This is a genomic window from Paenibacillus sp. CFBP 13594, from assembly GCF_014842675.1.
Classification (GTDB): domain Bacteria; phylum Bacillota; class Bacilli; order Paenibacillales; family Paenibacillaceae; genus Paenibacillus; species Paenibacillus amylolyticus_B.
Map to the genome: position 1 here is coordinate 115,344 of NZ_JACYVQ010000014.1, position 50,996 is coordinate 166,339.

Sequence of the window (50,996 nt, forward strand, 5' to 3'; positions counted from 1 at the left end):
AACCACATGAACCTATGATTTCGTTGGACTCTTGCGCAAGGATAGAGAACCGAATGGCCTTATTTTCCTGAGAAAGATCATCCAGAAGATTAATCATGGCTATAGCTTGATTTTCATCCGTAAAATGAGTGATATTCATAAATCTAGTTACATCTGGATCAGACCAAATCTTAAACAAACTGGCCGAATCCGCTACGTCCATTTTTCGCAAATATAACCGTTCTGTGTGTAACTCTGTAATCAATACTCTTACCTCCATTAGTTTATTAATAGTTGGGTTTAAGATATTGATATCTGCGCATAGTCCAGTCCCTTCCGTGTATGAATCATTTCATTATACAGAGACTTCAGCAATCGTTCACCCTTTCTGTACACGAATCTGTCCATAGAGCAAAAAAGGAGCTTACCACTTATAACACTTAAAAAGTGTTTCATAAGGGTGCTCTCCTGTCCATTTAACATCTATTCCAATCAGCCATTTTTACCAAAAACATTTACTTCCAGTACCCGCCAACCTGAAGCAAATTGAGCAAAATAGGTCTATGCTTCTCTTGAACTTTTTCCATCTCGGCAACCAGTGCCTTGAAATGGCGTTTGGTCCCCATTGACTCATGCAATCGGTAACACATCAGAGGTTCATTGTAGTAGAACAGCTCATACATCGGAAACAGCCTCATCCACATTTCATAGTCATGGGTGTAGCGAAAATCAGTGTCGAACAGTCCAAACCGCTCAAATGCTTCCATCTCTAACATGACAGTACAGCCGTTGATCGGACAACCTTCCAGCAGTACCTGCAACATCTCCAGACGACTTCCCACTTCCGGCTGCACCGTATCCAACCATTCACTCTTCTCATTCACATAATGGTAGGCACCATGGCAGAATGAAGCCTTGACCTCACGCATAAACTTCAGTTGTTTCTCCACCCGATCCAGCAGCATCACATCATCTGAGCTGAGCCAGACAAAGTAATCCCCTGTTGCATGTTTGATGCCCTCATTTAATGCGGTCGCGGTTCCACCGTTTTCTTTGTGAATATAGCGGATAGAATCCATGAATGGCTCTAGCCGCTCCACATGCTCGGTTGACCCATCATCCACTACGATGACCTCGATATGCGGATACGTCTGGTGAATGGCACTGTAAACAGCCTGCTCGATGTACGCACAATTATAAAAAGGAATGACGATCGATACTTTTGGCTCCATTCGGGTCTTCCCCTCCTCTTACTGTCTTAGGTAAAATGCTGCGCAAAGAGGGCGTTAATCAGCCATCTTTTGGCTTTCATAACTGCCCTCCCTACGCTACCCGCCAAGCGTCGCTATTCGCTGCAACAGCGGTTCCCGATATCTGGACCATACCATGGATGCCTCTTTGCCAATGACATCCGCATGACGTACCGATCCCATTCCCCCATGCCACCGATAGGCAGTAAGCGGTTCGTTCAGGTATGGGAACCGATGACCATTCAGTATAATCCGCATCCAGAGATCCAGATCATGTGTGTAGGGCAGAAGTTCATCGAACAGCCCTACTCCGCTGAACAGATCCTTGCGAATCATGACCGTGCAGCCATTGACCGGATTGCCGTGGACAAACCGCCGCAGTAAGTCCAGATCCGACATCGGTTCAGGTCCACCATGCATTTTGGTAACGGCCGAATGCTCGTTGATATAGTGAAAGTTCGTATGAGAGACAAGCACATGCTCACGCTGCATAAACTCCAACTGATAACGAATTTTATCGGGATAAAGGACATCGTCTGAACTAAGCCAGGCTACATAATCACCAGAGGCATGACGGATACCATGATTAAGTGCCGAAGCTGTCCCGCCATTGCTTTTCCCAAGCACATGAATATAAGGAAGATAAGGCTGGAGCAGCTCTGCATGCCGGGTGGAACCGTCATTCACGACAACGATCTCCACATCGGAATACGTCTGGTTCAGCGCACTCTGAATTGCTTGAGGCACATAAGGGCAGTTGTAGAATGGAATGACAATGGATACTCTCGGATTCAACTTGTCGTCCTCCCTTGCTGGGCACGAACATCACTCAGGATATCCTGAAGTGATGTGGCAAATGGAATCATCGGCTGCCAGCCAAGCTTGCGCAGCAGTGATAATTCCTCCTGTTTCCCCGAACCGTCCGGACCAGATGATGCCCCATCCCAGCGAACAGGGACTTCCGCTTCTGTCATGGACAAGAGCAGATCTGCAATTTCACCTAGACTGCGCTCGACGCCAGACACCACCGGGTATACTGTACCGCTGGACCCCTGTATCAGGAGGGTTGCATACGCTCTGACTGCATCCCGCACATCGAGAAAGTCACGGGTATTGTCCCGTCCGGACAGACGGAATGCCTCCGTTTTGCCCGTCTGCTCACAGGCAACAACATGGCGTGCAAGCAGTGAACAGATGCCTGTGGAAGGACCCGCACCAATCAGATTGCCTGGCTCCGCCAGCATGATCTGTTGTCCGAAGAGCGACATCCACGACAAGGACACCATCTCTTCCAGCGCTTTACTGAGACTGTATGGATGCGGAGGCTGGGGAATCCGGCCAGGTTCCGGCGTATATTTTAACCTTGATCCTACAATAACGGTTCGTGCTGTCGGACAACTGCGAAGCGCATCCAGCAGATACAGCACGGCCATCACATTGGTCTCCAGGACCAGTAGCGGATCAGACCACGAATCAGGCACTGAATTTTTGCCAGCGAGATGCAGCACATAGTCGGGTTGCACCTCACCGATCAGATGACGCACTTGCTGTTTATCGTTCAGATCACAGACATGGACTTGTGCACCTTTACCAAATGAATACACATCCGGCCTCCGGACTACCGCCGCAACCACTGCACCAACTTCCCGAAAATAAGATACGGCATGTCGCCCGGTAAAACCGGAGGCGCCTGTAATTAGCACTTTCTTGCCTCTCAGCTCTGCTCCATCCATAATGCCAACTCCTTCAGCATTGTAGAATAATCCGGCAGGTCTGTCTTCACATCCTCGCGAGTGGACACCAGCGTACGGTCTTGCACTACACTGTCATCACGCACAATCGTCACATCCTGCTTATCCCAGGTCTGCTTGAACAATACAAGCAGGTCATGCTTGCTGACAGGTGCCGGATGAGCTAGGTGGATCAGACCACTAACCGAGGAGGCCAGGTAATGGTCTACCCATTTGGCCAGCTCAAGTGTGGTCACACCGTTCCAGAATACGCGGGTATACCCCCCGACTTCACCTGTGCTGGACATAAACCATTGCATCAGACCAATGCCGCCCTGCCGAATCTCGGGTCCAATGATGGATGTACGGATCGTCAGATGACCTTCATCCTGAACTTCGCCAAGTGCTTTGGTGATGGCGTAAGCTGAAGTCCCATCCGTAACATCATCTTCCCGGTATGCTCCCCGTTCCCCGCTGAACACACAGTCCGTGCTGATATGAATCAGGCGTGCACCAATCGTATCAGCAACCCGCCGCAGACGATGTGGCAGGAATCCGTTAATATGATATGCAGTAATTTTGTCCTCATCTGCGAAGTTGTTCAACACACCTACAGCATTAATAATCACATCCGGGTGCACAGCTTCTACCAATCGATCAACCATGAAGCTGTCGTTCACATCCAGGAGCAGACCATTGGGGTCCGTTACATCCCGAGATGTGTAGAAGACGCTGTGTACACCTTGACGGCGGAAATAGTCGACCAAAATATGGCCGGCCATTCCGTTTCCACCAAGTATCAGCAGTTTCATGACAAGAATCCTCCGCGTTTCAGAATTTCACGAATCTCCTCTTTGGTCATGAGTTGGTGTTCAGAACTGAAACTGTTAAAGGAGACCGGGGGACAATTGGTATAATGTTCACGCAGACCCGGTATACCCAGGGTAGGCAGAATAACCAGGTACTGCTCATCGTAGACAACGGTGGTCATGCTCTCGAATTCACTCATCAATATTTCATGGATTTTCTCCCCTGGACGAATGCCTCGTTCCACAATGCTCACATTCTCCACACCGGAATCCTCAATCAGCACTTCCGCGAGATCAACGATTTTGCAGGTAGGCATCGTCATGACAAAGATCTCTCCGCCGACACTTTCCACCGAAGCTTTGAACAGCAAGGTAATTGCATCCTTCAGCGTAAGAAAGAATCGAGTCATACTCATATCCGTGATGGAGACCTGCCCTTTCTGGCGGATCTGATTCTTGAACAGATGTACCACACTGCCGTTTGTTCCCAGTACATTCCCACCCCGTACCGTAACAAACTTGGTATCGCTGTGTAACAAGTTTGCATATACAATTAATTTCTCGCCGATCGCTTTTGTCATGCCATAGAAGTTGGACGGATTGGCAGCCTTGTCAGTCGAGATATAGATTACTTTTTCCACCTTGTTCTCAATAGCGGCCTCAATTACGTTCTGTGTACCAATCACATTGGTTTTGAGTGCTTCGTATGGTTGGTCTTCACACACCGGAACATGCTTGAGCGCAGCCAGATGAAATACATAGTCCACATGCTGGCAAGCCGCCGTCAAAGCGTCCTTGTCACGAATATCTCCAATCCGGAAATGAAGACGTGGGTCTTCAAATTCACGACTCATAGCCACTTGGCTTGACTCGTTCCGGGAATATACAATAATTTCTTTGGGCTGCTGGGGCAGTAGTTGAGCCACAAGTTCATAACCCCATGATCCCGTACCGCCAGTCACGAGTATACGCTTATTTTCAAACATGCATTTTCCCTCCAAGCAGAAATTTAACCACTTTACTGGATACATCTGTGGCTTTGTAACCTTGCGGGCAATCCCAGTCGCTAGACATCTTTGTCATGACTCTCACGCAATCAGCGATGCGCGCGGCATCCAGACCGGAGACTACATTGCTGCCGCAATCGACCGTTTCCGGCCGCTCGGTAGTTCGACGCATCGTTACGGTCGGCACGCCCATAATGCAACACTCCTCCTGCACGGTACCGCTATCCGTAAGTGCACAGCGTGCATGACGTTCAAGCATTACAAAGTCGAAGAATCCAAACGGCTCGTGAAACTCCACCAGCGGGTTCATCTCCAGTTGCAGATGCTCCGCAATCCGGATCGCGGTACGCGGATGAATACTGCAGATCACACGCAACCCGTGTTCCTCTGCGACCTGGTTCAGTCCTTTCATAATCTCCAGCAAATGAGGGGCATGATCCACATTCTCGGCTCGATGCGCAGTAACCAGGAAGTATTGCCCGGACTTCAGCTTGAGCTTTTTGAGTATTTTGCTGGAACTTACTTGCGCGTCGTAGTGCTGCATTACTTCATAGATGGGATTGCCCGTGAGCACGATGCGCCTGCTTGGTACCCCTTCACTGACCAAATGTTTCTTGCTCTGTTCCGTGTAAGGCATATTAACGGTGGAAATGGCATCAATAACCTTACGATTTTTCTCCTCAGGCACATCCAGGTCGAAGCAACGATTACCTGCTTCCATATGAATAACAGGAACACCCATGCGCTCAGCCAATATTGCACATAATGCGCTATTGGTATCACCAAGCAACAGCAATTTATCGGGTTTCTCCTGCAATATCAGATCTTCCATCTGCGTAAACATCGAGGATAACTGTCGTCCCAGAGTGGCCGCTTCATCCTGAAGAACGTAATCCGGTGCGCGCAGGCCCATTTCCTTGAAAAAGAGACCGCTGAGACTTTCCGTGAAGTTCTGTCCCGTATGCACCAGAATATGTTTGGACGCGTACTGGTCCAGCTTGGAGATGATCAGGCTGAGCCGTATGATCTCAGGTCTCGTACCCAGCACCGTCATGATCTTCATCGTAATCCCTGCCTTCATCTTGTATTGGAACCCTTGCGCCCTGCTCGGCTACGTCCCGCTTTGGCAGATTTGCGTCTGCGACTAGCCGATTTCCCCATATGCGGACGTGGTCCCTTCGTTGTACGAGTTTTCCTCTTACGTCTGCCAGTTCCGGAAGCACGCTTCAGCCCCTCACGGTCTCGGCGAGAATGAGGTGCAAGTGGCTTGCGACGACGTTTCCGCGTTTTGCCCCTCTGTTGAACCGGCTTTGCAGCCGGGCCAGTACCTGAGGCAACAGGAGCATCGTGCCCCAATGCGATTGGAGGTAATGAGGAATGTGGTAACGCCTGTATGACGGTCAGTGGGAATAATAGTGCTCGAACCGTAGTCGGCTCCAGGACCAGTACAGTGCGTAGTCCTCCCTCCCCATGGGTATACACAGGTCCATTCGGAGGTTGGATATAAGCAAACCATCCGGGAAAACGCAATAACCACTGTGTCACCATCGTATGCAGTTTCGTTCGGTAGGTTTCAACGCCGTAGAGCCTTTCCGCTTCTGTCCGATTACGCCACCCCGTATTTGAGGCCAGCTCTGCATCATTCAGCAAGGTTGTTGCCAAAGTGACAAGCGCTTCGGTATCACCCGGCGGGGCCAAAAATGCATCACTGCCTACGGATTCCATTAATTCCTTCAGTCCACCCTGAGCGAAAGCGATGACCGGTTTGGCAAAATAGAGCCCCTCCAGTGCGGTCATGCCAAATCCTTCTTTGACCATGCTTGGGATGACCAGGATATCCATCGCGGTATATGCCAGAGATACGTTCTCTTCAAATGTGGTGAAGGTAAACCGGCGTGAATACCCGGATTTTTTCACCCGTGATACACACTCGTCGTAGTACTTTTTATCCGATGCTGCCCCGATGATCCAGAAGCGACAGCGCGAATGTGTTTCACAGATTCTCAAAGCCATATCCACAAAAGGTTTCAACCCTTTGGCATCATATATAAATGAAGAAATATAACCGATACAGGTCTGCGATGATTTGAAACCGAGCTCTTTACGCTTGCGTTCGCGCAGATGAACCCAGCGGTCCGGTGCTGGTAGCGCGGGTTCCCAAGTTGGGGATATGATGGTCACTTTGTCACCCATGCCGGCTTCTTGGAATGGGGCTACCGCTGTCTCGGATATACCGATAATCCAATCCGCGTAACGGCCAATCATCTGGATTGCCTCGGTTGTATGTTCATTCGTATGAATAATCTCGGTAATCTTCCAGATAATCGGAATCTGAAGCGACTTCGCCGCTACTGCCGGCATCACATTGACACAGGTATTCGTTAACACGAGATCGGGAGCAGTCTCTCGTATTAGAGAGACCACTTCCTGATATGCTGGTGTATGGCGAAGCTGCTCTGCATCATCTGCAATGCCCAGGTAAGGTGTGTACACACCGTGAAGCATCGGCAGAGTGCATATTTTGACCTGAATGCCGAATCTCCGCGCAAGCCCCGCAAGCTTCCCCTCCTGAGGGACTACGAGCACACATTCAAAGATCGCACCGATCTCTCTCATAAAATGAAGCAGCAGCTTCTCGGCGCCTGTAATGCTGCGAGTATTGCACACATGTGAAAATAACATCATCTTTGGTTTCGTTGCCATGGCCGCACGGACCCTGTAAACGGGTATCGGATACAGGGTACTGTGCACACCTCCTCCCGGCCAGAATTAAGGGAATATGATGGTTAACATTTCATTAATTCTTTTGCCATACGTGTGGTCTTTCAGTGTACGTTCAAGTCCACGAAGTGCAATCTCACGGCGTTCCTTTTCATGAGTAAGATAATATTCCACTTTGTCGAGTAACTCCTGCGGCGAGGAATATGTCTCAATCTCCACACCCGGTTTGTAGAAACGCGCAATGTCATCCCGGGCGTCGGTCAGCTGTAGCGTCGTGGACGCGGCAATTTCAAACGTTCTCGGGTTCGGTGAAGCTGGCGGGATTTTGAGGTGATTATTATTGACGGAATCATCTTCGTGGGATCGATGCAGGTTGATGACAATTTTGGTGCCATTGTACACATCATTGGTCTCCGGCGGACTCATCCAGCGCCCGAGCTCAATCTTCTCTCCATAGGCAGTATAGTCAGGCAGACGGTCCCACCAGATTCCGTTAAATACCGTATTGTGTGACATCAACTGAGGCATGATTGGATTGAAGAAGTATACCCGGTTCCAATAGGCCGAGCCGATAAAGCTGACATCCCGTTTTAACGGGGAAGGTGTTGTAATCGGAAAGTAATGATTAGTGAATGCGGCAAAAGGGAGGTAGTGAACTGACGCGCAGCCGATTTGTCGATATAGATCAATACAGTTCAGTTCTAACGTGAAGACATGGTCAAAATGTGTCACAATATCCAGCGTCATATCTGTATAATACGGGTCATCCGTGAGCCAGATCGCCGTCTGAATGCCCGCTTGGCGAATCGCATCGATATGCTCGATGGGGATATCCATTCCATCCAGCACAAGCACAAGATCAGGACGCGTCTGCAGCGCAATTTCAGAAACCGGTTGACGCGGATCAGAGAGGGTTACTTGAGCTACCATACCCTGTAGCGTGGCCATAATGGCCTCATCCAACGGGGAGTAAGGGAAGCCTTTACCCGAGGATACATACAGCACGTGAAGCTGTCGGAAAGGCAACGGTTCCTGTGCACAATTCACAATATAGTTGGCGCGACCGCGCAGATATCCTTCTTCCTTACCTGCGTCATATCCGGCATGTTGCCCATTTTTGCGTGCTTGATCAGCCAGGCTCAGTACGGGTGCATGAACCTTTTTGGTTTTACGGTGTTTGAGAGACATACCGCCACTCCTTTATTTTTTGGGATAGGGTTCTTGTTAATGCTGCACTTCAGACTGGGATTACAAATGTTCCAGCAACTGACCGATCCGGCGAGTGAATGTATGCTGGTTCATCGTGGTGAGAAGTCCACGCCACGCCATCGCCTGTCGTTCTTCTTCATGCTTCAGATAATAGTGGATCTTGCGCTGAAGTTCTGCTGCGTTGGTGAACGTCTCGATGTCATATCCCGGCTTATAATAACGGGGTAAATCTGCACGTGCATCCGTAATCTGCATTGTGCCACATGCGCTAATCTCATACGTGCGTGGATTAATCGAGTGACCTTCAAGATGATGTGTGTTGCGATTGTCTTCCCCATTCTCGCAAGTCCGGTGAATGTTAATGACAATCTTGGCGCCATTGTAATAATCCACTGTCTCTCCAGGAGCAATCCATCCTTCGTGGATGAAACGGCCTAGTACATCAAAGCGTGCCAACCGATTCCACTGGCTACCCGCAATGAATACCTTTTTGTCCGCAAGAAAAGGGGCCAGCTCATCAAACAAGGCAATCCGGTTCCAGAATCCGGTACCGATAAAACAAATGTCATGCTGATGCTGCGGTGCCGCGCGCCGCGGTTGAAACATGCCTGGATTCACCGCGAGTGGCATATAGATGACCTGGTTCGCTCCATGTGCCAGATAGAAGGGCACCGCGGCCTCTTCATGCGTGAACACGACATCATAGTGCTGGCAAAGGGACGTTGTATCTTCGGTGAAATACGGATCATCCACAAACCACACGGCAGTTCGGATACCGAGTGCACGTATGCCATTCACCTGCTCCACATGATCTGCGGGAAATACATGCAGACCATTCATGACGAGCACAACATCGGGCCGATGCTGACTGGCTTCCTGCAACATCGCTGCTGGCGATCCAACAACGCATTCACGTACAGATTGCTGCAGAGCCAAGGTGACACCTTCATCGATGGCATCGAATCCTTGCGGGATATATAACACTTTCATGTCCCGCAGGGTCGGTTCAAACATCTGCACCCGCTCCATCATGGCCTGACAGCCGCCGAATCTGCGGCCTTCTGCATATCCGCCGCGGTAAGCCGTTTCCGCTTCGGTCAGCGGACGGTGCTTTCGTTTTGCCACATTCTTCACCCTGTCTTCCTTCAGGAGATCTCACTTCCAGACTCTCCCCGAGATTGGTCTTCCCTCTAAAGGATATGCCTCGGGGTCAGATGCATCATGGACGGGTGTCCTGCAAGGCGCAAAATTGGCGCTTGCCCTCCACATCCGCCTGTACGGGCATGTCCGCTTTTGCGGCGATGCAAATAGCCCGGAGGGATCTGCCCCCCTGGCTATTTGTTAGAGGATGTTCAAAAAGTCCGCTTTTGATTACGAAGGATGCCTATCGGCATCACCAGCATCGAATATGAAATTCAGCCGAAATGTCCGTTGCTCACGTAGTCTTCTCTACGCTCCGCTACTCCATTTCAGCTTCATCCCATCTTCTCGGTACTGAAAACCGGTCTTTTTGAACCGGCACTATAAGACAGATATCATTCCATGCAGAAATAATCCTGTCTACTCGGTTACTGTGCTTTGTACGCCAGCTGATGTCCGTCCTCGAATCCCTTGGCGAAACCCGCGTTGAATCCCTCGTTGTACGCCTCGTTGTATCCCTGGCTGTAAGCACCGTCCGGGTTCGGATCGGTAGGGGTAGCCGGGACGACTGGTTGTACGGCCTTTGGACTCCGGTGCCGCCGTACCGCACGTTTCTTTTTTTTGAGCCACGCACTGCGTCCTTTAAGTGGGCGTTTGTGAAGAACACGTTTGGCTCTGAGCGCACGCAGCTTGCGAATTTTGCGCAGACGGGCTCCACGGATTAACAAAGCTCTTTTGGTTCTCAGTCTTATTTTCTTCTTCTTTAACATGTCAACATTCCTCCTGTATGTCCCGAACGATACGAATTGCACACCCGGGGTCTTTGAGCCACGGCAAGCCAGGCTCCCCATGCTGGATTCGGGCCAGCCTGATTCCCGTAACCATACGAGACATTTCTGCCTGATAGCGACTCAGCAAACGAATGTTCTCGGCCAGACTGCGGGCGGATACTTCCGAATGAGCGGTTACACTGGCTACACTGTCCAGAATGCGTGCCAGCGCCTGCTGACTGTGTGCAATGGATTCAATGAGCGCCAGTTTGGCTTCCTGCTCACGCCGCATCAGACTCATTTTCCCATGTCTCCCAGATCCATGCCGCCAAACATGCCACCGTCCATACCGCCGCCATCTTCGCTATCGTTCTGCACCATCACCGCTTTGAGATTGTTGCACAGTCCGGTCTCCATCCGGGTTAATCCTTCCAGCAATTCCACCAGCTGATCATGCATTTTGAGCGGCTCCCCTACCTGATCCCCATGCGTCAGAAAGGTATCCCCATTCAAATGATTCAGCGTCCAGTTCCGTACCTTCTCGGCCTCAATCGCTTTTGCCTCCAGGATCAGGGCAATATTCCACTGCATTTTGGCTGCTGCGTCCAGCATCAGAATGAGACTCTGTTCTCTACTCATGTTTCTTCACCCGCCTTCCGGGCTTATTCTTCTTCTTGAACCGCGATCTCCCGCATGACTTGGGTCAGCGTTTCGGCTACAGCCTCTTCCAAATCTGCAAGGCCCCCCAAGTAAGAGATAATGCTTTTGTTGATTTGCCCAGAGCTATCCAGCAGACCGTCAACGCCATCCAACTCCGGTTCGATATCTGGCAAATGATTGATGATTTCAGACATGCGTACAGCGACTTGGCGTTTGGCATCCAGCACACGTGCGATCTGCTGGTGAGAGTGTGCAATATGTGTGATAATTTCATCGATTTTGCTCTGCATGGTCCTCCTCCTTACCGTCACGGCCTGCTTCACCCATAGAAAAACCCGGCCTATCAGCATTTGCCTGTTACAGCATATGCCGGGCCGGGATCGTCAGTTACTACAGCTTGCGCCTATATCGTCAGATGACATAACTCCAGTCGGAAGAATATCGACTGAGGAATTGGCGAGTACGTTCCTGCTTTGGACGTACAAACACCTCTTCCGGGGTTCCTTCCTCCACAACGGAACCTCCATCCATGAAAACAACCCGATTGGCCACCTCACGGGCAAACCCCATTTCATGGGTGACTACAATCATGGTGATCCCCTCCTGAGCAATGGAGCGGATGACAGACAACACCTCACCCACAAGCTCGGGGTCCAGCGCTGATGTCGGTTCATCAAACAAAATCACTTCGGGATTCAGTGCCAGTGCTCTGGCGATGCCCACTCGTTGCTGTTGCCCACCAGACAACATACTTGGATACTCATTGATTTTGGCAGACAGTCCGACTTGTTCAAGCACACGCAAGGCACGAGTACGGGCATCAGCTTTGGACATTTTCTGGGCAATAATTAAACCTTCCGTGACGTTATCCAGCACAGTCTTGTGTTTGAACAGATTATAATGCTGGAACACCATCGCCGTTTTTCGTCTCAACTGCACAATGTCATGTTTGCGTGCATGCTTGCAATCGACGCTTAATCCACTGATCTGAACCTCGCCCTCATCGGCACGTTCCAGAAAATTGACGCAGCGCAGCAGCGTTGTTTTACCTGATCCGCTCGGTCCAAGGATCGCAACGACATCGCCCTGTTCAACAGTCAGATCAATTCCCTTCAATACTTCCTGCTTGCCAAATGTTTTGTGTATGTTCGTTAATGTAATCATGACACGCCTCCTTTGCTGTACACGGCAACCCGACGCTCAAGCAAAGCGGTGATCCGCTCGGCAATGATGGTCAGCCCCCAGTAGATAAACGCGGCGGCGATAAAGGCCTCCAGAAATTTCAGACTGACGGATGCCACCACATCCGCTTTACCGAGGATGTCCATCTGAGATACGGTAAAAGCGAGTGTTGATCCATGCAGGAACCCGACAAACATGCTGCACAAATTAGGCAAGACCGCCCCGATCGCTTGAGGGATGATGATGCGCCTCAAAGCCTGGAATGTGCTCATACCCACAGCGTGAGCGGCTTCCATCTGGCCGATATCCACAGCTAGAATGCCAGAACGGATAATCTCGGACATATAGGCACCCGCGGTGAGCGAGAAGGCAATCAGTACAAATACGAGAATTGGGATCGATGAGGATTGGAAAGCCCAAGCGTAACGTTCCGCCAGCTTATCGATAATCATCGGAATGCCGTAATAGATGAGGAACAGATGCATCAGCATCGGTGTTCCACGCAGGAATGAAACGTAGAAGTCAGCAATGCGGTGAATCCACCGCACACGATAGATACGAATCAGAGCCGTAGCCAGACCGATTCCGAAGCCTGCAATCAACGGCACAATCGTAATGACGAGTGTCAGTGGCAATGCCTTCAGGATTTGAAAAAAAGAGGTATAGATAAACTGGAGATCAATCGACATATGCTCACCCCGCTATTCGTTTCAGTGAGAGTTCAAAAAGTCTGGTTTTCATCTTCGATGCTGATGATGCCGCCAGGCATGATTCGTAATCAAAAGCGGACTTTTTGAACAACCTCTTTCAGGCGTTTGGCTCGAATTGCCGGTTTGTGTACAACCCTCTTGCGTTCATGACGCTGGAGTCTGTGTTCTGCAAAGGCAAATCCTTTTTCAAGCACAATAACAATGACATAATAGACCACAGACAGACTGATATACACTTCAAGTGCATGCGATGTAGCCGAAATTAACGTCTGCCCTCTGCCCACCATATCCATGACACCAATGGAGAAGGCCAAAGAAGTATCCTTTAATGAACCGATTAACGTATTGGCCATGTTCGGAAAAGCAACAATCAGTGCCTGCGGAACAACAATCCGCCGAAAAGACTGGAATGTGGTCATGCCCGCAGCATAGGCAGCTTCCGTCTGACCTTTATCCACACTGCGCACCGCTCCGCGAAAGATCTCGGCAAAGGATGCCGCGTCACTAAGTGCATAGGTCACAATGACAAATAACAACGGGTCGGTTCTCGACAGGTCGATGCCAATGGGTTTGAGCAGCTCGGGAAGTCCGTAATATACCAGGAACAATTTGATCAGGATCGGTGTGCCCCGCATGAATGAGACGTACAGGGTAGCCAACTGGCTTAGTACCGGAATCCGATACAGCCGGGGAACGGCCAGAAGCACGCCGCCCACCAGTCCGAGCACGATGGAGCCACCCAGTACAATCAGTGTTATATGCAAATATCGTAGCAGTTCCGGGATGAAATCCAGAACCAATGACAGATCAAATGATTTTCCCATTACCGCTGCACACCTTTCTCAGACTACTCTTCAACCGTATAGTCAGCTCCAAGCCACTCTGTGCTCAGTTTGCCTAATGTTCCATCTTCTTTGACCGCTTTGAGGGCTTCGTCCACTTTGGTTTTGAGCTCCTGCTCATCTTTGTTCAGAATGAAGTACACTTTGGAATTGGAGAGGGCATCTCCTACCGTTTTCAGCTGAGCATCAATCGCCTTATTCTGATAATCAATGGCAAACTGCGTACTGATGGTGGCATCCACCCGGCCTGTTTTGATCTGGGTAATGGTATCCTCACCTGCTCCGGAATAAACGATATCAATCCCGTTGCCGTTCGCTGCATTCCATTTCTCAGCAAGTACAGCCGCATTACTTGTAGCACCAACAATCAGTTTTTTCCCTTTGAGATCCTCAATCGATTTTACTTCCTCATTTTTCTGACTTACGACAATTTTATTTGGAAAAATATTATAGGCTTCATCATTAAACAGGAACTTGGCCTGTCTCTCATCATTCACTTCCATCTGGTGAGCGATCAGGTCAATTTTTTTCGTTTCCAGACTCAGCAGCAGGTTTTTGAAATCCATGGTGCTGAATTCGAATTCGTACTCAGGCAAACGTTTGTCGATCTCCCGGATCAGTTCCACATCATAACCTGTTAACTTGCCATTCTCATCAATGAAGCAGACATTCGGGAACTGTGTACCTGTTCCTACAATGATCTTTTTCACTTTGGTGTCGCCTGCTGCCGAAGCAGATTCTGAATCATTGCTTGCAGTTCCTGTGCTGCATCCAGCCAGTACCGCCAGCATTGTAATGAACAGCAGTGCTGTCCGGAATTTTTGAATCCCCCGTTTTTTAACCATTCTCAATCTCCTCCACAGGCTGTTATCACAGCAAATATGATGTGCACTCCCATTCCTCTTCCCATTACCAAACCATTCTTACTTGTATAGTCGGAATTAGGTTGAACAAAGAATATCATTACAAGTCATCTTGGGGCAATAACTAAACTAATAGGACATCCTGATATGGTTATAGGACTTCTCTATAGTACAAGAAAAAGCCATCCCCCATATCCATTGGCGGATGGCTTCTTCCTGTATGTCTCTCACTGATTATACCATTTTGGCGGTGCATCACTTGGTGTGTACACTACTCATCTATCTGCGACTCGCCCATTTAATTTTACGTGCAACTTCCACTCGCTGTAATTGTAAGAGACCGATCCGTTCCTCGAACTTCTTGCGTTCGTCCATGGAATGAGCGGCATGAATCTGGTGGCACAGACCTGTCAGTTTGCTGTTGATGTAATCAAACCGTGTCCATAGTTCCTCTTCAGGTGTGCGTTGCTGCTCCGTCGCCGTCTGAAATATTTTGAGTTGGCGGATAAGGGATTGTTGCCATTCCTGATCCTGAATTTGGATGGCAAAATGCAAAAGATCCAGATAGTCATCAATTTGCAACGAAACGCCGTAATCAGATTTAGTGTTCATCGTCGTCTCTCCTTATTTCAGTACTTGGCTGGAATCCATTACTTCTATCTTACAGGAACAAGCCCACTGAAAGCGAGTACTGAACGATTAAATTTCGGGAAAATTTTTATTTTTTTATGTTAAAACAGCTTTACATTTCCATTAAGACCAATTTGGCAGGATATTGATATTGGTACATATGAAATTGGTAATAAAAAACCCGCGTTAAGAAATAAAGTTGTTTCCTCAAAACGGGTTTTTCATCATTTCATATATAATATAAACACATATCAAATTAGTCATTTTTTCCATCTCGCTGCTGTCTGGTCATCAGTAACATGAGAAATGAGATGATGATAATGGAAACAGTCCACGCCCAGGCCATGGTCTGATTGCCCGAATCCACAGCGACATAGATTGCCGTAGGTACCGTTTGTGTTTTGCCCGGAATATTGCCTGCAATCATCAGTGTGGCTCCGAATTCCCCGAGTGCCCGGGCAAAGCCCAGGATGAAGGCGGTCATCAAGGCTCTGCCTGCGAGCGGCAAGGAAATGTAACGAAAAACCTGCCACTCATTCGCCCCAATCGAACGTCCCGCATCTTCCAGATCCCGATCCACACCGCTGAATCCTGATTTCATGGTCTGATACACGAGTGGAAAAGCAACCACCACCGAAGCAATCACCGCAGCCCACCAAGTGAAAATAACCGGTGCGGAGAATATGGCTTCAATCCATTGTCCAAACAGACTTTTACGTCCCAGTATGACAAGCAACAGAAATCCAACCACCGTCGGAGGCAGTACTAGCGGTAGCATAAATGCCGTTTCCAGCAACGTCTTCCCCCGAAATGAAGTACGCGACATCTTCCAGGCTATCGCGATTCCCAGCACAGTGGCCACCACGCTGGATAACAGCGCAACCTGAAGCGACAGGCGCACCGGTGACCAGAATACGGACCAGTCTATGGCGTTCACATTCATTCCGGAATTGTGAATCCGTATTTCGCGAAGATATCGAGCACTTCAGGGGTTTGTAAATACGCATAAAATTGTTCGGCCTCTGTACGGTGTTTGGTTCCTTCAATAATGCCTATTGGATAATTGGCTGGTGTGTAGCTGTTCTTGTCCACCTCAAACGCAATTTTCACCTGATCCGAAGTAAGAGCATCTGTTTTATATACAAATCCTGCATCTGCATTACCTGTCTCTACATATTGAAGAACCTGTCTAACGTCTTTCCCCTGCACAAGTTTGCTTTCCAGTTCATCCCACAGCTTGGCATTGGTCAGAGCTTCCTTGGCATAGGTTCCCGCAGGAACACTTTCCGGAATCCCAATGGCTACCGTCTTGATGGAGTCGCTGGTGAGATCCTTTTCACTGGTTACTGTGTGGTTCCCATCTGCTGGCACTATGGCCACCAGTGAATTCTGTAGCAAATTCTTCTGATCACCCGATGCAATCAGGTTTTCATCTACTAGCGCATTCATATTTTTTGTTGCCGCCGATACAAAGATATCAGCCGGGGCGCCCTGTTCAATCTGCTGTTGCAAGGCACCCGAGGCGCCAAAGTTAAAATTAAGTTCTATATAAGGATTAGCTAGCTCATAATTGGTTTCAATCTCTTTCATCGCATCGGTCAGACTGGCCGCCGCAGAGATCGTCAGATCTACTGTTTCCTGCGGATCGGTATTTCCTGCTGATGAACTTTCACCTGATGCCGCTGGCGTTGAGGTCGTTTGTTCTGCACCTGTGGATGTATCCGTAGTGCCCGTGCTTGTGCCGCAACCAGCCAATACAAGAGACAGTCCCAGTGACATACTTCCCAACACATATCCGATTCTCTTTCTCATTCATTTCTCCCCCAACGTTATATTTAGATATAACTAGTTATAATTGATTATATCTAATTATACACAAGACAAAAAAAATGGGAAGGTGATTAAGATCACATTTGATTTTTGTTTTCTGTCCTATGCGTTTATTACGTGTTCTCAAGTTTATGGCATCCCTCAATTAATGGTATAGTACAAGAAACATTCCATTACGATGAATGATCGGATCATTACCTTTGAAGGAGGATCTTCACTTATGACGGAGGAGCAATCCTACACAACCGAAGAAATATCCAAGCTGCTCAAAATATCGAAACTAACGGTCTATGACCTGATCAAAAAAGGAGACCTCGTCGCATACCGTGTGGGTAAACAAATGCGAATTGATGCAACCGATCTGGAGGCATATAAACGTCGCTCCAAGCAACTTCAGTCCTCAGGTCAACGTATCCCGACCTCTGCATCAGGGACCCAGCCAGGTCATGGTGATTCTCAGGGAACTTCCTTACAATCAACTACTCCGGTTGGGTCTGCGCATGCGAATACTCCAGCGAGTTCTGCTCATGCAATGCCTGCTGTACCACGGCATCTGGTCATAACAGGTCAGGATGTCAGTCTGGATATTCTAATGCGCCATATGGAAAAACAAACTCGGGACATTCGTCCGCTACGCTCGTTCATGGGTAGTCTGGATGGGCTTATCTCGATGTATCACGGTGAGTCCGATCTGGTCAGCACCCATCTGCTCGACGGAGATACCGGTGAGTATAATCTGCCGTATATTCGCAAAATTCTGACGGGGCGGTCCTATGTTGTGGTAAACCTGCTGTCACGTCCTGCCGGATTGTATGTACAGCGTGGCAATCCACAGAACATACAGAATTGGACCGATCTGAGCAAGCCTGATCTTCGACTCGCTAACCGGGAGATAGGTTCTGGCGCGCGAGTATTGCTGGATGAGCAACTTCGGCTGCATGGAATTCCTGCCGCAGGTCTGATCGGATATCAAGTCGAAGAAACCAGTCACATGGGCGTGGCTGCCAAAGTCAGTTCAGGTGAAGCTGATGTCGGAGTTGGCATTGAAAAGGCTGCACGACTTGTGGGTCAGGTTGATTTTGTCCCGCTCACTCAGGAGCGCTATGATCTGGTCATGCTGAGGAAGCAAGGTAATGAAGCTTGGACAGAATCTGTACTGCGAATTCTCCAATCGCCGGAGTTCAGGCAGGAACTGCAATCATTCGAGGGATATGATGTATCCAGGACAGGTGAGATTTTGTACGAAGCATAGGTATACAAAACACAGCCAAAACACTCATGCTCAATGGATGTTACACATCACATCATGCATATACAAAACGCCTTGCAATGACTGCAAGGCGTTTTTAGTGTTTCTTTCTGTATATAATCACTCATGAGATGAAAGGATAGGCTGCTCATTGCGGCAAATCAATCTCCAGGATGAATACACCGTACGCGGGCATGTTGATCTCATTCTGAAGTGTTGTACCCGACAGTAACTCTGTGGCCTCCTTCTTAAGCTGGATGGCCACTTGGTGATCCGAGTAGTTGAGTAAAAATACATAAGCTTTATCCTTACCGGAACGGATACCAAGCTCAACTTCGGACGGTACCTCTACCAGGTCACCCACAGGTGAAGTTAGCCCTATTTCATCTAGTAGAGCATCAACGACCCGTTCATTGTAAGCCGCTCCATAATACCATACTTGCCCCTGACCTACCGTACGTTTGGTCAAAGCAGGACTACCTGCATAATATTCGGATGTATACTCAGCCATGACCTGCACGTCAGCATGCTCCACATGAAGAACTTCGTTAAATCCGGCCGTTGACGTTCCCTCCTGAAGCCGCTCACTCGCCCCATTCCAATGCAGTTTGGCTGCTGGAATGGTTCCTTTAATTAAGGTAAAGTCCTCTACGGTTACACCACACAACTCAGCGACAGCCCCAGGGAACGGTCTCATATAACAATGCCCCTTGAGATCCTTATATCCGGTGCGCGCACCGAAAAACAGAGTGCCTCCTTGACTGACATAGGCTTGGAGAAGTTCTGCTGTCTCGTCTGTCATAATGGCCGGGTGAGCATAGATGATCACCTTATATTCGGATAAATCCTCCAGTGTTGTCGTTGGTTGCAGTGTAACCATATCAGTCGGAATATGACGATACTGGAGCTGCTTATACCAGGAGCGTACACTCTGTTGCTGAAGCGGACCGTGCCACTCGTCCAACTCCCCGTCCCAGATGTTATCGTAATCCTGTAGGATCGCAACATCGGCTTGATATGTAGTGCCCGCAATAACACGCCCGATCTTGGCAAACTCTTCCCCTACTTGTGCAACCTCGCGTACCCTTCTGTTGGGCTGATTATGGTAATCATTGATGCCATGCCAGTACATCTCGGTGCCAAATGTTGCCGTCCGCCAGCGGAAGTAGACGAGCAGATCCGTACCATGCAGAACGGATTGATACGACCATAATCGGATCTGTCCCGGTCTTGGCGTACCCATGCCTATACTGTCAACCCAGCCTCCTGGCCCAGACTGTTGTTCCATGACGCAGAAGTTCGGTGACATGTTGCGTACGTTCGACAGTTTCATGCTCCAGGCCCGATCTTGTAATGAGTTATCGTCTGTCCCTGGGAAGATCGTGGCAAACTGCGGATACGAATCATAAGAGAAGAAATCCAATAAATCCTCTGTCATTTCATGATTATCCAAGTGTCCAAACGTACCGTTTGTTGTGATCCAATGTTTCGGATCCAGTTCCCGAATGATGTCCACCTGAAGCTTGGCAAATGAAATGGTATTAGCTGAGATGAATCTCTTTTCATCTAGTGCCAAATGAGGATTTGGCGATTGGCTGACCATATTTCGGGTAAGGTGAACTTGCTCCCAGTCGGTATAGGTCTGACTCCAGAAAACGGTTCCCCAAGCCTGGTTCAGATTCTCCAACGATTCATAACGATTCTTAAGCCATTCACGGAAGGCAACATGGTCCGCCTCAGCATAGAAAACATCCATATGACAATTGAATTCGTTATCGATCTGCCATCCAATAAGAGCCGGATGATCTTTATAGGCAATCACCATATTGCGCACGATTTTTTCACATTGCTGTCTGTAGATTGGGCTACTGTAATTGGTATGACGCCGCATACCGTGTTGATACAATACCCCGTCCTTATTTGCGTTTAATACTTCAGGATATTTTGATGTTAACCATGCTGGTGGAGTTGCAGTAGGTGTTCCCAAAATAACGCTCAAACCATATTGATGCGCCAGATCCAGTGCCTTCTGAAAAAAACTAAAATCGAACTGGTCTTCTTCCGGTTCAAAGATGGACCATGCAAATTCAGCCATCCGAATAACTGTGATATTCATCTCTTTCATTCTACGGAAATCGTCCTCCCACAACGCTTCCGACCAGTGCTCAGGGTAATAACAGACCCCCATTTTCAATTCATCCATTTGGATTGATTTTGCCACCTTTAATTGCCCCCTTAACCTGCCATATTGCCTCCATTCTATTGGAACCTTCACATATAATAAATGACAAGATTATGCGACTTATAATAAAATATTGTCATTGTCCAAGATTCAAATAACAGTAGGCTGAATTGATTTCAGTTCACTACATAAAAATATTGCGTTCAAATGGAGGATGCACGTGAAAGAACACATCTTTCTCCCCAAGCCGGTTTTCCCCAGACATGTATGTTTTCCCGATTTTATTGGAGGGTACAGTGACTTTCCGAAACATTATGTGAATCGGGAATATCGAACCAAAGAAATTAATTTGGATCAATGCTACAATTTGCACATTGTCCTGGACGGTAAAGGATTCCTGGATACGGGAACCACTCGTTATGAGCTAACACGAGGGCAGGGATTTCTCTATGGTCCCGGTCTCAGACAAACCTACTACTCCGATTTGGATGATCCGTGGAGTATTCGTTGGATTCATTTTTACGGCATTCGTCTCGAAGAACTGTTAAACGGAAAAGGCGTTGACGAGCCATGGCTGTTTCAATGTTCCAACTTCTCGGTGGTTACCGCGCTCATGGAGCGATTACTGGAGCTAGGCAGAGGCTATCAGGTGGAGGACGAGCACAGTGTGGCAGCTACACTCTATGAACTTCTGACCCGATTGCAATCCGCAGCGAGCCAAATCAATGTTTCGTTAAATCACACTTCAGAGCGAATTCGTGAAGCAGGGAATTATATTCGCTCCCATAGTAACGAGCACATTACACTAGACCACGCTGCCGGGATTGCCGGATACAGTACAACATACTTTAGCCGCAAGTTCAGTCAGACGTTTGGAGTCTCTTTCCCGGAATTCCTTTTGGAATCCAGGTTACTACATGCGAAACAGCTGCTCGCAACAACCAACCTTTCCATTAAACAAATTACGCTGGAAACGGGATTCTCTCAGTCAAGCTACTTCATCCGATGTTTTAAAACCCAGGAAAACGTAACACCTATGCAATTTCGAATGATGCACAATCATTCGTTATAGGCAGATGTTCCTTGAACAAGCTGACGCAAAAGAAGACTCTGCATACAACATGCAGAGTCTTCTTCGGTCATTTTTCACAAATGTTCATTTGTATCTTCGTCCTCGTCAGCCTTATATTCCAAAATATCTCCAGGCTGACAATCCAGTGCTTTACAGATGGCATCCAGAGTGGATAAACGGATCGCTTTTGCTTTTCCTGTTTTTAATATGGAAATATTGGCAATCGTGATTTCAACTCTCTCGGCAAGCTCGGTAACTGACATTTTCCTCTTTGCCAACATCACATCAATATTAATTATAATGGCCATATATTCACCTCAGACCACTAGGTCATTTTCTGATTTGATATCAATCGCTTCCTGTAACAATCTTTGGAGCACAGCGGAAAACACTGCGATGACCAATGAAGCAAAAACAGGAACCATTCCCATTAGAATGAGGCCTGGGGCATCATCTTTCTCTGCTACAACATAAACAAAAGGCAACATCACAAAATAAAGACTACTGATTACAATAGCACAATATTTTATTGTTTTTAAGGATTTCACTGATATTAGAGAGAACGCTTCATTTTTGTCGATGTAGCTCAGCAGACGGAATGCCTGGTACAGTGCAACGATAAACGGAATAACTGACACATACATAATAATCACTATGGGGTATAGTGCACCTGCATAATTCGGATTCACCGGATTGTTCGCTAACCAGGGTATGCCGAATATACATAAGGCAAGAATGGGAACACCAATAAGCAACACGGCCAATTTTAAAAAGATGGTTGTACCTCGCTTCACAAAAAGCACCTCACTTGTTTTAAGTGATATGAATTTATCATAATATTTATCGTTTTACAATAAATTTTTATTGTAAAACAGATTTCATTTATTCTTTTCCCCACTAAGGAAGAAAGATTAAAAGATCGTCCCCCTCTTTGCTTCAGTGATTCTTGGACACAAAAAAAGCCCGATGCTAGCCACTGATGTCGCTAGCTCGAACTCGATTGCATATACGCCATATTTGTCTGAATTAACATTAATTTTCGTGAAGGAAGTATTCTCTTAAGCGATCTCGCTCACGTACGCCAGAACAGTCCAGCTTCATCCCGTTCCACCTGCTCGAGCACATTCTCAAAATCGGAACAAGGTGTAATAGCATCTACCGGATTCCAGCTGCTCTGTTCATCTCTGGCAAACACCTTCCACTGATTTTCTTCCCAGTAAAATCGGGCAATATGCATCTTCTCCCATTGATACCGTTCCTCGGCGGGTCTTTCTTCGGTCAGGATCAATTCATTGTCATTCATCACATAGGTCAACTTCACCATCGTACGCAGTGGCGCAGGAACCTTCTCGTGAATATAGCCATTCATCACCGACTGAATTCTTCGTAACGTAAACGAGTCCAACATGAAGATGCACACCCTTTCAGCAAAGTACACCCCTTGATCATGTTACCAGCTGGATTTTGTTACACCAGGAATCTGTCCTTGATGTGCCAATTCACGGAACTTAATCCGAGATACCTTGAACTTGCGTAGATAACCCCGCGGGCGGCCTGTCACTTCACAACGGTTCTTCAAACGAGTCGGAGATGCATTCCGCGGCAATTTCTGCAATGCCTCGTAATCTCCTTTTTCCTTCAATTCCAGGCGCAGGTCCGCATATTTTGCCACGATCGCCTGACGTTGCTTCTCACGTACCACTTTTGATTTTTTAGCCATGAAATCCAGCTCCTTTATCCCTTGAATTTATGTTTATAAATTGAACTAAAGAAATTTACACTGCACACTCCGATGACAGAACAACCTTCCGATCGCTGTTATCCCCAGATTTTTTAATTCCTTTTATAAAGGGGAAATCCGGGGATAAAGGCGAAGCATATGCTTCCGATGCAGCTTTCTTTCAGAAAGCTTTTAGCTTCGCTTCTTCAGGTCCTTTCTGTCCTCTCTGACTTATACAGCTTCCACAGGCCATGGCAGTGGATTATCAAAATGGCCCCAGTCTGCCAGCATTTCTTCATCACTAAGCAGGCACTGGTCCAACTCATCTTCAATGCTCGCACGTTCCATGTCGATTCCGATCATGACAAGCTCCGTCTGGCGATCTCCCCACTGGGCATCCCATTTCTCCAGAACATCCGGTTCGTTACGTAAAATCTCTTCTTTGTCCGCTTCCGGCAACGCCGCGACCCAATGTCCCGCAGGACCAAATTGAATGGATGGTCCTGCCTGACTTAGGCTTGCAGCAACATCCCCTTCAGCCGCAAGCCATACCAAGCCTTTGGCACGTACCACTTCTTCCGGCCAGTAACTCATGAATTCAGCCAGACGGGAAGGATGGAACGGCTTTCTCCGGCGATAGACAAAGGAACCAATACCATATTCCTCCGTTTCCGGTGTATGCGACTCTTTCTCCAGCTCCTGAATCCACCCAGCGGACATGCTCACTTTCTCAAAATCAAAGCGGTTTGTATTCAGAATCTCGGACGGATTCACCTGTCCATTCTGGGTCCGAATGATCTTGGCGTTAGGCTGTAGCTTCCGGATGATACCTTCGAGCTTGTTCAGCTCGGTGTCATCGACCAGATCACATTTGTTCAGCAGTAGCACATCACAGGTTTCGATCTGATCGATCAACAAGTCTACGACGTCACGGGTGTCCTCATCTCCGGTCGCCTGGTTACGATCCAGAAGACTCTGTCCTGATCCAAAATCATGCCAGAATCGATTGGCATCCACCACTGTTACCAGACAATCCAATCGGGCCAGGCGAGTTAGATCAATACCCGACTCCTCATCGGCGTATGTAAAGGTCTGTGCAACTGGAACAGGTTCACTGATGCCAGTGGATTCGATCAAAATATAGTCATACTTGCCTTCGTTCACCAGCTTCTCAATCTCCTGCATCAGATCATCCCGCAAGGTGCAGCAGATACAGCCATTCGATAACTCCACCAACTTCTCTTCGGTTCGAGACAAGGTTGCCTCCCCCTTGACCAGCGCTGCATCAATATTGACCTCACTCATGTCGTTGACGATTACGGCAACCTTAAGTCCTTGTCTGTTGTTCAACACGTGATTTAAAACGGTTGTTTTCCCTGAACCGAGGTAACCACTTAGTACGGTTACCGGAATTTGCTTTTGTGTCATAGATCTCGACTCCTTATATGTGCAGTCTGCGTAACCCAGACTTTAATAGTAATTATTACGATTAACAACAATGACTATAATCCTGTTGCACGGTCGTTGTCAAACTATTTTTACGAAATACTCCAGAAAAATGGATTAAAAAACATCTATCGACACTTTCACAGAAGGAAGACCGCGTTCAGTTAGTTTTCCTTGCGATAATCGAATTGTCCTGCTCCGCTGAAAACTTATAAATGCTAGATATAAAAAAGACCCATGATCTGTCTCCTGCCGCTTGTATCCTGATGATACGTGCCGGAAAATTCAGTTCATGAGCCTTTACTTTACTGTTCAGCTTGCTACCACAGATCTGGCCTTATTTCCCGCTTCCATCCGTTGCCTGAATACCAACACCAGAACCATCGCTGCAATAGAGAGCAACGTGCAGATCATAAACATGGTCGAATACGAACTTACCTGTACAATAAGCCCCATCGCCAGTCCACCCAAAGAGAATCCAAGGTCATACGAGGACATGAAGATTCCCATGAGTACATATCTGGAATCCGCAGGCAGCACAAAAGATAGGTATGTGGTTAATGTCGGGTACAACAGTGCCAGGGCAAAGCCGCTGAACACCGCGGAGAGATACACCAATGGCCCGATGATCTCCATCAGGCTGAGTAACTGGGTTCCCAGTGCTGCACACAGCATTAACCCTGCCATCAGCCAGGTATTCCAGCTACCGTCGGACGGAATTTTTTTACGCAAAATAAACCTGCACAGGATCACAACCAATCCCTGTATCGTCAGAAATACCCCTGCACTCGCCAGTCCAGTGGATACCATATACAGAGGAAGAAAGGTCGCTGTCGCCCCAAAGACGCAGGACGCAAACAACATCACCACACTGCTGATCAGCAGTGGCGTACTGCGCCAAATGCCGCCGAATGAACGAAACATGTCACCCAAGGTGTACGATTTATTCTGCACCGTACTCCGGGGCAGATCCACATTGTATCCGATCAGAAGTGGCAGCGCCGCCAGTCCGATCATCAGCAGTGTAAACGCCAGATCACTGGCATTTTCCCAGATTTGTATGGCAAGGATCGGAATGACCAGAGAAGGAACCATCGTAAACAGGGTGTACATGGACAGCCCTTGTGCCCGGTCTTTGTCCTCCAGCTTTTCCACAATGCCTGCCTGCATCGTCATGGAGAAAAAGGCCGTAGCCACCCCTTGCAGAGCTCGCAACCACAGATACGTCTCCACACCAAAAACAACAAACAGCAGCAACGTCCCGGCGTGTAAAAGCAATAGCCATTGCATCACACGAAGCGGCCCATGCTTACCCAGCAGCTGTGCTGCAAAAGGTCTCAAGAGCATACAGGTGAACATATATGCCCCCATCATCAGACCAATCTCAGCCTGATTCAATCCCGCGGCTTCGCTTCTCAAAGGCAGAATAATCGTCAAAGCTGAATTTGCCGCAAAAAATAAAAAGGCCAGCATATAAAACCGGATAAACGAAAAGGATACCGGATTTAATTTTCCATTGGATGTTGCCGTCATTGAAGACTTCAAACGTTCGTCACCACTTTCTCTTCTGGCAGTCAATTCATAGATGTACCTGTCACGGGTCTACGCCGTTCATAGGCAAAAACGATCATTACCGCTCCTAGGATAGCACAGATCATGTACATAAATGAATAGGAAGAGAAGTCAGCGACGGGTCCCATAATCACACCACCCAGAGAAATACCCAGATCCGCCATCGCAATAAATAGGCCGATCAGAACGTTCCGGTTCAGCTTAGGCAACACAAAAGATAAATAGGTCGTGAGTGTCGGATACAGGATCGCCTGACCGATTCCCATGAATACAGCCCCCACATAGAAAAAGACTACGCCTCCTGTCACGGCATAACTGACACATAGCGCAGCTACGGCGAGCAGACACATGGTGCCCATCATGAAAGGAGAATGCCAACTGCCATCAGACGGAATCCTTTTCCTAAGCATGATTCGAGCCAGCACCACCGTCCCGGCCTGAAGCATCAGATATACACCCGCATTTCCGTTTGGTACTTGGCTCGCATAGAGCGGAATAAAGGTCGTAATTGCACCAAATACAACGGAAGCAGCAAGCATCAATACACTGCATCGAAACAGAAACGGATTCTTCACCAGTTGAGCAAAGGATTCCCACATACTCACGTTCTGCTCCGAAATATTCTCAGCAGGTTGCTCCTTGCTTGGTTCCATTTTGGCGGTATATCCGAAGACGCCGGTACAGACGGCAATGCCGATCAGAACAATTGTAAAATAATCCATACCACCCGTCTGCCAGATTCCTAACGCAATAACAGGCCCCACGATCCCCGGTATATAACTGAATAGAGAATAATACGAGATCCCCTGTGACCGATCTTTCTCCGGAAGTGCATCAATAATGCCAATCTGCAAAGCCATAGAAAAGAACGCTGTCGATACACCCTGCAAAATACGAGCAACCAAATAACCTCCGAGTCCCGTAAAGGTATATAAAACCAGCGCAAATCCATTGATGATCAGAATCAGACGCAATATTTTGATCGGACCATGCTTTTGAATAATCCGACCTGCCCATGGTCTGAAAAACATGGTTGTGAACATATAAGCGCCCATGATCAGTCCAATCGTTGTACCGCTCGCACCCAAAGACTCCCCTTGCAATGGGATGATCACGTTAAGAATGGCATTGGCACTGAAATATAGAAGAACCAGTATGTACAAGCGCAGAAAAGGCCAAGATATCGCTCCACTCACAATGGGTGTTCCCCCTAAAATGGTATTAAATGCTTCAATAATTTCTTCGCATAGTCTGACTGAACATCCTTTAGCTGCTCAATCGGAACGATCTCTTCAATCTGACCCTCTCTGAAAATGATCACCCTGTCACAGATATAGGCTGCCGCCTGTATATCATGCGTGATAAAGACGTAGCTCAGCTTGTAGATTTCCTTAAGCTCTTTCAACAATTGCAGCACCTGAATCTGAACAGACACGTCCAGTGAGCTGATCGCTTCATCGAACACAATGCATTTGGGGGCGGTGGAGATGGCCCTGGCAATGCATACTCTCTGAGCCTCCCCGCCGGATAGTTCATGCGGATATTTGGATCTATAGGAAGGGTCCAGTCCAACTTGGTTGAGCAACAGATCCACCTTATCTGAGTTGCCCTGATCCTTTCGTAGCTTTTGCTGCGCTTGCATCGGTTCCATAATGGCAGCTTCAACGGTAAGAAACGGATTGATGGAGGACGTATAATTTTGAAAAACGGCGCTAAGATTACCCATCCGTACACGTCGATCCTGTACGTCTTTACCATCCAGCGAGATCGTTCCACGATCCGGGCGTTCAATGCCCAGAATCAGACGGCCCAACGTAGATTTACCGCTTCCGCTTTCACCAATGATGCCCAAACACTCGCTCTGCTGGCATTCAAAGGTAACTTGTTTCAATACTTGTTTTTTGTGCTTGGAGAACAGTCCGCCCTGGTTATATGATTTTTCGATACCTTCCACCTTTAGCATCTATGCGTCCCCCTGCATCAACGACTTGAAATGATTGCTCAGCTCCAATCGGGTAGAGACCAAATACTGCGTATAGGCATGCTCCGGCTCTGTCAAAACAGAATGCATGCTGCCACGCTCGACGATCTTGCCGTCTTTCATGACCATCACGTCATCTGCAATCTTCTGAACGACGCCGAGGTCATGGGAGATGAACATCATGGAACAGCCCATGCGTTCGCGTAATTGAATCAATTGCTCCACCACTTCATATTGGGAGATCGTATCCAGCGCCGTTGTCGGCTCATCCGCAATAATCAGATCAGGCTCAAGCACCAATGCCAGTGCAATCATGATTCGTTGCAGCATCCCACCGGACAACTGATGTGGATATTGATTCAGAATCTCGCGCGGATGTCTGAGCATGACGCTTTCCATGGCATTGATGATTTTCCGCTCAATCTCGCGGGTGTTCCAGCCAAAATGTTGCTGAAGCGTCTCCCGAATATGGACACCAATGACACAGGAGGGATCAAATGCACTCATGCCATTCTGCAAAATCATACACAGATGTTTGCCCCGCTTACGCCGCATCTCCGGTTCCGAAAGCTGGTTCAGGTCTTCGCCCTGAAATAACATTGTGCCCGATTGGCGAATCCATGGCTTGTTCAGTCGCATGATGGCCCTGCACGTGACGGACTTGCCGCTTCCACTTTCCCCCACGATGGCCATACAGCTTCCCTGCTTGACTTCGAATGAACTGTTATGAATGATCACTTTACCTGTATTGGTATCCCATACTTTCAAATGTTCAACCTCGACTATATTCATAAGCGGCCTTTCTCACCTCACTTTCGTAAGACTTGTCAGACTTACCTTGAGAGGTCATCAATTTGGGGTCCAGAGCCACTTGAAGGGCATCTGATAGAAAATTAAAAGCAGACACCACCACTACAATGGCCAGGCCTGGTGCCAACATCAATTCAGGTCTGGAGAACATGACTTCCCTCGCCTCATTAAGCATCATCCCCCACTCCGCATGCGGAGCCTGAATACCAAGCCCCAGAAAGGAAAGACCGGAGATCTGCAACATCATCGAACACATGGAACCGCTGGCAATGACGGCAATATCGGCAAAGGTAACCGGAACAATATGTTTGGTTATAATTCTCAGATTAGGTGTGCCGGAGGCTTTGGCGAATTTTACATAATCCATATCGGAGAATTGCATCACAGATGTTCGAATAACGCGGGCAAACCAGGCCCATTTCATCCACACAAAGGCAATCAAAATGTTCTCCAGTCCTGCACCCAAAATGCCAACCACCGCCAGTGTCATCACGTATCCGGGAAAAGACAGCATAATATCACAGACTCTCATGATCCATGCATCCACTTTCCCCTTGAAGTAACCCGCGATGAATCCAACAATAGCCCCGATCAGAACAGACAGACTGAGCGCAATCAGAACCCATAACACACTTGGACGGATGCCATAGATAAGCCGGGATAATACACATCTGCCCAGATGATCATTGCCTAATAGATACTCCCAGGACGAGGAGGCATAACGAAGCTTCATATTCACTTGTCCAGGATCATGTGGTGCAATTAAAGGGGCCAGTATGCCCGCCATAATCGTGACAATAATCACCACCAAAGAGGTAATAGCAAGCTTGTCTTTACTCCAATTTTTCAGTATACGCATCAGAATTCCTTTCTCAAACGGGGATTCATCGCCGCATTAATGATGTCGGATAACGTATTAAACAAGACAAAGGTGACCGCCAACATCAGAACATACGCCTGAATAATCGGAAAATCCCTGCTTAAAATGGATTTCATGCTGAGTCTCCCTAGCCCCGGCCAGGCAAACACATTTTCGATGACTACCGTACTGCCCAGCACGATCGGGATCGCCATACAAAAGATGGAAACGGCCACCTGTAATGAATTTCTCAGAATATGCAGGGTTACTTTCTTCTCGCTCAGACCACTTGCCCGTGCATATAACACATAGTCCTCATTCATATTACTCAACATGGAACTTCGAACCGTTCGGAAGTAAATGCCCGTATAACTCACCGTGACTACGATCACCGGTAGAATGTAGCTTCGATACGAGTCCATGCCACTGGTAGGTAACAGGTCCAGCTTGACGGAAAAATACCAGATCATCATGGCTGCAAGCCAGTAGGATGGCATGGCGGTGAGGAAAAATGATACGCCTCTGACCGATTGATCCAGCAACTTGCCTTCTCTCATGGCACAGATCACACCGAGCAGAATGGACAGCGCAATAATGAATACTGATGAGACAAGTGTTAACTTCAATGTGTTCATAAAAGCAGGCCCCATCAATGACCACACGGGTTCACCAGATACATAAGAGTTGCCAAAGTCCAACTGCACAACAGCCATGATCCAGTTCACATACTGGATCATAAACGGCTGATCGAACCCCAAAGCCTGGTTGGTCTGGGCAATTAATTCCTCTGTAATCTGCGGAACTTCCTGTGCCTGTAACACAACAACCGCCGGGTCCAAGGGAGATAGATTAATCAGGACAAACGTTATAAATGAAATGATAATCAGTAAAGGGATGGTTAACAGAATCCTTTTGACGATATAAATTCCCATATCCATCTCCGCTCTATTTAAAATTCATTTGTTCAAATGGTAGTTCATATTGGGTCTGTTTGAATGAGATTCCATCGAGATTCTCAGGAGCGACAACGGTGACACGCCCGTTGGTAATCGGAATGAACACAGCTTCATCATGGACGATCTTCATAATGTCGGCATACAGGGATTGGCGGGAAGCCTCATCCGTGGAGACCATGACCGCATCAATTTTCTGATATAGTTCATCTGCTTCGGCAATTCCGCTTGTCGTATGCTTGTATGCTGAATCTGACGTAAAGGCAGCAATGGTACTCTGTGGATCATAGGCCAGTCCCCAGGTTTGATTGAACAGCAAATCATATTCCCCGGTTGCTCTCCGATTCGCGATGGAAGTAGACTCTTCGCCCACGATATCAAGCTGAACACCCAATTCTTTCATCGAATACTGAATCAATTCGGCCTGTATTTTCTGTGAAGACGAATTGCTGTCATAGTATAATTTCATGGCTAAAGGCTGACCGTTCTTCTTTCTCACCACCTCACCATCTGTCAATGTCCAGCCAGCTTGGTCCAGAAGCTTTTTAGCCATTTCCGGATCATACTCCCGTTTCTTCAGGTCCACCTTGGCGTAATTGACATTGGCTGAAAATAACGTGTCCGCTACCGTCTGCGTTCCGTTGAAAATATCTTTACTGATCGTTTCACGATCAATGCCAACCCATAGCGCTTCCCGCACTGCCGTTTCCTGAACCGGACTATCCTCGCGACTGCTATTGGCTACGATCATACTCGTATTCATCGCTTCACTTCGGACCACTTGATAATCCCCGGATTCAGCCAGTTGGTCCATGGCCTCGACATCGATACTATCTGCTCCCCGGTCATCGGTGAACACAAAGTTGATCTCTCCCTTTTGCAATGCCAGGAATGTTGTTTCACCTGCCGGAAGAACCTTGGATGTGATCTTCTTGATAGCAGGTGCACCACCCCAATAGTCTTCATTGGCTTCAAATGTGGCATTCTCTTCGACTTTATGAGCAGTAAGCTTGTAGGGTCCTGTACCGTGGAAACCACTTACCCCGTCTTTGGTTCCGTCATCTTTGAAATCCTTGGGTGATATGAAGACGTAAGGTCTTGTCATGGACAGTTCCACCAGTGCCGGATAATAGGCTTCCGACAGCGTCAGCTCCATCGTGTGCTCATCGATAACTTTTACACTCGTGATTTTGGTAGAAAGCTTGATCCAAGCATGTTTTTCGGCATTCGCCTGTACTGCATCGATATTTTGTTTAACCGCCTCTGCGTTGAACGGCTCTCCATCATGGAATTTCACATCTTGTCGCAGATGAAAGGTATAGGTCTTGCCATCCTCGGAGATATCCCATGATTCAGCCAGCAATGGCTTGATTCCGTCAGGTGTGTTTTCCACCAGCGACTCATATACCATTCCTTGCGCAGGCATGGAACCTGTATACAGATGTGGGTTCATATCATTAATATCTTTAGAAGAAGCATAGATAAGTTCTGTTTGTACCTGGCTATTGGCAGGCTCCGTTTGGGCGCTCTCTTTCTCTTTTGGGCTCTGTCCGCATCCGGCGAGCAGCGCAATGGCAGACACCAGCAATAGTATGGATGTAAAAGTAAGAGCCTTTTTCACAACATTTCCTCCTGATTAGTAAGCAAAACTAAAAATTTACACTTGCCACTTCGATGACAGAACAACCTTCCGATCGCTGTTATCACCGAATTTCTTGAATCTATCTCCTAAAGGTAGTATTTCGGTGATAAAGGCGAGCGCTTCGCTTCTTCAGGTTTTTTCTGTCCTCTTCGTTATTGTGTAAAACTAAATCAACTTACTTAAATTAATATAACTAGACCCTACTACTTACAAGTCCGGTGCAGATCATGCGGATATCTTCGTCAAAGGATTGGATCACAAAGGCATCGGATAAACGCTGATCTGTTTTTGTGCGGGCAACTTCCTGAATCTTCGCCTCGTATGTGGCGATAAATTGATCAATGGTTGGACAGCTTACATCCAGATGTCTTGCTATGCCCTGAATGATTTTGATGCGGTAGTAATCTTCCTTGGGCATGCGGGGAATGTCCAGTTCCCCTTCGCGGTTCATGAATGTTTTACGAAATGGCACCGCTGAAAAATCAAAATATTTCCCTTCCGAATCGGGTTCCGAGAATGGATCAATCAATAATGAGGTGTATCGTATGTATAATAAATACTCTTGATGAATGACCTGCAGCTGATTGAAATTCACGATATCCTGGTGTGATATACTCTCTAATCGAACCGGATAGTTGTCATCCGTCATGAATTGAAGCAGGTTGACTCCCTGAATATCAAGTCGTTCCGTAATATTCATAATCTCCTGCCACTGTGCCCGCATCTCCCGAATCAAAACTTGTGTTATCGGACCTTCGGGATACATCTTGTATACATATTTCTGAATATCCGATGCTTCAAAGATGGCCTTTAATGAGAAGTCGTTCATGAACAAGGGCGGATGTACATACAACGATATATTTCTCGTTTCCGCCTCCAGTGGGGAAGGCATGACTTCCAACGCAACACCCAAACGCTCATAAGCTTGGCATAGCTTGTTAACCTGTTCAGACGGGTATTGATTGGAACCGATATAGACCTTTTTCTTGACCCCCGTTGTCATGACATGATTAGACGGATGTTCGTGCATCCAACGGGTATCTCCAAGGTAGGTAGAGAAACTGATCACTTCCGGCTCTGATTTCCGCTCTCTCATATAATGGGTCACAAGTCGATTCGACCCAAACGTTGGAGAAACCAAAATGATACATTTCAGTTGTTTGATGAATTCATTTTTCATTTGTTCCAATACATCGATATAAGCATCCGTTGTTACAGCCAAAATGAGTGTATCCCATTCCCCCTGGGTGGTGTCATATCCCTGAAACACATGATCAACGACACACTCACCTGCGAGCGGCTGATGCTTCTCATTTTGAATGCTGACCTGAATACGTTGATTGCTCTCTTCAAGGGCTGAAAAAATCGATGCTGAACGAACCGATTGTCTCCCCGCAATGCCTATACAGCAGTTGAGATGATCTTTGAGCGTTACCGCAAGCTGAATGGATGCAGGCCCGGTTCCGAGTATCAGAATTCGCTGAAGATTGCTCATATATGCCTCCTATATTCAAAGTTCAATCTGTAATCCATTTGGACGCAATTGGATGCACTCGCATACCTATGCTTTTTGGTACAACGCAATATCAAACACATCATCCGGGCGCAAGATCGTATCCACCAGCTTCCACTTGTTGCTGTCCGTCGCTCTCATCGGATAATTGAACAAAGACTTCAACTGATCACCGTATCTCATGGCTACAACCACCTGTGTATTCGTCAGAGCATGCAGTTGATCGAGCAGATCATATTTAGCGGCCACGGTAGAGCTGAAAATGATATGGGTTGCTTCCCTGGTATAATCCAGATTCTCCAGCAATGTTGACTCCAAACGAATCTTCAAACCCGTGCCCAGTGTCTCCACCACTTTTCGCCCGAGTGTAATGGATTCTTCATCAATATCGATCCCGACGACCTCTGCACCTGAACGCTTGGCGATGAGTAATGGTGTCATAGGGAATGAACCGGAGCCTACCATCAATACTCTGGAATCAGAGGTGACATGGAAGCTGCCGAATTCTTTATCGATACACTCTTCAATGTTTTTGAAATAATCGGCAATCTGCACATCCCCGTTGTCTAGGGCGTGTCTGGAAGCTCCGAAGGAAGCAGATTTTGCCGAATTTTCGTTCCAAGCAAGGAAGTTTTCCGCAGGCGTGCCGGGGCACGTCAAGGGAAAGTGACGCAGCAGGGGGCGAAAAGGCGGTAAAAGATGCACTTCAGCGAGTTTCGAGACACGCCCTAACTTCAATGCACGATATTTCTCCATGATCGCCACACACTGGGCGGATTTATTTCTTAACTGCCATACAAGCGAATCCAGTTCTTCCAGCTCCGAATGCTCCAACTGTTCCCAGGCTGCCTTATTCTCCTGATTGGTCACAAAGCGGGAGTAGTCATTGATCACAGCTTCCAGCTCCGAACTATGCTGAATCGTATGATCATACTTGCTCGCGAGCTTATCGAATTTCTCTGCAAATTCACTCAAACATGTCTGAAAATGAACCAATGTGATCATTTCTTTTCCCCCAATACGTTGTCTCGATCATGTCATGTACCTCATGCGTTTATAACGCTCCATTCTGCTGGAGCATCTATGAAGGCTTTGCCTTGAGCCACGATGCCAACCGATCCCTCAATCGTAATACTCCCAAGTTCTGCGCCATCCCACTGGGCTACCACTTTGATCGCACCACCAGGCTGCTTGATGTACTGCGTAATCTGCCTCTGCTGGCTCCATGCGAGATAGGCTCCTACGGAGGCCGTACCCGAACCACACCCTCTCTCCCAGATCAGACTATCCAGCTCCGGAACATAGATGAGTGGGGCCATTTCTTCCAAGTGTGATTGATATAACAAGATACCGATCAGCTTATCTCCCAGTGTTAGTCCCAGTAATCTAGCAAGGGTCTGTGCCCTTCTCTTCATCGTATCGTCGAAGTCATCGACTTCGATCACGATATGGATGAACTCAGCGTACCGGATGATCACCATATCGAGCTCGATGCCTTCATATCGAATTGTTCGCTGCTCAATCTGCTTTGGAACCGGCATGGTTACCTGGCAGTTGTATTCATGCTGCTGCTTCTTCACATGGCACATGATCAATTGATCGGTTCCGGAAACCTCCAGCATGATATCCATAGACTCCTGTTGAGCCAGTCCTGCTTCAGATGCGTGGTGTGCTGCAAGTGCCATACAGGCATTGCCACAGAACTCTCCTCCGGCCATTTCCAGACGGGCCACAGCTTCCGGTCTCCTCGTTGGTTCAATGAATCCCACTTGTTCAGCGTAAACGTTATCATATGACATTAGGCGCGTAGCAATATGGTTGTAGTTCTCGGCTGCATGATCCGTTTTAACCAGAATCGTCATGTTTTGAGTGGGACTGAACTTGATAAAATCGATCTCCTGTTTCATCGCAGCGACTACTCCTGTTCTTCTTTTTTATCTAATAGTAATTATTACGATTAAAGGTCGAGAAAAATATAGCACATCCTTTTGGGGAGCGTCAACAAATATTTCCATTTAAAAAAATAAAAATTTCAAAATACCTTTAGCTGCCCTTCCTGTAAGAAAGCCCAAACAGAGCTCACGCTTCTGCGCCAGCCCTAGCCATAACTATACCGTCTGATAAGATTCAGCGAATCGCCGTTCCTACCCGCTCTCACTTAAAAAAGGGAATACGAAAAACGGCTGCCGTCGAACGGAACCGTTTCGATCTGGATATGATCCAGTGATTCACTATACTCATCACTCTTGATGTGCTTGCACATTGTGCAGTGCTTTCTCAGCCAGTGCAGCCAGAAGATGTGCTCCCAGCGGCAATGCCCGTTCATCCACATCAAAGCCAGGGTGATGCCACTCATGCGGGCCAGAGGTGCCCAGGAAGAGGAACAGGCCGGGAACTTCTTTTTGATAAAAAGAGAAGTCCTCACCTGCTGGAGAAGGCAGCGGTCTAACGCTACTTAATCCAATCTCACTTGCAACTTGTTCCGCCGCAGATGCGAGAGCTTCATCGTTGACCACGGCAGGTGGTCCCTGAATCCAGCGAACCGTAGCCCGTGTGCCATAGGCTGCGGCCACACCGGCGACTACCTGATTGAAACGTTCGCGAATCCGTGCACGCACTTTCTCATCAAAGGTACGCACTGTGCCATCAAGGATCGCTTCATCGGGAATAACGTTCCAGGCTGTGCCGCTATGAAGCTTGGTGACGCTGATTACAGCACTCTCCTGTGCTCCCACATTGCGGCTTACGATGGCCTGTAATGCCGTAACAATATGTGCGGCAACCACGATTGGATCAATGCCGGCTTCAGGCACGGCTGCATGGGTGCCTACACCTTCCACTTTGACAACAAAACCGTCTGCTGCTGCCATCAATGCGCCTTCCCGAATACCCACCGTACCTACCTGGAGATCAGGCTTGTTATGCAATCCAAATACGGCCCGAACATCGGACAATGCACCACTCTGGATCACTTGGCGTGCACCCGTTGCTTTTTCCTCCGACGGCTGGAATATCAACCGTACTTTTCCCGGCAAACTGGACTCGCGCTGTTTCAGTAATCGTGCAGCACCGATCAGAATTGCCGTGTGTGCGTCATGTCCGCAAGCGTGCATCTTTCCATCTACTTGGGAGGCAAATTCCAGCTTTGTCTCTTCCTGAATGGGCAGCGCATCAATATCTGCTCTTAGGGCAACAACAGGTCCGTCCCCTTGGCCCACTTCAGCGACAAGCCCTGTCCGCAGCACATATTCGTCTGCAATACGGACGCCTTCCTCTTCCAGCCAGCTGCGAATGGCAGCTGTTGTCTCCTTTTCCTCGCCGGACAATTCCGGGTTACGATGCATGTGTCGCCGAATGGTGATTAAACGTTCCGCGAATTCTTCCGCCCGTTCACCATGAAGTTCATGCTCGGGGCCCTGTACTTGTTGCTCAGCCTGCTGTTTAGGCTGTTCCAGATCACTTTTCATCACACGGCCTCCCATTCGTATATATTCACTGCTATATTCACTGTCTACTTCTATCCGATTGCTGCTTCTTCCTTGGATTCCAGTGCAAATTCGCTTAGTCCCTGCTCTGCCAAAATTTCACGCAATAATTCGAATGAACGAATGCGCTTGGCGAAGTCCCGTGTAGCTGTAGTCACAATGAACTCTTCTACAGCAAACTCCTGCTGGAACTTCAGCAGTGCCTGACCTACGCTTTCCTTCGTACCCCGGGTCACACTTGGCTCCAAAATTTCGATCCGATAGGTTTCGTTTGATTGCCGGCCGAATTCTTCCGCCTGTTCCACAGAAACAACCGTCAGCACCTTTCCACTCTCCAGATGAATCTTCACCAGCATATGCTCACTCGCAAGTCCTTCCGCTTCTTCCTCACTCTCGGCCACAATTAACGATATGGCTAGTGCAGCGTAGGGCTCCCGTCCCTGGGAACGATCAAATTGTTCACGATATACACGGATCGCTTGAAGTGCTACCTCTATATTACTGTTAATGAACAGTGAAAAGACATATGGGAGTCCCAGTTCCGCAGCCATGCCTGCACTATCAACACTGGCTCCAAGTACGTACAGTTCTGCTGGAATGTCGGACAGAGGCGAAGCGCTGAGACCTGCAAGTGGATGTGATGAATCTTCAAGCGGCTCATTGTGGATGTATCGTTTCACCTGAACAATTTTCTCTTGAAGAGATGCCGATTCCTGAATACCTTCCTGCAACGCCTGTGTCGAACGGGGCAACCCACCTGGCGCACGACCGATTCCCAGGTCAACTCTTCCTGGTCCGAGCGCTGCGAGGATATTGAAATTCTCGGCGACTTTGTATGGGCTGTAATGCTGGAGCATTACTCCGCCGGACCCCAGCCGAATCCGCTTTGTATGCGCAAGCAAGTGGGAGATGAGTACTTCCGGGGAGGAACCTGCAACATGCCCTGAATCATGGTGCTCCGACACCCAGAATCGATGGAATCCAAGCTGCTCTGCCCGCTGTGCCAGCTCAATCGTATGCCGAAAAGCATCCACTGCCGTTTCCCCTTCATAGATGGGAGTCTGATCCAAAATGCCAACACGAATACTCATATCCTTCTCCTCCTTGATTGTGCTGAACCGCTGTTCTTGAATCACTATTAAGTTGAACTAGAGATGTTACACTTTATCACTCCGATTGCAGTACCATCTTCCGATCACTCTTATCCCCAGATTTTCTTTACTCCCTTGGTTCAAGGGAAAAATCTGTTGATAAATGCGCACGCTTCGCTTCTTCAGATTGGTTCTGCACTCTCCGTTTTGGTGTAAAAATCAGATTCAACGTTAGATGCTCTATAACTGCCGCAGCAGTTCCCCGAAGGGCTCTGCCAATGGCGAATATTCTTCCTTTAAGGTAACGACGCTGATTTGCAACGATACACCTGCCACCTCATGTACCTGAATGGGGAACAGCTCCTGATTCTGCACTTCCTTCTTCACCGTGAGCCCCGGGAGAAAGGCAATGCCTGCCCCTTGCATAACCAGTTTCTTCGCCGTCTCCGAATTATCGACATGATATGTAATATTCGGCGGATGTTCGAGCGAGTCGAAAGCCCGGTGAATGCGAAGCCAGTCCAGTGAACCACATTCAAAAAAGACCAGTTGCTCATTCCGGATGGCTTCCATGCTGACATGCCCGCTCTCAATGAATGGATGCCCTTTATACACATAGAGCTGGATTGGATCTTCATAAAAAGCAACCGTACGGATCGCAGGATGCATGACCTTGCGCACAAAAGCAAGATCAATCTCCTGACCCAGCAGTTTGGCAATCAGCTGATCCGTCGTTGCTGTCGTCAATTTGATGTTAATCTCGGGGTAAGCATCCTTGATCTTGGGTAGAAAATCGGGAATGACATAATTGGATACCGATACTGTACTCCCCAGTCGAAGCGCATCCGGTGTTGTCCGGCGTTGCTGAATCTTCTGCTTGCCCTTCTGAATCACTTGCAGCACTTGCTGCGCATATGGCAGGAATTTCCGACCTTCTTCTGTTAGCACGATTTGCTTGCCAAGCCGATCAAACAACTTGCAGCCCAGCTCCCTTTCCAGTGACTGAATGCGAGCTGTGACCGAAGGTTGGGACAAGAAGAGTACTTCGGCAGCCTTATTGAAGCTTCCATAATGATTGATATATACAAATGCTTCAATATTCTCGATATTCATGAGTGCCTCCGTATCCACGTCCGCAGACGTTTGATCTTATATTGATTTATCCAATATACTTACTTGGTTTTACGATATCGTAATCCCATCCTTTTCCAGTGTCAATAACAATTCATCCAGTGAGCGATCCAGACGTGTAGTAATATCTGCCGAGAGTACGAATTGTCCATCATCCAGTCGTTCAATTCCCTGATCCACAGCATACACACCACCCAGGATATGTCTTCCACCAAGGGCCGCCAGTACAGGCTTCAATGCATAATCAATGGCCAGCAGATGAGCAACAGAGCCACCGATAACGAGTGGGAGTATCAACTTGCCCCGTAACCCTTCTTGCGGAATCAGATCCAGGAACAGCTTGAGCACTCCCGAGTACGATGCCTTATATACCGGCGTAGCCACAATAACTGCATCCGCGGCTTCCACGACAGCAAGTGCATCACGAATGAATGAGCTGTCGAACCGGGCTTGCACCAGATCCTCAGCAGGCAGATCCACAACGTGAATAACTTCGACGGTAATGCCTGCCTCCGTTAATTTTTGGCTGCTGTAATCTGTCAGACCTGTCAAACGCGAACGTTTGGAAGGTGATCCGGCAATAATGACAACATGTGACATGAATATCTCCTCCTCAAGCGTAAACGGCTGTCGCCGTCCTCTGGTGGCACAGCTACCGTTTCGCAGTGAAATATAAAAATGGATAGGGTGAAACTTATAAATTCTTATATTTTGGTATAGCGGTCAGACCGCTCCTTTTACTTTGGGGTCCAGCCGATCGCGAATATCGTCTCCAATCAGATTAACCGCCAGTACAAACAAAGTGATCGCCAGACCCGGGAACGTACAGATCCACCAGGCAACCGTCAGATAACCTCTCCCTTGGGAGAGCAATGCACCCCAATCCGGTATTTCCTTCAACACCCCAAGTCCCAGAAAACTGAGTCCGGAGCCCGTTAGAATTGATGTCCCTACGCCCAGCGTAGCCATGACCAGCAGGGGTGACAATGAATGTGGCAGTACATGTTTCCAGAAAATACGTGCATTGGAGCCGCCCAGTGAACGTGTCGCTGTAATGAAAGGCAGACCTTTAACTGATATGACCTGCCCACGCATCACCCGTGCGTAGCCCGGAATGGAGGAAACCGCAACAGCCAGTGCAATGTTTATCAGTCCTGGCCCGAGAGCAGCTGCAACAGACAATGCCAGGAGCACGCCGGGTACAGCCATCAGAATATCAACGGCACGCATGATGATGGTATCCACAATTCCTCCGGCGTAACCGGAGATAATACCAAGCGCACTACCAACAATGCCTCCCACAAGCACCGAAGCAAATCCAATAAGTAATGAATCCCTGCTTCCATGCACAACTACACTGAAGATATCCCTGCCAAAATAGTCCGTCCCGAACAGGTGCGCAGCAGAAGGAGCCTGCAGGATAACATCCGTCATCATCTGAGTTGGATCATAGGGCGCAATCCAGCCTGGCACAATCGCACATGCCACGGTAAACACCACCACCAGCAATGCTGCATAAAAGAATAATCGGGATACCGCGAATGAGACGCGATAGCGCCAAGGGCGGCGATTCCACAGACGGATACGTCGCACACTGCCCGCCCATGCCTTTTTGTCACCAGCCAAAGGTTTCATGCTCATGAGAAACAACTCCTCCTTTCATACTCCGCGTCAGGACACTTCTGACTGTTCCATCCATGATTATGTGCGGACTGCACGCCGAACCCGGGGATCAATGTACGAATACGAGATATCCACCAGCAGGTTCAAGACAACGTAGATGATAGATGTAAAGAAAACCACACCTTGCACCACGGGAAGATCCTTGGCCATTAGCGCATCGGCAATAATTCGACCGATTCCTTGTCTGGAGAAGACAGTTTCCACCACAACGGTTCCCGCAAGCAGATCACCGATCAGCATGCCGATTACCGTTACTGCAGGAATAAGTGCATTACGCAGTGCATGACCATACATGATCGCACGTTCCGAAAGTCCTTTGGCCCGTAACGCCACGATAAACGGTTCATTGATCACTTCCAGCATGCTGTTCCGTACCATCCGTACGATAAATCCTGCACCCACGAGACCCAGTGTGGCAGCCGGAAGAACCAGTGAGCTGAATCCGTCGGAACCCATCGCCGGGAACCAGCCAAGCTGTACCGAGAATAACAGGATGAGCAGAATCCCCGTCCAGAAGGTTGGCATGGAAATGCCGAACAGTCCAACGAGCCGGGCGACGAAATCAATCACGCCATTGCGATGAATCGCAGACAGTACACCAAGTGTTATTCCAATCGTGATGGCAATGATTGAACTGAGTGCGGTCAGTGCCAGTGTCGCTGGAAAATGTTCTAGTATTTTTGGCAATACCGGATCCGAATTGATCATGGATTTACCGAAATCCCCACGCAGCATATCACCGAAATAGTTCGCAAACTGGATATAAAACGGTTGATCCAGTCCTAGCTGAACCCGCAGATTCTCGATCATCTCCGGGGTAGCCGAGGATGGGTCCAACATGAGCAGCACCGGATCACCCGGCAGAAGATACATGATGCAGTACACCAGCACCGAAGCTCCGAATATAACCAGAAGCGATGTTGCGAGTCGTGACAGTATCGTTTGAACCATACCGGGATATCTCCTTCCTGAATCTGGATTGGCCGTTCCTATAGTGCGTGTTCAAAAAGACCAGTTTTCAGTACCGAGAAGATGGAATGAAGCTAGAAATGGAGTAGCGGAGCGTAGGAAACTACGTAAGCAACTAAAATGTTTCCAAAGGAAACATACTTCGTAAGCCTCCCGCTTATTTCGGCTGAATTTCATATTCGATGCTGATTATGCCATTAGGCATGACTCGTAATCAAAAGTGGACTTTTTGAACAACCTCTGTTAGGGCTGAATGCGGACGTCGTTAAAGAGCGGATACCCCAATGAATCAAACTTGATGCCTTCGACCTTTATGGATGCTGCGACGGTATACGGGAATACATAGATCGGCAGAATTACCGCTTGCTCAATCAGGTAATGCTGGATTTGATTGTAGATCTGAACACGTTTATCGGGATCTGTCTCAACCACTCCCTGCTCTAACAGTTCATCGATCTTTGGATCAGACAAACCGGACAATGTCGGACGCTCGCCCTCTGCACTCGTATGATAGAAAGCGTACAAGGCATTAGGATCAGAATTGACCTGACTGTTACCATAGAGATCATAATCCCAGTTCTGATAGATGACTGTTGCGATATCTTTTGTAATCTCGACTTCAACGGCAATGCCAACCTGTTTCAACTGTTGTTGGATAATGGCAGCAATGTCATTGCGTTTCTCCCGATTGGGCGAACCATCGACATAACGCAGGGTCAGTTTCTGGCCGTCTTTGGCACGAATACCGTCAGCGCCTTTCACCCAGCCTTGTTCATCAAGCAGCTGATTGGCTTTGTTGATGTCCGGGTTAATGCTACCTTCCAGCGATGCATCATAACCCAGGATTCCAGGAGACAGTGCGGACCACGCACGTTCGTAGTTGCCCAGATATAATGTTTTGACAATCGATTCCACATCTACAGCGGATTGTACTGCCTGCCTTACTTTCACATCATCCCAAGGTGCTTTGCGTAGATTGAAAAAGAGTGTGTACGGCAGTCCAACTGTGTTGGCCTGCAACAATTGCTGGTTCGGATCGTTTTTTAACACAGCGATATTCTGCGGTGGAACCGTCTCGGCAGCGAGTACCTGACTACTCTGTACACTTCCGATGCGCGTTGCTTCTTCCGGTACAATCTTGAATGTGATCGTGTCCACATGTGGCGCAGCTTTATTTTCAACCGTCTCAGGTCCCCAGTTGTAATCCTTGTTCTTGGCAACGACGATGTCCGCATTTTCATCCCATTTTACAAAGGTGTACGGACCTGTGCCCACCGGATTTTTACCCAACTGGTCGCCATATTTTTTGGCAGCTGTAGGGGATACGATCCCCAGAAGTGCCTGGCTCAAATTGCCGAGAAAGGCTTGCGATGGTGATTCCAGATTTACCTTGATCGTATATTCATCAATAACCTCGGAGGAGCTGTAGGGTCTAATCAGGGCAAGGGAATTGGCAGCTTTGGTGGCCGGATCAATCACCCGGTCCAGATTGTATTTCACGGCTTCCGCATTAAACGGTGTGCCATCGTGGAACTTCACGCCTTCACGCAACTTGAACGTATAACTCTTGCCGTCCTCGGATACGCTCCATTCCGTGGCAAGCCAAGGTTTGATGGAACCATCAGGCAGCTGCACGACCAGATTGTCGTAGATCGTCCGGATGGCACGCACCGTTACGGCAAGCCCACTGCGATGAGGGTCCAGCGTATCCGGTGAAGTTGCAAGTGCAAAACTCAGGTTGCCTCCTTCGACTTGCCCGGTCTGCCCCCCACCTGATGCCTGTGCCGTACTGTTCGTGCTGCCTCCCGCTGCTCCGCAACCGGATAATACCATCACCAATACTGCTGCCAATGCCATATATTTCATCCATGAGATAGACCTGTTCATATCGCTTCCCCCTCTGTGTATACAGGTGTCATTAAATTGATGTTTATACCAATACTTGATATATCCTATGAGTTAAGTCGGTTTTAAATTAGTACGAAACGTAGTGTACATTGAATAGGGTTCATCTCAGTTATGCCAAATCAGATACAACCTGCTTCTTCGCAGCCGTATAACGGTTAACCGGAATTTTCACCCCAAGGTTACCTCGCAATGTATCGTGTTCATAGTCCGTACGATACAGGCCGCGCTCTTGCAGAATCGGAACAACCAGTTCTACAAAATCAGACAATCCACTTGGCAGTTCGGAAGCAATAATGAAGCCATCTGCCGCTTCCGTCTCGAACCATTCCTGAATTTTGTCAGCGACCTGCTCTGGTGTGCCCAGAAATTTGCTGCGTGGTGTTGCTGCCCGCAGAGCCACTTCACGCAAAGTCAATCCTTGCTCCTTGGCATCCTTCTTAATCTTGTCCGTGCCACTTCGGAAACTGTTGCTTCCAATTCCGTTCAGCTCCGGGAACGGTTCATCCAGCGGATATTGGGAGAAATCATGATGTTCGAAGAAACGGCCCAGGTAATCCAATGCTTTGTCAATCGTGACCAGGCTTGCGATTTCCTGATATTTCTGTTCAGCTTCCTCTTCTGTCCGTCCAACAATAGGATTGATACCTGGCAGAATGACAATATCCTGTGAAGAACGTCCATAGGAAGCGGCCCGTGTTTTGACATCCTTATAGAATGCCTGAGCATCTTCAATCGTATCGTGTCCGGTAAAGACAGCATCCGCTTCTTGCGCAGCCAGGTTTTTGCCATCTTCCGAAGAACCCGCCTGGAATATCACCGGCTGTCCTTGCCGTGAACGCGCAATGTTGAGCGGACCTTGTACGGAGAAGAATTCTCCTTCATGATTAAGGGTGTGCAGCTTGGATGGGTCGAAGAATACACCGCTCTCTTTGTCTCTTACAAAGGCATCATCTTCCCACGAGTCCCATAACCCTTTGGTTACCTGCAGATATTCTGTAGCAATGCGGTAACGTTCCGGATGCGTAGGGTGGTTGCTCTTACTGTAGTTTTTCGCTGTACCTTCCAGCGGAGAGGTCACGACGTTCCAGCCTGCACGGCCATCACTGATCTGATCCAGGGAACCGAACTGTCTGGCTACGGTGAACGGATCACTATAGGATGTCGAGAGGGTACCCACCAGTCCAATGCGTGAAGTAACGGCAGCCAAAGCGGAGAGGATACTGATTGGTTCGAAGCGATTCAGGAAATGCGGAATGGATTTCTCGGTAATATACAGACCGTCTGCGATAAAAACAAGATCGAACTTGCCTTCCTCCGCTTTCAGTGCCTGACGTTTGTAGAATCCAAAGTTAACGCTGGCATCCGAAAGAACCTCCGGGTGTCTCCATGTGGTGTTGCTTCCTCCAACCCCATGAATAATGGCTCCAAATTTCAAACTGCGTTTCGCTGTCATATGCACTCCGCCTTCCTTGGATTAGAATCTTTAAAAGAATGATCAAGGGCCAACTGAACTGATTACGTATGCGAAATAACTTAAAAGTTAACTATTCCTATGAGTTTGGTTTGTTTTAATTTCACAAATCTTATCACTGCCCCGTAAAAGGGTCAACAGCGTGACTAATAGATTTTTTCTATATGAACATTGAAGATGTAAATAAGACCATTTACATCCCAAGTGAGCCTTAACTTATGAACGTTCCAGCTGCTGTACAAATGCGATCTTGCATCATGCAGCAGCCGGAACGGCTTGCTTCAAAGGTATATATCAACTCCCGTTAGACTGCTGCCGCTTCGTCCGCTCGTGCCAGAAGTTCAGCCAGCTTCTCCAGATCAGGTTCCAGCAAGGCTTCAAACTTGCCGTCCCCTCCCACTTCAATAACGGGTACATGCCGAATGCCATATTTTGCTTCAAGCACATCACGCAGCACGTCATTACCCTGCATTTCAATGTTCTCAAAAGGCTGGTTTCGCTCTGTCAAAAATGCTTTCACTTCCCCGCAGAAATGACAGCCTGTTTTGCTCCACAGCACGACTTTTTTGGTTGATGATGACATCGACATACCTCCTGATTGTTTTTAAGATCAAGATCTGGACGATTGAATATGAACGCCCTAGACCTTCAATTCCCATCTGTTAAATAAGAATTATGGCTCTAAATGTACTCCCGTGCCCTTCCTGCGTCAATGGATCTGCTAATAGAATAAACCTATAACCAAATAGAAAGATTAAATTATAAATTTGAAAGATGGCTCATTTTACAGGAATGAATCGCTATTGGCCCCTCCTAACCTGGTTAAAAGCTTGTTTTGCTAAATCAGTGTAGAACTCGATCTGATCCGGACTTCGATCTATGGCCCACCTCAGGGTATCAAAAGCTTTCAATAACAACACATACCTGGTTTGATTCAGTACACGCTCTTGCTCTTGTGTACTTGTCCCATATCCTTCTAAAAACGCTTTCAATTCTTCCTTGTCAGGACCCTCACCCCTTAGCTGGCATTGCATGAGTTGAGTGATATCGCCATACGGCGTGACGGTGACCTCCGCATTTCCCCAGTCCAGAAGGGTAATTTCTCCTGTCAAACTTACGATTGTATTCTTCAAAGAGAGATCGCCGTGGCATAAGCCAAAGCGGAAATTTTGCATGTTCAGTTGTTCGAATAATTGCCTTACGACCTGTGATTCCTTCATCGTCATCACACCAAGCTCGATCAGCGGGTCCTGCTCCGTCAGACTATTGATATTGTATTGCACATATCCTTGCCAACTTCCATCTGATCCTGCATGAGGGGGAGAGTAAAATTTGTTTTGTACGGGATCGTGCATTTCCCTTCCGAAACCTGTCACCGGGATGGATTGCATACGTTGTGTGTACTCACCGAGTTTCCTCCAGATCACGGACGGGGGCACTGTCGTATCCAATCCGTTATCCCCTTCCACAACCGTTTGAATCATATAGGCATTTTCAGCGTTGACCCCAACGGATAATGTCTGTGGCCCAGGAATACCGGCACTTGTTGCTCGTTCGATGCACCATTTTTCTTTCAAAAAGGTGGGATATGTATCTGGATTATTCATCCGTACAATCACTTTATGACTTGCCGTTTCCACCAGGCAGACCTGATTAACAAAACCTTTACCCACGATATGATGTGAGCATGTTACTTTTTCCAGCAAAAAATCACTGGCAATCTGTTCGGCTTGGTTAACTATAGAATTCTTCACCGTGCATCCTCCCTCAATCGCTATACTTTAAGTGGTCTATATACGTTGAACTAATCATTTATACGATAACGGAGAGGACAGAAAAAAACCTGAAAAAGCGAAGCTACAAGCTTTCTGCAAGAAAGCTGCCTCGGAAGCATACGCTACCCCCGGATTTCCCCTTGAGAAAGGGGAATCGAAAAAATCTGGGGATAACAGCGATTGGAAGGTTATTCTGTCATCGTAGTGTCAGTATAAATAATCTTTAGTTCAACTTATATAGCTACCAACTCATATGTAATATTCGGATGCGGAATGAATCAGAGCGATTACACAGGGTACCGCCACATTTTCCATTCCGCATCATGCTGCTGATTCGTATAACTAGATCGCCTGACATTACAGATCTGGGTTCAAGAGCTGAGGTGGGGCGATAATGGGCCAGCCTTCTTCCATCGAATTCAGTTGGTCCGCAGACACGCTGATAATATGCCCAGAATGTACACCCCAACGTTCTGCCGCATAGACCGAAACAAATCGTCTTCGCTTGTCTCCGCTGATCTGATATCGAATCTCGGGTGCATCCACTGCAGCAACAATACTTCCTTCTGCCCAGCTATTGTGAGAACCATGAACCGCTGTCGTATGCACCTGTTGTGATTCCCTCGGCCATCCATGCACGTCCCCCGCTGATATCAGTGCTTCTCCGGCAGGAATGGCGAGCAGATCCGGCTTGGCAACCTGAACAGGAGATATTCCACGCGGTACAGGGATGTTCAGCTTACGCCGCCGACCGCCAGTTAAAGTATAGACATCTCCTTTGGCATCGGACAGGAACGAACCTTCCGGGTAGAAGTCATAACTGTGTCTGAACTGTAATGCTGGATCTTGGCTGCCCTGCGTTGAGATTCGCTGACGCGGATCCATTGGGGTTGTGTCACCATCCTCTTGTTGACCGGATGGGGTACCAGAGGTTTGTTGTCTAGCCAAGCGGGAGGTTTCGGCAACCAGCGCATGGGGATCTCCCCACTTTTGACTATAAAACTGCTCGTTATCCTTATTCACTACAGCAAAGTCTTGCTCACCCAAGGCTTTCATACTGACACTTCCGAAGTGGTGGATAAAGGCATCCCCGGCTACCGCAAGCTGGTATCCTGCCAGCTTCACCCGGATGATCCAATCGTCATCTTCGAAATTGCCCACCGCGTATCCTTCGTCCAGATAACCTACCCGTTCCAGCAGCTCCCGTGAGAACAGCCAGCAGAACCCGACCAGGCGATTGGTTATTCGATGTTTGTCTGCATCCGGACGATTATGTGTGGCGGCAAAAGACCACATCTCTTCTACCTCACGGTACGGAACCTCAATCTGCTGATCCCCGCCAATATAGTTGGTCACCGGACCCACCACACCAATCTTCGGATCACTGGCAAGACAAGTCATCATGTTATCCAGCCAGCCCGGAGTAACGAGCGTATCGTTGTTCAGTACAATGATATGTCGTCCTCTCGCCATCATCAGCCCATGATTGACACCTCCGGCAAACCCCCTGTTCTGATCCAGGGCAGCAACCCTCACCATACCGCCTTTGCGGAGCATGGCCTCAGCAGTACCATCCTTGGAGGCATTATCCACAACAATGATTTCGTAGGGGGCAGGGGTATGCTTTTCGATACTGGACACACATTGCAGCACATACTCCCGCTGATTGTACGTGGGAATAATGATGCTAACTCCTTCAAAAACAAGACCAAACGAGCTCTGTCCCTGGCGGACACCTTCGTTGTATCCTCTGGTATACCCCTGTTTGTAGAGCCTGGCGCCTTTGGTTGTGCGCCTGCTTTTGCCTTTACGTCTGGATTTCCGAATCGAGCGACGACCTGCTGCATGCAGGACTGCCATATCAGATCGCGAGACATCGTGCTGTATGGCACGGCCGGCCGCTTTTTTTTCGCTGCTTATGCTGCCATTCCTGTTGTTTTCACTGTGGCTATTGTCACTGTGAGTGCTGATATTTGGAATGATGTTCAGATGACTGTGACCCTTTCGACGGACGTTTCGAGCCTTAACCTTGTCGCTGCGGCTATGACGTTCTTCCCCGCGCTGTTGATCGGGTGTGCTCATGTTGCTCCCTCCATTTCCACTTGTCCGTGAGGCCAACACGCACATGTCCAGCCCCCGGACGGTCCACTAGAGTTGAAGCTCTCCTGTTACCAGTTTGTCAGCCAAATGTCCAAAATCCAGAGCGACCTTACAGAGTTCACCTGCAATTCGCCGACACAGAATGACCGCCGGAATTCCCGCTGCCACCAACGCGATATCAAAAGCATGTTCTGCGGTTTGCTGCATCACTCTCTGAATATCCATAACTCCCGCCACAGAACCAATGATGCCTGTGACATGAACCCCCCGGTTATGCAGCAGTGCCGCAAGCTCTGGTGCCTGGCTGCCTATGAGCAGAACCCGCCGTCCTTGCAGCAAGGGCAACACCAGGCCGGACTGATGCAGACTGTAATTGATCGTGGAACTGGTCAATTTCAGCTGGGACCAGTCGATCCCGAAGTGGCGCAATACCGGAAATAACAGCCCCTGGAATGTCGGCGCCCGCGAGATCGGCACGCCAACCCAGTCGGCGGCCTGTATGGCTTCCGCAAGCATCGCGCGGATGTCTGGCGTTGAGCATGGCACCCCTGCATAGGGCAGAAACGGTGCCAGCTCCTGCACTTCCTGACCTGGCAGCACCGTATCGGCTGCCAGCGTGAGCAGTTCGCCATCTCCGAGGCGAACGACAGACAAGGGGCGCTGCGCATCCAGCGCCGCCGTGATGTGTCCAGCCATTTCATGGGGGCTGGACAGCCGGGCCAGGCTGGGCGCATATTGGCGGAATCCCGCCGCGATCAGATCTGCCGCAGCCACGGCTGGCAGAATGTGATCCGGCGGGATGTGCTGCGCCACCAGCGCCTCCCCGCCGGCGAATACGCCGTCGCGGTAGCCCTCGGCGTAGCCGCCGGGCACGGCCTCCGCCTGCACTGCGTGCTCCGCGGGCGGAGGCGCAGGCAAACCCTTCGAGCTGCCCGCATTCGCGCCGGCAGCGCCTCCCCGCCCCGCGGGGGCGACACCCTTCGGGTGTGTCGCCTGGCGCGGGGCGGGGCCAGCACCGCTGGCAGGCATCGCCTGTGGCGTGCTGGCTTGCG

General features: G+C 48.4%; 51 protein-coding genes (1 of these 51 only partly in view). 2 read left to right on the forward strand and 49 right to left on the reverse strand.

Going from position 1 to position 50,996, the window contains the following annotated elements; genetic code table 11:
- The 21 genes from IFU39_RS29515 to modA form a co-directional block, all read right to left on the reverse strand.
- Positions 1-244 carry the 5' portion of a GNAT family N-acetyltransferase gene (locus tag IFU39_RS29515; protein ID WP_105601191.1) on the reverse strand. The gene continues 287 nt to the left of window position 1, outside the view, so only the first 244 of its 531 coding nucleotides appear in the window; it begins with the start codon at positions 242-244; its stop codon lies off the left edge, out of view.
- 250 nt (positions 245-494) lie between these two features.
- Entirely contained in the window at positions 495-1,211 is a 717-nt protein-coding gene (locus IFU39_RS29520; protein ID WP_192136281.1) for a glycosyltransferase, read from the reverse strand.
- A gap of 96 nt (positions 1,212-1,307) precedes the next feature.
- Entirely contained in the window at positions 1,308-2,024 is a 717-nt protein-coding gene (locus tag IFU39_RS29525) for a glycosyltransferase (protein ID WP_192136282.1), read from the reverse strand.
- Positions 2,021-2,962: an NAD-dependent epimerase/dehydratase family protein gene (locus IFU39_RS29530; RefSeq protein WP_192136283.1), complete on the reverse strand. Its 942-nt coding sequence runs from the start codon at positions 2,960-2,962 to the stop codon at positions 2,021-2,023. The genes IFU39_RS29525 and IFU39_RS29530 overlap by 4 nt, the downstream gene beginning before the upstream one ends.
- Positions 2,944-3,771, reverse strand: a complete 828-nt coding sequence (locus IFU39_RS29535) for a dTDP-4-dehydrorhamnose reductase family protein (protein ID WP_036605842.1) — start codon at positions 3,769-3,771, stop codon at positions 2,944-2,946. Before IFU39_RS29535 ends, IFU39_RS29530 begins: the two co-directional genes overlap by 19 nt.
- Positions 3,768-4,754 (reverse strand): polysaccharide biosynthesis protein, encoded by a 987-nt coding sequence (locus IFU39_RS29540; protein WP_017692517.1) that lies wholly within the window; start codon positions 4,752-4,754, stop codon positions 3,768-3,770. The genes IFU39_RS29535 and IFU39_RS29540 overlap by 4 nt, the downstream gene beginning before the upstream one ends.
- A complete protein-coding gene (gene wecB / locus IFU39_RS29545; protein WP_105601373.1) occupies positions 4,747-5,838 on the reverse strand; it encodes a non-hydrolyzing UDP-N-acetylglucosamine 2-epimerase in 1,092 nt (363 codons plus the stop codon). The genes IFU39_RS29540 and wecB overlap by 8 nt, the downstream gene beginning before the upstream one ends.
- A gap of 14 nt (positions 5,839-5,852) precedes the next feature.
- Positions 5,853-7,478: a glycosyltransferase gene (locus IFU39_RS29550; protein WP_143786602.1), complete on the reverse strand. Its 1,626-nt coding sequence runs from the start codon at positions 7,476-7,478 to the stop codon at positions 5,853-5,855.
- Between the two features lie 66 nt (positions 7,479-7,544).
- Entirely contained in the window at positions 7,545-8,684 is a 1,140-nt protein-coding gene (locus tag IFU39_RS29555; protein WP_091020900.1) for a CgeB family protein, read from the reverse strand.
- Between the two features lie 60 nt (positions 8,685-8,744).
- Positions 8,745-9,839, reverse strand: coding sequence for a CgeB family protein (locus tag IFU39_RS29560; RefSeq protein WP_091020899.1), 1,095 nt, complete (start codon positions 9,837-9,839; stop codon positions 8,745-8,747).
- Positions 9,840-10,273: 434 nt separating this feature from the next.
- Positions 10,274-10,615 carry a hypothetical protein gene (locus IFU39_RS29565; protein WP_091020898.1) on the reverse strand — a complete coding sequence of 114 codons (342 nt, stop codon included), beginning with the start codon at positions 10,613-10,615 and terminating at the stop codon, positions 10,274-10,276.
- 1 nt (position 10,616) lies between these two features.
- Positions 10,617-10,916, reverse strand: coding sequence for a hypothetical protein (locus IFU39_RS29570; RefSeq protein WP_017692511.1), 300 nt, complete (start codon positions 10,914-10,916; stop codon positions 10,617-10,619).
- Positions 10,913-11,254 (reverse strand): hypothetical protein, encoded by a 342-nt coding sequence (locus IFU39_RS29575; RefSeq protein ID WP_017692510.1) that lies wholly within the window; start codon positions 11,252-11,254, stop codon positions 10,913-10,915. The genes IFU39_RS29570 and IFU39_RS29575 overlap by 4 nt, the downstream gene beginning before the upstream one ends.
- 23 nt (positions 11,255-11,277) lie before the next feature.
- Positions 11,278-11,565 (reverse strand): hypothetical protein, encoded by a 288-nt coding sequence (locus IFU39_RS29580; protein ID WP_017692509.1) that lies wholly within the window; start codon positions 11,563-11,565, stop codon positions 11,278-11,280.
- Positions 11,566-11,686: 121 nt separating this feature from the next.
- The gene (locus tag IFU39_RS29585) at positions 11,687-12,439 is read right to left on the reverse strand and encodes an amino acid ABC transporter ATP-binding protein (RefSeq protein ID WP_091020897.1); all 753 of its coding nucleotides are present in this window, start codon (positions 12,437-12,439) and stop codon (positions 11,687-11,689) included.
- On the reverse strand, positions 12,436-13,146 hold the full coding sequence (locus tag IFU39_RS29590) for an amino acid ABC transporter permease (protein WP_091020896.1): 711 nt from the start codon (positions 13,144-13,146) through the stop codon (positions 12,436-12,438). The genes IFU39_RS29585 and IFU39_RS29590 overlap by 4 nt, the downstream gene beginning before the upstream one ends.
- A gap of 89 nt (positions 13,147-13,235) precedes the next feature.
- Positions 13,236-13,991 carry an amino acid ABC transporter permease gene (locus tag IFU39_RS29595; protein ID WP_192136284.1) on the reverse strand — a complete coding sequence of 252 codons (756 nt, stop codon included), beginning with the start codon at positions 13,989-13,991 and terminating at the stop codon, positions 13,236-13,238.
- A gap of 23 nt (positions 13,992-14,014) precedes the next feature.
- Positions 14,015-14,836, reverse strand: a complete 822-nt coding sequence (locus IFU39_RS29600; protein WP_411736443.1) for a transporter substrate-binding domain-containing protein — start codon at positions 14,834-14,836, stop codon at positions 14,015-14,017.
- Between the two features lie 315 nt (positions 14,837-15,151).
- The gene (locus IFU39_RS29605) at positions 15,152-15,484 is read right to left on the reverse strand and encodes a hypothetical protein (RefSeq protein WP_091020893.1); all 333 of its coding nucleotides are present in this window, start codon (positions 15,482-15,484) and stop codon (positions 15,152-15,154) included.
- A 274-nt stretch (positions 15,485-15,758) separates the two neighbouring features.
- Positions 15,759-16,445 carry a molybdate ABC transporter permease subunit gene (gene modB / locus IFU39_RS29610; RefSeq protein ID WP_105601197.1) on the reverse strand — a complete coding sequence of 229 codons (687 nt, stop codon included), beginning with the start codon at positions 16,443-16,445 and terminating at the stop codon, positions 15,759-15,761.
- Positions 16,442-17,314 carry a molybdate ABC transporter substrate-binding protein gene (gene modA, locus IFU39_RS29615; RefSeq protein ID WP_192136286.1) on the reverse strand — a complete coding sequence of 291 codons (873 nt, stop codon included), beginning with the start codon at positions 17,312-17,314 and terminating at the stop codon, positions 16,442-16,444. The genes modB and modA overlap by 4 nt, the downstream gene beginning before the upstream one ends.
- A gap of 238 nt (positions 17,315-17,552) precedes the next feature.
- Between modA and IFU39_RS29620 the strand changes: the two genes are divergently transcribed.
- Positions 17,553-18,584 carry a substrate-binding domain-containing protein gene (locus IFU39_RS29620; RefSeq protein ID WP_091020890.1) on the forward strand — a complete coding sequence of 344 codons (1,032 nt, stop codon included), beginning with the start codon at positions 17,553-17,555 and terminating at the stop codon, positions 18,582-18,584.
- 145 nt (positions 18,585-18,729) lie between these two features.
- On the opposite strand, the gene IFU39_RS29625 is transcribed toward IFU39_RS29620, so the two are convergent.
- Complete coding sequence (locus IFU39_RS29625; protein WP_192136287.1) at positions 18,730-20,802, reverse strand: beta-galactosidase; 2,073 nt, start codon at positions 20,800-20,802, stop codon at positions 18,730-18,732.
- Between the two features lie 175 nt (positions 20,803-20,977).
- On the opposite strand from IFU39_RS29625, the gene IFU39_RS29630 reads away from it, so the two are divergent.
- On the forward strand, positions 20,978-21,835 hold the full coding sequence (locus IFU39_RS29630; protein WP_197997963.1) for a helix-turn-helix transcriptional regulator: 858 nt from the start codon (positions 20,978-20,980) through the stop codon (positions 21,833-21,835).
- 74 nt (positions 21,836-21,909) lie between these two features.
- On the opposite strand, the gene IFU39_RS29635 is transcribed toward IFU39_RS29630, so the two are convergent.
- From IFU39_RS29635 to IFU39_RS29765, 27 genes are all read right to left on the reverse strand, one after another.
- Positions 21,910-22,143, reverse strand: a complete 234-nt coding sequence (locus IFU39_RS29635) for a helix-turn-helix domain-containing protein (RefSeq protein WP_192136288.1) — start codon at positions 22,141-22,143, stop codon at positions 21,910-21,912.
- 9 nt (positions 22,144-22,152) lie between these two features.
- Entirely contained in the window at positions 22,153-22,629 is a 477-nt protein-coding gene (locus tag IFU39_RS29640) for a DUF2975 domain-containing protein (protein WP_192136289.1), read from the reverse strand.
- Between the two features lie 278 nt (positions 22,630-22,907).
- Complete coding sequence (locus tag IFU39_RS29645) at positions 22,908-23,243, reverse strand: DUF3024 domain-containing protein (protein ID WP_192136290.1); 336 nt, start codon at positions 23,241-23,243, stop codon at positions 22,908-22,910.
- A gap of 42 nt (positions 23,244-23,285) precedes the next feature.
- Positions 23,286-23,555 (reverse strand): 30S ribosomal protein S14, encoded by a 270-nt coding sequence (rpsN, locus tag IFU39_RS29650; RefSeq protein ID WP_124117611.1) that lies wholly within the window; start codon positions 23,553-23,555, stop codon positions 23,286-23,288.
- 231 nt (positions 23,556-23,786) lie between these two features.
- A complete protein-coding gene (locus IFU39_RS29655; RefSeq protein ID WP_192136291.1) occupies positions 23,787-24,983 on the reverse strand; it encodes a GTP-binding protein in 1,197 nt (398 codons plus the stop codon).
- A gap of 330 nt (positions 24,984-25,313) precedes the next feature.
- Positions 25,314-26,546, reverse strand: a complete 1,233-nt coding sequence (cntE, locus tag IFU39_RS29660; RefSeq protein WP_342345685.1) for a staphylopine family metallophore export MFS transporter CntE — start codon at positions 26,544-26,546, stop codon at positions 25,314-25,316.
- A gap of 29 nt (positions 26,547-26,575) precedes the next feature.
- Positions 26,576-27,769 (reverse strand): staphylopine family metallophore export MFS transporter CntE, encoded by a 1,194-nt coding sequence (cntE, locus tag IFU39_RS29665; protein ID WP_192136292.1) that lies wholly within the window; start codon positions 27,767-27,769, stop codon positions 26,576-26,578.
- Between the two features lie 14 nt (positions 27,770-27,783).
- Positions 27,784-28,536, reverse strand: coding sequence for an ABC transporter ATP-binding protein (locus IFU39_RS29670; RefSeq protein ID WP_192136293.1), 753 nt, complete (start codon positions 28,534-28,536; stop codon positions 27,784-27,786).
- Positions 28,537-29,346, reverse strand: coding sequence for a staphylopine uptake ABC transporter ATP-binding protein CntD (cntD, locus tag IFU39_RS29675; RefSeq protein WP_192136294.1), 810 nt, complete (start codon positions 29,344-29,346; stop codon positions 28,537-28,539).
- Entirely contained in the window at positions 29,327-30,223 is an 897-nt protein-coding gene (gene cntC / locus IFU39_RS29680; protein ID WP_192136295.1) for a staphylopine uptake ABC transporter permease subunit CntC, read from the reverse strand. The genes cntD and cntC overlap by 20 nt, the downstream gene beginning before the upstream one ends.
- Positions 30,223-31,155, reverse strand: a complete 933-nt coding sequence (opp1B, locus tag IFU39_RS29685; protein ID WP_192136310.1) for a nickel/cobalt ABC transporter permease — start codon at positions 31,153-31,155, stop codon at positions 30,223-30,225. Before opp1B ends, cntC begins: the two co-directional genes overlap by 1 nt.
- A gap of 13 nt (positions 31,156-31,168) precedes the next feature.
- Positions 31,169-32,797 (reverse strand): staphylopine-dependent metal ABC transporter substrate-binding lipoprotein, encoded by a 1,629-nt coding sequence (gene cntA / locus IFU39_RS29690; protein WP_192136296.1) that lies wholly within the window; start codon positions 32,795-32,797, stop codon positions 31,169-31,171.
- Between the two features lie 214 nt (positions 32,798-33,011).
- Entirely contained in the window at positions 33,012-34,313 is a 1,302-nt protein-coding gene (locus tag IFU39_RS29695) for an opine metallophore biosynthesis dehydrogenase (RefSeq protein ID WP_192136297.1), read from the reverse strand.
- A 66-nt stretch (positions 34,314-34,379) separates the two neighbouring features.
- A complete protein-coding gene (locus IFU39_RS33130; RefSeq protein ID WP_244661161.1) occupies positions 34,380-35,336 on the reverse strand; it encodes an SAM-dependent methyltransferase in 957 nt (318 codons plus the stop codon).
- Positions 35,337-35,377: 41 nt separating this feature from the next.
- Positions 35,378-36,238, reverse strand: coding sequence for a diaminopimelate epimerase (locus IFU39_RS29705; RefSeq protein WP_192136298.1), 861 nt, complete (start codon positions 36,236-36,238; stop codon positions 35,378-35,380).
- A gap of 333 nt (positions 36,239-36,571) precedes the next feature.
- Positions 36,572-37,798, reverse strand: coding sequence for an amidohydrolase (locus IFU39_RS29710; RefSeq protein WP_197997964.1), 1,227 nt, complete (start codon positions 37,796-37,798; stop codon positions 36,572-36,574).
- A 50-nt stretch (positions 37,799-37,848) separates the two neighbouring features.
- Positions 37,849-38,907 (reverse strand): LLM class flavin-dependent oxidoreductase, encoded by a 1,059-nt coding sequence (locus IFU39_RS29715; protein ID WP_192136299.1) that lies wholly within the window; start codon positions 38,905-38,907, stop codon positions 37,849-37,851.
- A 240-nt stretch (positions 38,908-39,147) separates the two neighbouring features.
- Positions 39,148-40,020, reverse strand: a complete 873-nt coding sequence (locus IFU39_RS29720; protein ID WP_091020874.1) for a LysR family transcriptional regulator — start codon at positions 40,018-40,020, stop codon at positions 39,148-39,150.
- A gap of 69 nt (positions 40,021-40,089) precedes the next feature.
- Complete coding sequence (gene ssuE / locus IFU39_RS29725; RefSeq protein ID WP_091020873.1) at positions 40,090-40,638, reverse strand: NADPH-dependent FMN reductase; 549 nt, start codon at positions 40,636-40,638, stop codon at positions 40,090-40,092.
- A 123-nt stretch (positions 40,639-40,761) separates the two neighbouring features.
- Positions 40,762-41,679: an ABC transporter permease gene (locus IFU39_RS29730; protein ID WP_192136300.1), complete on the reverse strand. Its 918-nt coding sequence runs from the start codon at positions 41,677-41,679 to the stop codon at positions 40,762-40,764.
- A 60-nt stretch (positions 41,680-41,739) separates the two neighbouring features.
- Positions 41,740-42,672 (reverse strand): ABC transporter permease, encoded by a 933-nt coding sequence (locus tag IFU39_RS29735; RefSeq protein WP_036605816.1) that lies wholly within the window; start codon positions 42,670-42,672, stop codon positions 41,740-41,742.
- Between the two features lie 261 nt (positions 42,673-42,933).
- Complete coding sequence (locus tag IFU39_RS29740) at positions 42,934-44,577, reverse strand: ABC transporter substrate-binding protein (protein WP_192136301.1); 1,644 nt, start codon at positions 44,575-44,577, stop codon at positions 42,934-42,936.
- Positions 44,578-44,707: 130 nt separating this feature from the next.
- Positions 44,708-46,051, reverse strand: a complete 1,344-nt coding sequence (locus IFU39_RS29745; RefSeq protein WP_091020869.1) for an LLM class flavin-dependent oxidoreductase — start codon at positions 46,049-46,051, stop codon at positions 44,708-44,710.
- 322 nt (positions 46,052-46,373) lie between these two features.
- The gene (locus IFU39_RS29750) at positions 46,374-46,652 is read right to left on the reverse strand and encodes a glutaredoxin family protein (protein WP_192136302.1); all 279 of its coding nucleotides are present in this window, start codon (positions 46,650-46,652) and stop codon (positions 46,374-46,376) included.
- A 217-nt stretch (positions 46,653-46,869) separates the two neighbouring features.
- Entirely contained in the window at positions 46,870-47,823 is a 954-nt protein-coding gene (locus tag IFU39_RS29755; RefSeq protein WP_192136303.1) for a phosphotransferase, read from the reverse strand.
- Positions 47,824-48,201: 378 nt separating this feature from the next.
- Positions 48,202-49,926 (reverse strand): glycosyltransferase family 2 protein, encoded by a 1,725-nt coding sequence (locus tag IFU39_RS29760; protein WP_192136304.1) that lies wholly within the window; start codon positions 49,924-49,926, stop codon positions 48,202-48,204.
- 66 nt (positions 49,927-49,992) lie between these two features.
- On the reverse strand, positions 49,993-50,973 hold the full coding sequence (locus IFU39_RS29765; RefSeq protein WP_342345687.1) for a GT-D fold domain-containing protein: 981 nt from the start codon (positions 50,971-50,973) through the stop codon (positions 49,993-49,995).
- Positions 50,974-50,996 lie beyond the last annotated feature (23 nt).

Excerpts from the sequence above, each read along its gene's own strand:
- IFU39_RS29750 (WP_192136302.1), bottom strand. The coding sequence starts at position 46,652 with ATGTCATCATCAACCAAAAAAGTCGTGCTGTGGAGCAAAACAGGCTGT.
- ssuE (WP_091020873.1), bottom strand. The coding sequence starts at position 40,638 with ATGTCACATGTTGTCATTATTGCCGGATCACCTTCCAAACGTTCGCGT.
- IFU39_RS29585 (WP_091020897.1), bottom strand. The coding sequence starts at position 12,439 with ATGATTACATTAACGAACATACACAAAACATTTGGCAAGCAGGAAGTA.
- modB (WP_105601197.1), bottom strand. The coding sequence starts at position 16,445 with ATGAATGTGAACGCCATAGACTGGTCCGTATTCTGGTCACCGGTGCGC.
- IFU39_RS29635 (WP_192136288.1), bottom strand. The coding sequence starts at position 22,143 with ATGGCCATTATAATTAATATTGATGTGATGTTGGCAAAGAGGAAAATG.
- IFU39_RS29730 (WP_192136300.1), bottom strand. The coding sequence starts at position 41,679 with ATGAGCATGAAACCTTTGGCTGGTGACAAAAAGGCATGGGCGGGCAGT.
- wecB (WP_105601373.1), bottom strand. The coding sequence starts at position 5,838 with ATGAAGATCATGACGGTGCTGGGTACGAGACCTGAGATCATACGGCTC.
- IFU39_RS29550 (WP_143786602.1), bottom strand. The coding sequence starts at position 7,478 with ATGGCAACGAAACCAAAGATGATGTTATTTTCACATGTGTGCAATACT.
- IFU39_RS29565 (WP_091020898.1), bottom strand. The coding sequence starts at position 10,615 with ATGTTAAAGAAGAAGAAAATAAGACTGAGAACCAAAAGAGCTTTGTTA.
- cntD (WP_192136294.1), bottom strand. The coding sequence starts at position 29,346 with ATGAATATAGTCGAGGTTGAACATTTGAAAGTATGGGATACCAATACA.
- IFU39_RS33130 (WP_244661161.1), bottom strand. The coding sequence starts at position 35,336 with ATGATCACATTGGTTCATTTTCAGACATGTTTGAGTGAATTTGCAGAG.
- IFU39_RS29710 (WP_197997964.1), bottom strand. The coding sequence starts at position 37,798 with ATGAAAAGTGATCTGGAACAGCCTAAACAGCAGGCTGAGCAACAAGTA.
- IFU39_RS29705 (WP_192136298.1), bottom strand. The coding sequence starts at position 36,238 with ATGAAACAGGAGATCGATTTTATCAAGTTCAGTCCCACTCAAAACATG.
- IFU39_RS29720 (WP_091020874.1), bottom strand. The coding sequence starts at position 40,020 with ATGAATATCGAGAATATTGAAGCATTTGTATATATCAATCATTATGGA.
- rpsN (WP_124117611.1), bottom strand. The coding sequence starts at position 23,555 with ATGGCTAAAAAATCAAAAGTGGTACGTGAGAAGCAACGTCAGGCGATC.
- IFU39_RS29745 (WP_091020869.1), bottom strand. The coding sequence starts at position 46,051 with ATGACAGCGAAACGCAGTTTGAAATTTGGAGCCATTATTCATGGGGTT.
- IFU39_RS29540 (WP_017692517.1), bottom strand. The coding sequence starts at position 4,754 with ATGTTTGAAAATAAGCGTATACTCGTGACTGGCGGTACGGGATCATGG.
- IFU39_RS29605 (WP_091020893.1), bottom strand. The coding sequence starts at position 15,484 with ATGAACACTAAATCTGATTACGGCGTTTCGTTGCAAATTGATGACTAT.
- IFU39_RS29590 (WP_091020896.1), bottom strand. The coding sequence starts at position 13,146 with ATGTCGATTGATCTCCAGTTTATCTATACCTCTTTTTTTCAAATCCTG.
- IFU39_RS29555 (WP_091020900.1), bottom strand. The coding sequence starts at position 8,684 with ATGTCTCTCAAACACCGTAAAACCAAAAAGGTTCATGCACCCGTACTG.
- IFU39_RS29570 (WP_017692511.1), bottom strand. The coding sequence starts at position 10,916 with ATGAGTCTGATGCGGCGTGAGCAGGAAGCCAAACTGGCGCTCATTGAA.
- IFU39_RS29520 (WP_192136281.1), bottom strand. The coding sequence starts at position 1,211 with ATGGAGCCAAAAGTATCGATCGTCATTCCTTTTTATAATTGTGCGTAC.
- IFU39_RS29595 (WP_192136284.1), bottom strand. The coding sequence starts at position 13,991 with ATGGGAAAATCATTTGATCTGTCATTGGTTCTGGATTTCATCCCGGAA.
- IFU39_RS29645 (WP_192136290.1), bottom strand. The coding sequence starts at position 23,243 with ATGTTGGACTCGTTTACGTTACGAAGAATTCAGTCGGTGATGAATGGC.
- IFU39_RS29735 (WP_036605816.1), bottom strand. The coding sequence starts at position 42,672 with ATGGTTCAAACGATACTGTCACGACTCGCAACATCGCTTCTGGTTATA.
- IFU39_RS29575 (WP_017692510.1), bottom strand. The coding sequence starts at position 11,254 with ATGAGTAGAGAACAGAGTCTCATTCTGATGCTGGACGCAGCAGCCAAA.
- cntC (WP_192136295.1), bottom strand. The coding sequence starts at position 30,223 with ATGCGTATACTGAAAAATTGGAGTAAAGACAAGCTTGCTATTACCTCT.
- modA (WP_192136286.1), bottom strand. The coding sequence starts at position 17,314 with ATGAGAAAGAGAATCGGATATGTGTTGGGAAGTATGTCACTGGGACTG.
- IFU39_RS29620 (WP_091020890.1), top strand. The coding sequence starts at position 17,553 with ATGACGGAGGAGCAATCCTACACAACCGAAGAAATATCCAAGCTGCTC.
- IFU39_RS29740 (WP_192136301.1), bottom strand. The coding sequence starts at position 44,577 with ATGAACAGGTCTATCTCATGGATGAAATATATGGCATTGGCAGCAGTA.
- IFU39_RS29535 (WP_036605842.1), bottom strand. The coding sequence starts at position 3,771 with ATGAAACTGCTGATACTTGGTGGAAACGGAATGGCCGGCCATATTTTG.
- IFU39_RS29715 (WP_192136299.1), bottom strand. The coding sequence starts at position 38,907 with ATGAGTATTCGTGTTGGCATTTTGGATCAGACTCCCATCTATGAAGGG.
- IFU39_RS29580 (WP_017692509.1), bottom strand. The coding sequence starts at position 11,565 with ATGCAGAGCAAAATCGATGAAATTATCACACATATTGCACACTCTCAC.
- IFU39_RS29760 (WP_192136304.1), bottom strand. The coding sequence starts at position 49,926 with ATGAGCACACCCGATCAACAGCGCGGGGAAGAACGTCATAGCCGCAGC.
- IFU39_RS29530 (WP_192136283.1), bottom strand. The coding sequence starts at position 2,962 with ATGGATGGAGCAGAGCTGAGAGGCAAGAAAGTGCTAATTACAGGCGCC.
- opp1B (WP_192136310.1), bottom strand. The coding sequence starts at position 31,155 with ATGGGAATTTATATCGTCAAAAGGATTCTGTTAACCATCCCTTTACTG.
- IFU39_RS29695 (WP_192136297.1), bottom strand. The coding sequence starts at position 34,313 with ATGAGCAATCTTCAGCGAATTCTGATACTCGGAACCGGGCCTGCATCC.
- IFU39_RS29765 (WP_342345687.1), bottom strand. The coding sequence starts at position 50,973 with ATGCCTGCCAGCGGTGCTGGCCCCGCCCCGCGCCAGGCGACACACCCG.
- IFU39_RS29655 (WP_192136291.1), bottom strand. The coding sequence starts at position 24,983 with ATGACACAAAAGCAAATTCCGGTAACCGTACTAAGTGGTTACCTCGGT.
- IFU39_RS29630 (WP_197997963.1), top strand. The coding sequence starts at position 20,978 with ATGCACGTGAAAGAACACATCTTTCTCCCCAAGCCGGTTTTCCCCAGA.
- IFU39_RS29670 (WP_192136293.1), bottom strand. The coding sequence starts at position 28,536 with ATGCTAAAGGTGGAAGGTATCGAAAAATCATATAACCAGGGCGGACTG.